Source organism: Sphaerisporangium rufum (genome assembly GCF_016863395.1).
GTDB classification, from domain to species: Bacteria; Actinomycetota; Actinomycetes; order Streptosporangiales; family Streptosporangiaceae; genus Sphaerisporangium; species Sphaerisporangium rufum.
In genome coordinates this window covers 1-52548 of record NZ_BOOU01000097.1, presented here as the reverse complement: position 1 = coordinate 52548, position 52548 = coordinate 1, and the positions used below count along the sequence as shown (strand labels likewise).

At 72.8% G+C, this 52548-nt stretch carries 55 protein-coding genes; 21 read left to right on the top strand and 34 right to left on the bottom strand.

Annotated elements, in window-relative coordinates; translation table 11 throughout:
- The first annotated feature begins 65 nt into the window (after positions 1-65).
- The gene (locus Sru01_RS32095; protein ID WP_203993712.1) at positions 66-812 is read left to right on the top strand and encodes an SRPBCC family protein; all 747 of its coding nucleotides are present in this window, start codon (positions 66-68) and stop codon (positions 810-812) included.
- Between the two features lie 135 nt (positions 813-947).
- Here the strand turns inward: Sru01_RS32095 and Sru01_RS32090 are convergent, their stop codons facing one another.
- Both Sru01_RS32090 and Sru01_RS32085 read right to left on the bottom strand, forming a co-directional pair.
- Positions 948-3242, bottom strand: coding sequence for an ATP-binding cassette domain-containing protein (locus Sru01_RS32090; protein WP_203993709.1), 2295 nt, complete (start codon positions 3240-3242; stop codon positions 948-950).
- 126 nt (positions 3243-3368) lie between these two features.
- A complete protein-coding gene (locus Sru01_RS32085; RefSeq protein WP_203993705.1) occupies positions 3369-4301 on the bottom strand; it encodes a dihydrodipicolinate synthase family protein in 933 nt (310 codons plus the stop codon).
- Between the two features lie 72 nt (positions 4302-4373).
- Between Sru01_RS32085 and Sru01_RS32080 the strand changes: the two genes are divergently transcribed.
- The 3 genes from Sru01_RS32080 (at position 4374) to Sru01_RS32070 (ending at position 6773) form a co-directional block, all read left to right on the top strand.
- Complete coding sequence (locus tag Sru01_RS32080; RefSeq protein ID WP_203993702.1) at positions 4374-5315, top strand: LysR family transcriptional regulator; 942 nt, start codon at positions 4374-4376, stop codon at positions 5313-5315.
- A gap of 265 nt (positions 5316-5580) precedes the next feature.
- Entirely contained in the window at positions 5581-6135 is a 555-nt protein-coding gene (locus Sru01_RS32075) for a LysR substrate-binding domain-containing protein (RefSeq protein ID WP_239137924.1), read from the top strand.
- A 92-nt stretch (positions 6136-6227) separates the two neighbouring features.
- Positions 6228-6773: a hypothetical protein gene (locus Sru01_RS32070; protein ID WP_203993699.1), complete on the top strand. Its 546-nt coding sequence runs from the start codon at positions 6228-6230 to the stop codon at positions 6771-6773.
- Between the two features lie 285 nt (positions 6774-7058).
- Here the strand turns inward: Sru01_RS32070 and Sru01_RS32065 are convergent, their stop codons facing one another.
- The 6 genes from Sru01_RS32065 to Sru01_RS32040 form a co-directional block, all read right to left on the bottom strand.
- The gene (locus tag Sru01_RS32065; RefSeq protein ID WP_203993696.1) at positions 7059-7802 is read right to left on the bottom strand and encodes an SRPBCC family protein; all 744 of its coding nucleotides are present in this window, start codon (positions 7800-7802) and stop codon (positions 7059-7061) included.
- Positions 7802-8443, bottom strand: a complete 642-nt coding sequence (locus tag Sru01_RS32060; RefSeq protein ID WP_203993693.1) for a winged helix-turn-helix domain-containing protein — start codon at positions 8441-8443, stop codon at positions 7802-7804. The genes Sru01_RS32065 and Sru01_RS32060 overlap by 1 nt, the downstream gene beginning before the upstream one ends.
- 167 nt (positions 8444-8610) lie before the next feature.
- Entirely contained in the window at positions 8611-10893 is a 2283-nt protein-coding gene (gene secD, locus Sru01_RS32055) for a protein translocase subunit SecD (protein WP_203993691.1), read from the bottom strand.
- Positions 10894-10930: 37 nt separating this feature from the next.
- Positions 10931-11296, bottom strand: a complete 366-nt coding sequence (locus tag Sru01_RS32050; protein WP_203993689.1) for a hypothetical protein — start codon at positions 11294-11296, stop codon at positions 10931-10933.
- A gap of 173 nt (positions 11297-11469) precedes the next feature.
- Positions 11470-12309, bottom strand: a complete 840-nt coding sequence (locus tag Sru01_RS32045; protein WP_203993687.1) for an alpha/beta fold hydrolase — start codon at positions 12307-12309, stop codon at positions 11470-11472.
- A gap of 172 nt (positions 12310-12481) precedes the next feature.
- Complete coding sequence (locus Sru01_RS32040; protein WP_203993685.1) at positions 12482-13585, bottom strand: carotenoid oxygenase family protein; 1104 nt, start codon at positions 13583-13585, stop codon at positions 12482-12484.
- Between the two features lie 74 nt (positions 13586-13659).
- Between Sru01_RS32040 and Sru01_RS32035 the strand changes: the two genes are divergently transcribed.
- A complete protein-coding gene (locus Sru01_RS32035; RefSeq protein ID WP_203993683.1) occupies positions 13660-14361 on the top strand; it encodes a TetR/AcrR family transcriptional regulator in 702 nt (233 codons plus the stop codon).
- Here Sru01_RS32035 and Sru01_RS32030 read toward each other — a convergent pair.
- Positions 14294-15367: a sensor histidine kinase gene (locus Sru01_RS32030; protein ID WP_203993681.1), complete on the bottom strand. Its 1074-nt coding sequence runs from the start codon at positions 15365-15367 to the stop codon at positions 14294-14296. The two genes, Sru01_RS32035 and Sru01_RS32030, sit on opposite strands and share 68 nt — an antisense overlap.
- Before the next feature lie 165 nt (positions 15368-15532).
- Here Sru01_RS32030 and Sru01_RS32025 point away from each other — a divergent pair, with 165 nt between their 5' ends.
- Positions 15533-16192, top strand: a complete 660-nt coding sequence (locus tag Sru01_RS32025) for a response regulator (RefSeq protein WP_203993680.1) — start codon at positions 15533-15535, stop codon at positions 16190-16192.
- 10 nt (positions 16193-16202) lie between these two features.
- On the opposite strand, the gene Sru01_RS32020 is transcribed toward Sru01_RS32025, so the two are convergent.
- Positions 16203-16589 (bottom strand): response regulator, encoded by a 387-nt coding sequence (locus Sru01_RS32020; protein ID WP_239137923.1) that lies wholly within the window; start codon positions 16587-16589, stop codon positions 16203-16205.
- Between the two features lie 223 nt (positions 16590-16812).
- Between Sru01_RS32020 and Sru01_RS32015 the strand changes: the two genes are divergently transcribed.
- Positions 16813-17592: a sensor histidine kinase gene (locus Sru01_RS32015; protein WP_239137922.1), complete on the top strand. Its 780-nt coding sequence runs from the start codon at positions 16813-16815 to the stop codon at positions 17590-17592.
- A 12-nt stretch (positions 17593-17604) separates the two neighbouring features.
- Here the strand turns inward: Sru01_RS32015 and Sru01_RS32010 are convergent, their stop codons facing one another.
- The 3 genes from Sru01_RS32010 to Sru01_RS32000 form a co-directional block, all read right to left on the bottom strand.
- Positions 17605-19017, bottom strand: coding sequence for a sensor histidine kinase (locus tag Sru01_RS32010; RefSeq protein WP_203993673.1), 1413 nt, complete (start codon positions 19015-19017; stop codon positions 17605-17607).
- Between the two features lie 222 nt (positions 19018-19239).
- The gene (gene pntB, locus Sru01_RS32005; protein ID WP_203993671.1) at positions 19240-20709 is read right to left on the bottom strand and encodes a Re/Si-specific NAD(P)(+) transhydrogenase subunit beta; all 1470 of its coding nucleotides are present in this window, start codon (positions 20707-20709) and stop codon (positions 19240-19242) included.
- 6 nt (positions 20710-20715) lie between these two features.
- Entirely contained in the window at positions 20716-22254 is a 1539-nt protein-coding gene (locus Sru01_RS32000) for a Re/Si-specific NAD(P)(+) transhydrogenase subunit alpha (RefSeq protein WP_203993669.1), read from the bottom strand.
- A 307-nt stretch (positions 22255-22561) separates the two neighbouring features.
- Here Sru01_RS32000 and Sru01_RS31995 point away from each other — a divergent pair, with 307 nt between their 5' ends.
- Positions 22562-23323 carry a globin domain-containing protein gene (locus tag Sru01_RS31995; RefSeq protein ID WP_203993667.1) on the top strand — a complete coding sequence of 254 codons (762 nt, stop codon included), beginning with the start codon at positions 22562-22564 and terminating at the stop codon, positions 23321-23323.
- A gap of 27 nt (positions 23324-23350) precedes the next feature.
- Here the strand turns inward: Sru01_RS31995 and Sru01_RS31990 are convergent, their stop codons facing one another.
- Complete coding sequence (locus tag Sru01_RS31990; RefSeq protein WP_203993665.1) at positions 23351-23854, bottom strand: YbaK/EbsC family protein; 504 nt, start codon at positions 23852-23854, stop codon at positions 23351-23353.
- Positions 23824-24762 carry a DMT family transporter gene (locus Sru01_RS31985; protein ID WP_203993663.1) on the bottom strand — a complete coding sequence of 313 codons (939 nt, stop codon included), beginning with the start codon at positions 24760-24762 and terminating at the stop codon, positions 23824-23826. The genes Sru01_RS31990 and Sru01_RS31985 overlap by 31 nt, the downstream gene beginning before the upstream one ends.
- 82 nt (positions 24763-24844) lie before the next feature.
- On the opposite strand from Sru01_RS31985, the gene Sru01_RS31980 reads away from it, so the two are divergent.
- The 3 genes from Sru01_RS31980 to Sru01_RS31970 all read left to right on the top strand — a co-directional run bounded on the left by Sru01_RS31980 (position 24845) and on the right by Sru01_RS31970 (position 26693).
- Positions 24845-25765, top strand: coding sequence for a LysR family transcriptional regulator (locus tag Sru01_RS31980; RefSeq protein WP_203993661.1), 921 nt, complete (start codon positions 24845-24847; stop codon positions 25763-25765).
- Positions 25766-25831: 66 nt separating this feature from the next.
- A complete protein-coding gene (locus Sru01_RS31975; protein ID WP_203993659.1) occupies positions 25832-26272 on the top strand; it encodes a helix-turn-helix transcriptional regulator in 441 nt (146 codons plus the stop codon).
- A gap of 10 nt (positions 26273-26282) precedes the next feature.
- Positions 26283-26693, top strand: coding sequence for a VOC family protein (locus tag Sru01_RS31970; RefSeq protein WP_203993657.1), 411 nt, complete (start codon positions 26283-26285; stop codon positions 26691-26693).
- A 121-nt stretch (positions 26694-26814) separates the two neighbouring features.
- Here the strand turns inward: Sru01_RS31970 and Sru01_RS31965 are convergent, their stop codons facing one another.
- Genes Sru01_RS31965 through Sru01_RS31955 form a run of 3 tightly spaced genes read right to left on the bottom strand, consistent with a single transcriptional unit; the run spans position 26815 to position 29052 of the window.
- A complete protein-coding gene (locus Sru01_RS31965) occupies positions 26815-27849 on the bottom strand; it encodes a BtrH N-terminal domain-containing protein (RefSeq protein ID WP_203993655.1) in 1035 nt (344 codons plus the stop codon).
- Positions 27846-28067: a MerR family DNA-binding transcriptional regulator gene (locus Sru01_RS36035; RefSeq protein WP_239137921.1), complete on the bottom strand. Its 222-nt coding sequence runs from the start codon at positions 28065-28067 to the stop codon at positions 27846-27848. The genes Sru01_RS31965 and Sru01_RS36035 overlap by 4 nt, the downstream gene beginning before the upstream one ends.
- 49 nt (positions 28068-28116) lie before the next feature.
- On the bottom strand, positions 28117-29052 hold the full coding sequence (locus Sru01_RS31955) for an AraC family transcriptional regulator (protein WP_203993652.1): 936 nt from the start codon (positions 29050-29052) through the stop codon (positions 28117-28119).
- 88 nt (positions 29053-29140) lie between these two features.
- Between Sru01_RS31955 and Sru01_RS31950 the strand changes: the two genes are divergently transcribed.
- From Sru01_RS31950 to Sru01_RS31935, 4 genes are all read left to right on the top strand, one after another.
- The gene (locus Sru01_RS31950; RefSeq protein ID WP_203993650.1) at positions 29141-30100 is read left to right on the top strand and encodes an NADP-dependent oxidoreductase; all 960 of its coding nucleotides are present in this window, start codon (positions 29141-29143) and stop codon (positions 30098-30100) included.
- Positions 30097-30654 carry an NADPH-dependent FMN reductase gene (locus tag Sru01_RS31945; RefSeq protein ID WP_203993649.1) on the top strand — a complete coding sequence of 186 codons (558 nt, stop codon included), beginning with the start codon at positions 30097-30099 and terminating at the stop codon, positions 30652-30654. Before Sru01_RS31950 ends, Sru01_RS31945 begins: the two co-directional genes overlap by 4 nt.
- Positions 30655-30726: 72 nt before the next feature.
- The gene (locus tag Sru01_RS31940) at positions 30727-31431 is read left to right on the top strand and encodes a ThuA domain-containing protein (protein WP_239137920.1); all 705 of its coding nucleotides are present in this window, start codon (positions 30727-30729) and stop codon (positions 31429-31431) included.
- Positions 31416-32546: a Gfo/Idh/MocA family protein gene (locus Sru01_RS31935; RefSeq protein ID WP_203993647.1), complete on the top strand. Its 1131-nt coding sequence runs from the start codon at positions 31416-31418 to the stop codon at positions 32544-32546. Before Sru01_RS31940 ends, Sru01_RS31935 begins: the two co-directional genes overlap by 16 nt.
- 79 nt (positions 32547-32625) lie before the next feature.
- On the opposite strand, the gene Sru01_RS31930 is transcribed toward Sru01_RS31935, so the two are convergent.
- A complete protein-coding gene (locus Sru01_RS31930; RefSeq protein WP_203993645.1) occupies positions 32626-33108 on the bottom strand; it encodes a MerR family transcriptional regulator in 483 nt (160 codons plus the stop codon).
- Positions 33109-33305: 197 nt separating this feature from the next.
- Entirely contained in the window at positions 33306-34007 is a 702-nt protein-coding gene (locus Sru01_RS31925; protein WP_203993643.1) for a 2-phosphosulfolactate phosphatase, read from the bottom strand.
- Positions 34008-34133: 126 nt separating this feature from the next.
- Here Sru01_RS31925 and Sru01_RS31920 point away from each other — a divergent pair, with 126 nt between their 5' ends.
- Together Sru01_RS31920 and Sru01_RS36400 are read left to right on the top strand one after the other, a co-directional pair.
- Positions 34134-34661, top strand: coding sequence for a PadR family transcriptional regulator (locus Sru01_RS31920; protein WP_203993641.1), 528 nt, complete (start codon positions 34134-34136; stop codon positions 34659-34661).
- A complete protein-coding gene (locus tag Sru01_RS36400) occupies positions 34658-36502 on the top strand; it encodes a penicillin acylase family protein (RefSeq protein ID WP_275412232.1) in 1845 nt (614 codons plus the stop codon). The genes Sru01_RS31920 and Sru01_RS36400 overlap by 4 nt, the downstream gene beginning before the upstream one ends.
- 44 nt (positions 36503-36546) lie before the next feature.
- Here Sru01_RS36400 and Sru01_RS31905 read toward each other — a convergent pair whose 3' ends face one another.
- From Sru01_RS31905 to Sru01_RS31895, 3 genes are all read right to left on the bottom strand, one after another.
- A complete protein-coding gene (locus Sru01_RS31905) occupies positions 36547-36912 on the bottom strand; it encodes a cupin domain-containing protein (RefSeq protein ID WP_203993638.1) in 366 nt (121 codons plus the stop codon).
- Positions 36913-36915: 3 nt separating this feature from the next.
- Entirely contained in the window at positions 36916-37503 is a 588-nt protein-coding gene (locus Sru01_RS31900) for a TetR/AcrR family transcriptional regulator (protein WP_239137919.1), read from the bottom strand.
- Positions 37504-37673: 170 nt separating this feature from the next.
- Entirely contained in the window at positions 37674-38249 is a 576-nt protein-coding gene (locus tag Sru01_RS31895; RefSeq protein ID WP_203993632.1) for a TetR/AcrR family transcriptional regulator, read from the bottom strand.
- A 130-nt stretch (positions 38250-38379) separates the two neighbouring features.
- Here Sru01_RS31895 and Sru01_RS31890 point away from each other — a divergent pair, with 130 nt between their 5' ends.
- Positions 38380-38784 (top strand): nuclear transport factor 2 family protein, encoded by a 405-nt coding sequence (locus tag Sru01_RS31890; protein WP_239137918.1) that lies wholly within the window; start codon positions 38380-38382, stop codon positions 38782-38784.
- Positions 38785-38891: 107 nt separating this feature from the next.
- Here the strand turns inward: Sru01_RS31890 and Sru01_RS31885 are convergent, their stop codons facing one another.
- From Sru01_RS31885 to Sru01_RS31860, 6 genes are all read right to left on the bottom strand, one after another.
- Positions 38892-39647, bottom strand: coding sequence for a GntR family transcriptional regulator (locus tag Sru01_RS31885; protein ID WP_203993626.1), 756 nt, complete (start codon positions 39645-39647; stop codon positions 38892-38894).
- On the bottom strand, positions 39644-40462 hold the full coding sequence (gene trpA, locus Sru01_RS31880) for a tryptophan synthase subunit alpha (RefSeq protein ID WP_203993623.1): 819 nt from the start codon (positions 40460-40462) through the stop codon (positions 39644-39646). Before trpA ends, Sru01_RS31885 begins: the two co-directional genes overlap by 4 nt.
- A complete protein-coding gene (trpB, locus tag Sru01_RS31875; protein ID WP_203993620.1) occupies positions 40459-41664 on the bottom strand; it encodes a tryptophan synthase subunit beta in 1206 nt (401 codons plus the stop codon). Before trpB ends, trpA begins: the two co-directional genes overlap by 4 nt.
- Before the next feature lie 179 nt (positions 41665-41843).
- Positions 41844-43013 carry an epoxide hydrolase family protein gene (locus Sru01_RS31870; RefSeq protein WP_239137917.1) on the bottom strand — a complete coding sequence of 390 codons (1170 nt, stop codon included), beginning with the start codon at positions 43011-43013 and terminating at the stop codon, positions 41844-41846.
- Entirely contained in the window at positions 43010-43444 is a 435-nt protein-coding gene (locus Sru01_RS31865) for a hypothetical protein (protein WP_203993618.1), read from the bottom strand. The genes Sru01_RS31870 and Sru01_RS31865 overlap by 4 nt, the downstream gene beginning before the upstream one ends.
- A 71-nt stretch (positions 43445-43515) precedes the next feature.
- Positions 43516-43851 carry a winged helix-turn-helix transcriptional regulator gene (locus Sru01_RS31860; RefSeq protein ID WP_203993616.1) on the bottom strand — a complete coding sequence of 112 codons (336 nt, stop codon included), beginning with the start codon at positions 43849-43851 and terminating at the stop codon, positions 43516-43518.
- A gap of 63 nt (positions 43852-43914) precedes the next feature.
- Between Sru01_RS31860 and Sru01_RS31855 the strand changes: the two genes are divergently transcribed.
- Complete coding sequence (locus Sru01_RS31855) at positions 43915-44757, top strand: SDR family oxidoreductase (RefSeq protein WP_203993614.1); 843 nt, start codon at positions 43915-43917, stop codon at positions 44755-44757.
- Between the two features lie 173 nt (positions 44758-44930).
- Here Sru01_RS31855 and Sru01_RS31850 read toward each other — a convergent pair whose 3' ends face one another.
- Positions 44931-46151, bottom strand: a complete 1221-nt coding sequence (locus Sru01_RS31850) for a right-handed parallel beta-helix repeat-containing protein (protein WP_203993612.1) — start codon at positions 46149-46151, stop codon at positions 44931-44933.
- A gap of 637 nt (positions 46152-46788) precedes the next feature.
- Complete coding sequence (locus Sru01_RS31845) at positions 46789-47556, bottom strand: aminoglycoside adenylyltransferase domain-containing protein (protein ID WP_203993610.1); 768 nt, start codon at positions 47554-47556, stop codon at positions 46789-46791.
- Positions 47557-48354: 798 nt separating this feature from the next.
- Here Sru01_RS31845 and Sru01_RS31840 point away from each other — a divergent pair.
- Positions 48355-49587 (top strand): coiled-coil domain-containing protein, encoded by a 1233-nt coding sequence (locus Sru01_RS31840; protein WP_239137916.1) that lies wholly within the window; start codon positions 48355-48357, stop codon positions 49585-49587.
- Between the two features lie 22 nt (positions 49588-49609).
- A complete protein-coding gene (locus Sru01_RS31835) occupies positions 49610-49828 on the top strand; it encodes a hypothetical protein (RefSeq protein WP_203993607.1) in 219 nt (72 codons plus the stop codon).
- Here the strand turns inward: Sru01_RS31835 and Sru01_RS31830 are convergent, their stop codons facing one another.
- Genes Sru01_RS31830 through Sru01_RS31820 form a run of 3 tightly spaced genes read right to left on the bottom strand, consistent with a single transcriptional unit; the run spans position 49829 to position 52433 of the window.
- On the bottom strand, positions 49829-50575 hold the full coding sequence (locus Sru01_RS31830; RefSeq protein WP_203993604.1) for a glucose 1-dehydrogenase: 747 nt from the start codon (positions 50573-50575) through the stop codon (positions 49829-49831). It abuts the gene before it with no gap.
- Positions 50572-51552 carry an alpha/beta hydrolase family protein gene (locus Sru01_RS31825; protein WP_203993601.1) on the bottom strand — a complete coding sequence of 327 codons (981 nt, stop codon included), beginning with the start codon at positions 51550-51552 and terminating at the stop codon, positions 50572-50574. The genes Sru01_RS31830 and Sru01_RS31825 overlap by 4 nt, the downstream gene beginning before the upstream one ends.
- Positions 51549-52433 carry a zinc-binding dehydrogenase gene (locus tag Sru01_RS31820; protein WP_239137915.1) on the bottom strand — a complete coding sequence of 295 codons (885 nt, stop codon included), beginning with the start codon at positions 52431-52433 and terminating at the stop codon, positions 51549-51551. The genes Sru01_RS31825 and Sru01_RS31820 overlap by 4 nt, the downstream gene beginning before the upstream one ends.
- Between the last annotated feature and the right edge of the window lie 115 nt (positions 52434-52548).

Genomic DNA, 52548 nt, shown 5'->3' with positions numbered 1-52548 from the left:
CCCGAGCATCACCGTGCGGCCGGACCACAGCGGCCCCGGCCCGACACCGGACAAGGAGCAGTGACATGCGGCACGAATTCGAGGTGCGGGAAGAGATCCCCCTCGACGCGACCCCCGAGCAGGTGTGGGAGGCCATCTCCACCGGTCCGGGCATCGACTCGTGGTTCATGGGGCGCAACGAGGTGGAGCCGCGTGAGGGCGGGATCGTCCGGCACAGCATGATGGGCCGCTCCCAGGAGAGCACCGTGACGGCCTGGGAACCGGGCAAGCGGTTCTCCTACCGCACGGGGGACAACCCCGACGGCACGTTCATGGCGTTCGACTACCTCATCGAGGGCCGCGAGGGCGGCAGCACCGTGCTGCGCCTGGTGCACAGCGGTTTCCTGGGCGAGGACTGGGAGGCGCAGTACGACGCGCTGAAGAAGGGCGACGGCATGTACCTGCACAAGCTGGCCGCCTATCTCAAGCACTTCCCCGGGCGCACCTCCACGTTCAACACGCTGGTGCCCGGCCCGCAGGTGCCCGACCACGACCGGGTGTGGACCGCCTTCAAAAGCGCCCTCGGCGTGACCGGCGAGCTCACCGCCGGCACGCCGGTGCGGCTGTCGGTGCCCGGGCTGCCCGCCGCCGAGGGGGTGGTCGAGCGCACCGACCATCCGAGCGTGCCGAGCGTGTGCACCGCCGACGCCCTGTACATGTTCATGCACGGCTACCGGGACACCGTCGTGGTCGAGCAGCACAGCTTCACCGACGTGGACGGCGCCGCGGTCGAGCAGGCCTGGAAGAACTGGCTGGCCGCCGCCTTCGTCTGACCGGGCCACCCGCCCGACCGGCCGGTGCGGGGAGGCGGCCGCCTCCCCGCACCGGCCGGTCCGGTCCATCGTCCGCCCGGCCGCCTCGCCCGTGGACGACGGGCCCGGCCGGTGCGGTGCGGCCGGGGCCGCGCCTTAAGAGCCGGCGTAGCGGCGCAGGTGGTCGGCGGTGAGCGAGGTGCCGGTGGCGACCAGCTCGGCCGGCGGGCCGGAGAAGACGACCTGGCCGCCGTCGTGACCGGCGCCGGGGCCGAGATCGATGATCCAGTCCGCGTGCGCCATCACCGCCTGGTGGTGCTCGATGACGATGACCGAGTTGCCCTCCTCGACCAGCCGGTCCAGCAGGGCGAGCAGCTGGTCGACGTCGGCCAGGTGCAGCCCGGTGGTCGGCTCGTCCAGCACGTAGGTCGTGCCGTTCTTGGCCATGTTGATGGCGAGCTTGAGCCGCTGGCGCTCCCCGCCGGACAGCGTGGTCAGCGGCTGGCCCAGGCCCAGGTAGCCCAGCCCCACCGCGGCCAGCCGGTCCAGGACGGTGCGGGCCTGCCCGGTGGTGAAGAACTCGCGCGCCTCGGCCACCGGCATGGCGAGCACCTCGCTGATGTTGCGCCCGCGCAGCGTGTACGACAGCACCTTGGGGGTGAACCGGCGGCCCTCGCACTCCTCGCAGACCGAGGCCACCTCGGCCATCATCGCCAGGTCGGTGTAGATCAGCCCGATGCCCTTGCACGCCGGGCAGGCCCCTTCGGAGTTGGCGCTGAACAGCCCGGGCTTGACCCCGTTGGCCTTGGCGAACGCCGCCCGGATCGGGTCGAGCACGCCGGTGTAGGTCGCGGGGTTGCTGCGCCGCGAACCGCGGATCGGCGACTGGTCGGCGACGACCACGCCCTCGCGGCCGGCGACGTACCCGTGGATCAGCGAGCTCTTGCCCGAGCCGGCCACCCCGGTGACCACGGTGAGCACGCCGAGCGGGATGTCGACCCGCACGTCGCGCAGGTTGTGCAGGGTGGCGCCCTCCACGGTCAGGTGGCCGCGCGGCGGCCGGACGTCCTGGCGCACGCCGACGCGGTGGCCGAGGAAGCGGCCGGTGAGCGTGCCGGAGGCGCGCAGCCCGGCCAGATCGCCGGAGTAGCACAGCCGCCCGCCCGCGGCGCCGGCGCCCGGGCCGAGGTCGACCACGTGGTCGGCGATCGCGATCGTCTCCGGCTTGTGCTCCACCACCAGCACGGTGTTGCCCTTGTCGCGCAGCCGCAGCAGCAACTCGTTCATCCGCTGCACGTCGTGCGGGTGCAGCCCGGCCGTCGGCTCGTCGAAGACGTAGGTGACGTCGGTCAGCGGGGAACCCAGGTGGCGGACCATCTTCACCCGCTGGGCCTCGCCGCCGGACAGGGTGGCCGACTCCCGGTCCAGGCTCAGGTAGCCCAGGCCGATCTCCACCATCGAGTCCAGGGTCTCGCGCAGCGTGGCCACCACCGGTGCGACCGAGGGGTCGACGACTCCGCGGGCGAACTCCGCCAGGTCGCTGATCTGCATGGCCGAGCACTCGGCGATGGTGCGGCCGGCGACGGTCGCCGCCCGGGCCGCCGGGTTGAGCCGTGCGCCCTCGCAGTCGGGGCAGCGCGACAGCTTCATCGCGCGCTCGGCGAAGGCGCGGGCCTGCGGCTGCATCGACTCTCGGTCCTTGGCCAGATACTGGCGGCGCACCTTGGTGACCAGACCCTCGTAGGTGAAGCTGTTGGACCCGATCTTCACCTTGGTGGCCGGCTTGTGCAGGAAGTCGGCCCACTGGTCCGCGGTGTAATCCTTGAGCCGGACGGCCGGGTCGTAGAACCCCGACTGCGCCATGATCTGCCAGTACCAGGTGTCCACCGCGAAGCCCGGGACCTTGATCGCCCCTTCGTTCAGCGACAGCTCGCGGTCGACCAGCTCGTCCAGGTCGATCTCGGGCACCTTCCCGAGCCCTTCGCACTGCGGGCACATGCCCTCGGCACGGTTGAAGCTGAACGCGAACGGCGGGCCGGCGTGCGGGACGCCGAGCCGGCTGAAGATGATGCGCAGCATGGTGTGGGCGTCGGTGGCGGTGCCGACCGTGGAGCGGGCGTTGCCGCCCATGCGCTCCTGGTCGACGATGATGGCCGCGCTCAGGTTGCGCAGCGCGTCGACGTCCGGCCGCGCCTGGCTCGGCATGAAGTTCTGCACGAACGCGGCGTAGGTCTCGTTGATCAGCCGGCGAGACTCGGCGGCGATGGTGTCGAAGACCAGCGAGGACTTGCCGGAGCCTGACACCCCGGTGAAGACGGTGAGCCGCCGCTTGGGGATGTCCAGCGAGACGCCGTCGAGGTTGTTCTCGCGGGCACCGCGGACCTGGATCGCGTCGTGGCCGTCGGCCGGGTGACCGCCGGCCGGGTCCGGGACGGGAGGAGTGGAGACCATGCCGTCAAGTCTGTCATTGAACTTCTCATTGAGACCTGGCGGCAGCCGAGCCGCTATCACCTGCCCGTCCATCGGGCAAACCCTCAACCAAGCAGGGAATCTGGAAGAGGGTGGGGGCGCGCGCCGTCATCGGACGCCGGCCGTCCGCGGCGTGCCCGCCCCCACCGGCTCCGGCCGGTCCAGTTCCTCGAGGCGGTGCAGCAGGGCCCGCACCGCGCCGGGTCCGGCGGGCAGCAACGGCAGCCGGACGTCCGGGGTGGGGATGCGGCCCAGCGCGTGCAGCGCGCCCTTCAGCACGACCGGGTTCGGTTCGGCGAAGACGGCCGCCGAGACCCCGGCCAGCCGGTGCCCCAGCGCCCGGGCGTCGGCCACCTCGCCACGGCCCCACGCCTCCGCCAGCTGGACGAAACGAGCGGTGGCCAGGTGCGCCGAGGCGACGATCCCGCCCGGCGCGCCGAGCGCCAGCATCGGCGAGAGCAGCATGTCGTCACCGGCCAGCACGGCGAAGCCGGGCGGCGGGCCGGCCAGCAGTTCGATGGCCGGCCCGTCCAGGACGCCGCCGGCGAACTTGACGCCGGCCACGTTGGGAAGTGCCGCCAGCTCGCGCAGCGCCGCGGCGCCGAGCGGCTGTGCGGTGCGGTGCGGGACGTGGTAGATCACCAGCGGAACCGGGCTGCGGGCGGCGAGCCGGGTGAAGTGCGCGACCACGCCGGCCTCGCCCGGCCTGCTGTAGTAGGGGACGGGCACCAGGGCGGCGGTGACCTGCGGCCGCCCGCCGAGTTCGGCCAGGGCGGCCACGGTGCCCCGGGTGTCGTTCGAGCCCGCGCCGACCACCAGGCAGGCGCCGTACTCCCGGCACGCTTCGGCGCACAGATCGGTCACCAGCGAGCGCTCGCCGCCGTCCAGGGCGGCCGCCTCTCCCGTCGTGCCCAGGGCGACGATTCCCGCCGCCCCCTGGTCCAGCACGTCGCGGGCCAGGGCCCGTAAGGCGCCGGCCGCGATGGTGCCGTCCGCGGCGAACGGCGTGATCAGCGGGACGAGGATTCCGTTCAGTGCCATGTGCTCCAGCCTGGCGCGCCCGGATCATGCACGTCCAGTTCACGTTATTGCCGCTGAGCGTAAGCTCAGCTGATGCTCGACGTGCGCCGACTGCGCCTGCTTCGCGAACTGGCCCATCGCGGGACGATCGCCGCGGTCGCCCAGGCGATGGCCTTCACCCCCTCGGCGGTCTCCCAGCAGCTCGGCGTCCTCGAACGAGAGGCCGGGGTGCCGCTGCTGGAACGCACCGGGCGGCGCGTGACGCTCACCCCCGCCGGGCTGTCGCTGGTCGGGCACGCCGAAGTGGTTCTGGACCGCCTGGAGCAGGCCGCCGCCGAGCTGGCCCGCTCGCGCCAGGGCCTGGCCGGGGCGGTGCGCATCGGCACCTTCGCGACCGCCGGTCGCACGATGCTGCCGGCGGCCCTGCTCACCCTGGCCGGGCGGCATCCCGGCCTGGAGCCGATGGTGCTGGAGATCGACCCGGCCGGGGTGGCCGGCGCGCTGCGGGCCGGCGAGCTCGACGTGGCGTTGGTCCACGACTACGACTTCGCGCCGGACCCGGCGCACCGCGGCCTGGCCACGGTGGCGCTGTGCACCGAGGCGATGTACCTGGCGGCCAGGGGGGAGCGGCCGGACGCTCCGGCCGAGCGCGGGGAGGGCGTCGACGCCTCGGCGATCTCCGCCTGCCGGGAGACGCCGTGGATCGTCGCAACCGACGGCACGCTGTGCGGCCGGATGACCGTACGCGCCTGCGCGGCCGCCGGTTTCACCCCCCGCACCAGGCACCGGATCGACGACTTCCCGACCATGCTGGCGCTGGTCGCCGCGGGGCAGGGCGTGGCACTGGTGCCGGAGCTGGCCCTGACCGGCCTGCCGGCCGGGATCATCCTGACCCGCACGCCCCTGCACCGCCGCACCACGATCGCCTGCCGGGGCGGGGCCGGCCGGCACCCGGCGGTATCGGCGATCGTCGACGCCCTGCGCTCCGCCGTCCCCGCGGGCCTTCGCACCGGCCCGGCCGCCGAGCCCGCCTGAGCGGACCCGGGCCCGGTCCGGCAGGGCATGGGCGCTGCTCGCTCGCGGTGAGGCCGAGGCGCGCAGCATCGGCAGCATCGCCTTGATGACCCGGATGACCCCGATCACGTTGGTCTCCACGACGGTTCGCACGGCCGCGGGATCAACCATGGCCGGTGTCTGCGGCGGGATCTCGCAACCACCGCTGTAACAGCTCGAACGGCGGCTCGGAGTCGTCCTGCTGCACCACACCGCTCGCGCGATCGCTCTGACCGAGGCCGGGTCGGTGCTTCTGCGGGAGGCCCGGCTCGCCCTTGAAACGGTCGAAGCCGCCGAGCGACGCACGCGCCGCGCGGCCACCGACCGGCCCGGGGTGGTGCTGGCCACCAAGGCGGGAGCGTCCAGGGAACTGCTGTCGAAGCTGCTGGCCGCCTACACCGCCGCCGCCTCCGCTGCCGCGGTCGAGGTGATGCTCTGCGGGCCCGGCGAACCGGAGGGTCTACTGCGCAGCGGGCATGCCGACGTTGCTCTGCTTCAGCGGCCCTACGACATGACGGCCGGATTCGACACCGAGGATCTGCACACCGAACGGCAGGTCGTGGTCCTGCCCGCGGGGCATCCCCTCGCCGACCGGCCCCACATGTCGAAGGCCGAGGTGTACGCCCTGACGGACCTGCCCCTAGCACGCTGGCCTCGACGGGATGGGAGTCATCCCGACGGCCCCGGCCCGCAGGTTCGCGACCATACCCAGCTGACCCAGCTGACCCAGCTGATCACGCTCGGACACGTCATCGGGCCCCCTGGCGAGCCTTCTTACGGGAGCAGATCCAGAACTGCTTGATCAAGAGAGGAGCCGCAGGCTCGGCCGACGGGTTCGGTACATCCTACAATCACTGCCTGCATGGCCGTACCTAATAGGGAACGCCGGTTGGGGTGATCGACCACACCGAGTCCGGAATCGAGCAGAGCGCGAAGTGCGATCCCCTCCGCGGTGGCTGTCAAAATCCCCACCAGATGGTCCAATGTGACCCCAGGCCGCAGTTCCAGTTTTCTGGCGCGAAGTATCTCCGCGCACACCTGTTTCCAAGGCTCCACCAGACCGAAGTAATGCTCGCGGCAGTGTGTGTGACCGGGCCGCTCGCCGCCTTCTCCATGCCCACGGCGCATGCCGATGCGGCCGGCTTCGGCACGACATTGTGCAACACCTTCTCGAACGGCCAGGTGTGCGGCACCGGTATTTCCGGGTCGCCCGCCGGTTACGACGCGGCTTACAAGAAGACCGGGGGCTCTCCGGTGAGGGTGAGGTTCTGGCTGAACTGCAAGAACGGGTTCGTGCGTTCCGACAACGGCGCCTTCACGATCACGAAGGGCCAGCGCAGGAGTTACGTCTTCTCCGTCGGCAACCAGGGGGAGTGCCGGATTCGCCTGCAGGACCTATCCCATGGTTCCAGTTTCTACAGCCCCTACGTGCGCCCCTGAAGCCGCACTTGGCAGGTGACCTGACTCACTCGCGCGATGCGTACCGCCTGTTGAGGGACGGATCCAACGACACCTGCCGGGGCGGTGTCGGCGATCGTCGCGCCCTGCGCTCCGCCGTCTCCGCAGGCCTTCGCACCGGCTCACCGGCCGGGCCGGGCTGAGCGGGCCGGTCCCGGGCGTCCCGGGGCCGGTGCCGCCGGCGGGGCCTTGCGCCGGGAAGTCCCGCCCCGCCGGCGGGCGGCTCCGCCGGGCCGGCCGGTGCGGGCCGGCCCGGACGCCGTCGAGTCAGCAGAAGATCTTCGCCAGCCAGTCGTTCCACGCCTGTTCGAGCTCGGCCGGGTCGGCCCGGCCGGCATGGTCGAACACGTGGTGGCCGATGACCAGGGTGTCGTGCATGCCACGGATGAACCGGTAGAGCGCGTCCTCGGTCCGCACGCCGAGGAAGTCGGGCCGGGCGTAGTCGACCACGCCGTCGATCGGGTCCAGGCCCTCGGGGGTCAGCCGTACCCGGTCGCCGGGGGACAGCGGGCCGGTGATGCCGAGCCCGCGCTCCAGCACCGGCCAGACCGGCACGCCGCCCTCCTCCGCAGGACGCGCGCCGAAGATCACGGCGGCCCGCCGGCCGGTGAAGTGCGTCAGGTACTGCTCCAGGGTGTGCAGGTAAAGGTCCCAGCCGCGGTTGAGCGCGTCGTACTCGGTGTCCCAGTCGTCGCCGAGGACGCCGCTCTGCACCATCCGCAGCACCGTGCTGCCCCGCTCGCGGCCCTCGACGATGAACTCGCAGGCCATGAACGCGCCGTCGGCACCGCCGCGGAAGGCGAACCGCCGTGGCGGTTCCCAGGCCGTGACGACGCCCTCCTCGGCGTGGCCGCCGACGTGCTGCCGGGTGACGCCGCCCGGCCGGGGTTCGACCTCGTTGCGGCCCATGAACCACGCGTCCTGCCCGGGCCCGGTGGCGATCGCCTCCCAGACCTGCTCGGGGGTGGCCTCCAGGGTGATCTGCTTTCGCAGGTCGAACTCGTGCGCCATCAGTGCGGCTCCTCGGTCGCGCGGCCGGGCCCGCCGGCACCGGCTCTGGTGATCTCATGGGATGGGGTGGCGCAGGGGTGCAGTGCGACGATCACTCGATGGTCGCGCCCGCCTTCCGCCGTCTCGTCGTGGTAGCGGCCGGCCAGGGCGGTGAAGGCCGCGGCCAGGTCCTCGGCGAACGCCGCCCGGTCGGCCGCCGAGGCGAACCGGACCCGCCCGTCGATCGCGAACGTGGCGACCTTGCGGCGCGCCCTGGCCGCGCCGGCCACCAGCTCGCCCACGTCGCGCACCAGCCGGGTGGCCAGCGCCAGCAACCACCGGGCCGACACCCGGTCGGGCGCGTGGTCGGGGTCGGGGGCCACCGCGGCGAGCACGGAGGGCGAGATGACGTAGGAGACCGCCGTAGCCCGCATCACCCGCTCGGTGACGTTGCCCTTGCGGCGTTCCTCGACCAACTCGACCAGGCCGTGCCGCTCCAGCGCCTTGAGGTGGTAGTTGACCTTCTGCCGCGGCAGGCCCACCCGGGCGGCGAGCGCGGTCGCCGAGGCGGGCGCGGCCAGCTCGGCCAGCAGCCGGGCCCGCACCGGGTCCAGCGAGACCTCGGCCGCCGCCGGGTCGTCGATCACCGCCACTTCGAACATGGCTCAACCTTCTCACCGAACATTTTCATTGTCAAGACTATGAACATTGTCGGTGGATTCGGTGCAGCGCCATGCGCGGACCGCGGCGCCGCGGTCGTCCGGCCATCCAGTCCGTCGAGCGTTCCGGCGGCCGCCCCGGCCGGTGCACGGCCGGGGCGGCCGCCGTGCTACACCACCGCGCCGCTGCCCTGCCGGGCGTGCTCGCGCGGCGCTCTCGGCCGCGGCGGCGGCTGCCCGCTGAGGCGTTCGAACTCGATCGCCAGCGGCCCCGCCACGAACGACGAGGACGCGGTGCCGACCACGATGCCGGTGATGAGCGCGATGGCGAAGTCGCGCAGGCTGTCACCCCCGAATACCGCCAGCGCGATGAGGATGAACAGGGCACCGAGCCCGGTGTTGACCGTTCGGGGCACGGTCTGCAGGATCGCCGCGTTGACGATGTTGGCGAAGCGTGCCTGCCGCCGCGCCTGCCACAGCTCGCGTACCCGGTCGAAGACCACCACCTTGTCGTTGATCGAGTACCCGATGATGGTCAGCATGGCCGCCAGGAACACCCCGTCCACCGGCTTGCCCAGCCAGGCGAACAGGCCGAGCACGGCGGCGGCGTCCACCACCAGGGCCAGCACCGCCGCGGCGCCGAAGGTCCAGCGGAACCTGGCCGCCAGGTAGGCCAGCTGTGCCGCCAGCGCCACGGCCAGGGCGATCATCGCGTTGCGGCGCAGTTCCTCGCCCAGGCTGGGGCCGACGAGTTCGTCGCGCTGCTTGGTCACCTCGCCGAGCCGGGCGTCGAGCCGCTGCTCGATGGCGGCGACCTGCTCGGCGCCGATCTGCCCGGCCCGCACCGACACGGTGTTGCCCGAGGCCTGCACGGTGGCCGCCGGGTGCCCGGCCTCGGTCACCGCCTGCCGCGCCGTGTCGGCGTCCACCGGCTGCGCGGCGGTGAATTCGACCATCCGCCCGCCGGTGAACTCGACGCCGAAGTTCAGCCCGCGCAGGACCGGTGCGGCGATGGCGGCGGTGACCAGGAGTGCGGCGACGGCCAGCCATCGCCGGCGGCGGGCCATGAGCCGGGGGTCGCGCCGGGTGATCCACGTCCTGATCCGGCCGGGGGTCGCCAGCCCGGATCGCCCGGGCGGCCCGGACGACCGGGTGCCCGTCCTGCCGGTGATGAACGTGTCGACCAGGACGCGGGTGATGAGCATGGCCGACACGAGCGAGGCGAGGACGCCGATGGCCAGGGTCACCCCGAACCCGCGCACCGGTCCGGAGGCCAGCCAGAACAGCAGGCCGGCGGCCAGCAGCGTGGTGATGTTGGAATCGGCGATCGCGCTCCAGGCGCCGGCGAAGCCGCGGTCGAGAGCACCGCGCAGCCCGCGGCGCGGCGTGCGGCCGTACTCCTCGCGGGCCCGCTCGAAGACCAGCACGTTGGCGTCCACCGCCATGCCGATGGCCAGGACGAACCCGGCCAGGCCCGGCAGCGTGAGGGTCGCGCCGAGGGCGAGCAGGGCGGCGTAGGAGATGAGCCCGTAGGCCGCCAGCGCGACGGCGGCCAGCAGCCCTGACAACCGGTAGGCGACGATGATGAACAGCGCGGTGACCAGCACACCGGCCACGCCCGCCTTGGCGCTGGCGTCGATGGCCTGCGCGCCGAGGGTCGGGCCGACGGTGCGCTGCTCTATCAGCGAGAGCGGGACGGGCAGCGCGCCGCCCTTGATCAGCACGGCCAGGTCCTGGGCCTGCCGGTGGGTGAAGGAACCGGTGATCTGCGGGGAGCCGCCGGAAATGCCGGCCCGGCAGGCCACGCTCGTCTCGACCTGGGGCGAGGAGATGATCTCGTCGTCCAGGACGATGGCGATCCGCCGCCGGGGGTCGCCGGGACCGTGGCAGGCGGCCTCGCCGGTCAGCCGCCGCCAGGCGTCGGCGTCGCGGAAATCGATGGTGACGGACCAGCCCACCCCCAGTTGCGGATCGCTGACCGCGGCGGCGTCGCGCACCCCGTCACCGGCGATCGTCGCCGGCCCGAGCCGCAGCCGGCCCCCCGACTCGTCGGCCAGCACCTGTCCGGAGGTACCGGTCGCGGGATCGGAAGTGGGGCCGGCGGCGGCCAGCACCGGGTGGAAGGTGAGCTGGGCGGTCTTGCCAATGACCGCGGCGGCCTGGCGCGGGTCGAGCACGCCGGGCAACTCGACGATGATCCGGCGCTGGCCGGAGCGGAGCAGGGTGGGGTCGACGACGCCGAGCGCGTCGGCACGCCGGCGCAGCACGTCCAGCGCGCGGTCGGTGGCCTCGGCGTCGGCGATTGCTGTGGTCGAGTCGCGGGTTTCGAAGACGAGCTGGGTGCCGCCACGCAGGTCCAGGCCCAGGCGTGGTGACATGGTCACGGTGAGCAGTAACGCGGTGGCGACGATGACGCACGCCGCCACCGCGCGCCAGAACGGCGCACGGGACATGAAAGCCTCCACGGGCTGTCGCAGAAGAAAAGGGACGTCAGCGCGTCGTGGAGGGTGGCGCTCGTGCCGGGGCCGGGCGGGCGGCCGGGCACGGTCTGCGGGCGCACGGCCCGGAGGTGATCGTGAAGGACCGGCCCGCGTGCGGAGCGGGCCCGGTGGCGGCCGGCGGGACGGCCGGCCACGTCGGGATCGCGGTCGCCCCGGCGGCGGAGTGCAGCCGCGGCAGGATCGCGTCGTGGCCGGCGTGTGCGGCGGGGCCGCCCCACGCGCCGGCCGGCGCGGCGGCGCCGGACTCGGCGATGACGGCCGGTGCCGGCCGGGCCGGATGGCCGCCGCCGGGCACGGGACCCGGCAGGAGGATCGAAAGCAGCAGGACCAGGACGGCGGGCAGCCTGCTGCGCACGTCTCCTCCTGGCCGGCGGTGGTCGGGTATCGCCCGCCACCGTACCCCCGCCGCCGCCTCGGTGCGCGGGATCGCTACGGCGACCGGAAGGCGGGCGGACCGTCCGCCACCGAGGTCGCCGGTGAACGGGCGGCCGGTGGCATCGGCCGCCTCACGGCCGCCTCACGGCCACCTCACGGCCGGCCGCGGAGGAAGTCGCGCAGGTGGGCGGTGAGGACGGCGGGCTGGTCCTCAGGGATCAAGGTGTAGCTGTCGGCGATCTCGACGAGCCTGGCCTGCGGCAGCAGCTCGGCAAGCCGGTGGGCGTGATCTGGCGGCATCACCCGGTCCTCGGCCGCCCACGCGACCAGGGCGGGGCGGTCGAAGGTGCGAAGCGCCTCCGACCAGGCGAGCAGTACGGGCTTCGGTGGGGTGCTGAGGACGTACTTCCGCAGGTCGCGGCGGATCTCGGCGGAGGTGAGCACGGGGTGGAACCAGGCGTCCATGATCTCGGCGGGCACCGGCCGCCTGCTCATCCAGCCCCAGGTCATCGGGAGCCTGCGCATGGGCTTCACGCGGAGCAGGTTGAAGGCCAGGGCCAGGCCGCCGGGCAGCCTGGCCGAGGCGACCAGGTTACGGCCGGGCAGGCCGGGCGGGTAGTTGTCGAACGCCTCGCAGGAGGTCAGGACGAGCCGGCCGACGCGGTCCGCGCGGCCGTCGGCGACCAGGCTCTGCGCCCCGCCCCAGTCGTTGAGCACCAGCGTGACGTCGTCCAGGTCGAGCCGTTCGAGCAGCTCGGCCACCAGCCGGGCGACGCCGAGGATGGACAGGTCGGCGTCCGGGCGCATCGGACGCCGGTGCCCGCCGAGCGGGAGGGTGGGGACGACGCAGCGGTGGTCCTCCCGGAGCCCGGCGACGACGTGCCGCCACAGCGAACCGTTCATCGCGACGCCGTGCAGGAGCACGACCACCGGGCCGGTGCCGCCGGTGTCCTGGTAGTCGATGGTTCCCGCCGACAGTTCCAGCTCGGGCATGGCGGCCCCCCTTGACGTTCGTGACGCCGGCCGTGCCGGCCGGTTGGTGCTCGGGTGCCGAAGCGAGGTCCGGCACCCGAGCACCGTAGCCCACCTGATCAACGGTCCGTCCGGCGGCCGCCGTGGCGGGCGCGCGGGCGTCTCGCGACCGGGCGCGCGGCCGGCCGCCACATCATCGTTCAGCGCCGGCCTGCCACGCGGTCCAGGTGTCGAGGCCGGCGGCCGGCGGCGGGCCCGGCAGGTGGACGACGGCCTCGGGGCGCCCGGCCAGGCGGTAGGCGTCCAGCACCAGCAGCGCGGCGCGGCGCTCGGCGGCGTCGTGCACCATCACCACCACCCAGCCGTCCCCCTCGGCGGGACCGCGCGGGACGAAGACCGGCCGCCCGGCCAGCCGGCCGGGCCCGAGGTCGCGTACCTGGACGGTGCCGGCGGCCCGGTCGTGTCCGATCAGGGCCCCGCCGCCGGGGGCGGTGCCGAGCACCAGCTGGTGGCGGCGCCCGGCCAGCCGGGGGTCGATGACCGCCGTGGCGGTGGCCGGGCCGCCGCCCTGCTCGCGGACGTCCCCGGTGCGCGGGTCCAGGGTCCAGCGATGCACGGCGGGGGCGCCGCAGGGGGTGCCGGCGGCGGTGCGGCCGTGCCGCACCGCCTCGACCACCACCCGCCCGCCGTCGTCGAAGGCGTTGACCACCTCGCCCAGCGAGCAGGGCGCGATCGGGAACCAGCGCGGGTCCCGCCCTTCGCCGTGCCGGGGGAGCAGGCCGACGCGGGCGGGGCGGCCGGCCGCCCATCGGTAGGGGAGGGGGTCGCCGAGCAGGGCCGCGGCCGGCCGGTGGGTCAGCGGCAGGTCGAAGAGCACGACGAACCGCCCGGTCAGACCGGCGGCCGGCATCAGCGGAGCGCCGTGGAGATCGACGGGCCGGGCCGCACGCGGCGTCCCGTCCGGCCCGAGGATCAGGTGCTCGGCGAGATCGAGGCCCGGATGGGTGACCACGGTGTGCCACTCGCCGGTGGCCGGGTCGCGGACCGGCGGCGCCGCGCTCGCCGGCCGGGCGGGCACGGCGGGCCTCGGCGCCGCGCCACCAGGGGCACGGTAGGGGTGGGCGGCGCCGCCGGCGAAGCGCACTCCGCACAGCAGGTCCGCGCCGCGCCGGGCGGGGTGCGGCACCGCCTGCAGGAACACCCCGGACAGGGCGGGCGGCAGGGTGCCGTCGACGGCCAGCGGCACCCGCGGGCCGCCGGGGGCGGTGGAAGGGGCGGTGTGCTGGGTGACGGCCATGGCGGCACCTCCGGCGCGGCGTTCATAACGGCGTTATGAAATACAACATAACGCCGTTATGTCATACTGTCAAGATGAGTCCACGCCGATCGAATCCGCAGGCCAGGTCCACCCTGGTGGACATCGCGGCCCGGCTGCTCGCCGACGAGGGCCCGGCGGCGCTGTCGGCCCGGCGCATCGCCGCCGAGGCGGGCACCTCGACCATGGCCGTCTACACCAACTTCGGCGGCATGAGCGGGCTGGTGCGGCAGATGGTGTACGAGGGGTTCGCCCGCCTGGAGGCCTACTTCGCGCGGGTGGAGCAGACCGCGGACCCGGTCGCCGACATGGCGCTGTTCGGCCGGGCCTACCGCCACAACGCGGTGACCAATCCCCATCTGTACGCCGTGATGTTCGGCGGGGCGTCGCTGGGCGGCTTCTCGCTCACCGCCGAGGACCGCCAGTACGGCCGGTTCACGCTGAGCACGGTGGTGCAGTGCGCTGCCCGCTGCATCGCCGCCGGGCGGTTTCGCACCGGCGACCCCGAGCTGGTCGCCCACCAGCTGTGGACCGCCATCCACGGGCTGGTCACCCTGGAGCTCGGCGACTACCTGATCGAGCCGTGCGACGCGCCCCGGGTGTTCGAGGCGCAGCTGACCGGCCTGATGGTCGGGGTGGGGGACCTGCTGGAACCGGCGACCCGGTCGGTGCGCGCGTCCGAGGCGCGGCTCAGCGATCTGGCCGACCCCGGGGACCCCGCGCACGCCGTGGGCCCGCCGGCCGTGCCGGAGAGCTGACCGCCGCGGCGTCCCGCGCGGGCAGTTCGGCCACCAGGGTGGTACCGCCGCCCGGCGGGCTGCAGACCCGCAGCTCGCCACCGAGGGCCTCCACCCGGTCCCGCAGGGCGACCAGGCCGGCCCCTCTGGTGTGGCCGTGGCCGGCACCGTCGTCGTGCACCGTGACCCGCACCCGGTCACCGGCCAGCCGCACGCCGACCTCGGCGGCCGAGGCGCCGGCGTCCCCGGCGGCGTCGGCCAGCGCCTCGGCGACGACGTGGTAGACCGCCACCGCGGCGCGTTCCGGCAGCGGCCGCGCGTCCAGCCCGTCGAGCGGGGCGAGCCGGACCGGGATCGGGCAGCGCCGGGCCACCGTCTTCAGGGCCGGTGCCAGGCCGCTCACCGACAGGACCGCCGGGTGCAGGCCGCGGGAGATCTCCCGCAGTTCTTCGGCCACCTCGGCCAGGCCCCGCGCCGCACGCTCCAGGCACTCGCGTAGCTCCGGCGTCTGCGGGGGCACCTCCAGCGCGGCCCGCCGCAGGTCCAGGCCGAGGGCGATGAGCCGTTGCTGAGGACCGTCGTGCAGGTCGCGCTCGATACGGCGCCGGGTGTCGTCGGTGGAGGCGACGATGCGGGCCCGGGACGCGGCCAGGCCGGCCCGTTCGGCGGCCGCGCGGGCACGGGCGTGCCCGGCGAGCGAGCCGGTCAGCACGGCGACCAGGACGAACACCGGGAGGATCACCCACTCGGCCGGGCCGCCGGCCGGGTACAGGAACAGCGCGCCGAAGATCAGGGCGCTGGCCAGGGCCATGGCGGTCGCCGCCGCGGTGCCCCAGCCGACCGCCATGAGCAGCACCCCGGCCAGATAGATGATCGCCGGCGCGGAGGCCGGTGCGACCCGCCCGAAGACCACGATGGCGTGAACGATCGCGGTCTCCGCCGCCAGGCAGGCCAGCGCGACCACGATCCCCGACGCGGCCGAGGGCCGCTCCGCGCGCAGGACTGCTCCCAGCGGGCTTCCGGACATTCCGTCAGTGTACTGACGGTTTTATTGCGTTATCGATCGATAAGAACGTTTATATAGCTTGTTGGGGCGCTATTGGGCTTTTGTTGGCAAATCAGAAGGTTCTGTCGGCATACGCTTGACGCGTGCGGTACATACCGCGCCATCATCACTCGGAGACGAGGGGCATTGGACACGGCGACCACCCGGATCGCTCTGGCGGACGACGACGTCCTGCTGCGCGAAGGCATCGCAAGCCTGCTGCGCGGGACGGGATATGAGGTCGTCTGCCAGGCCGGTGACGGCGAGGAGCTGTTGCGGCTGGTGCCCGAGCTCGAACCGGACATCGTGATCACCGATATCCGCATGCCGCCCACCTTCACCACCGAGGGGCTCGAGGTCGCCCGGACCATCCGCGAGAAGTTCCCGAAGATCGGCATCCTGCTGCTGTCGGCGCACGTGGAGGTCGACCACGCGATGGAGGTGCTGGCCACCGGGCACGCGGTCGGCTACGTCCTGAAGAGCCAGGTGATCAGCGTCGACCAGTTCCTGGAGACGGTCCAGCGCCTCGTCGCGGGCGGATCCATCGTCGATCCCGCCCTGGTCGGCGAGCTGTTCGCCGCGCGGCGCAAGGGGGACCCGCTGGAGCAGCTCACCCCGCGCGAGCGCGAGGTGCTGGCGCTGATGGCCGAGGGACGTTCCAACGCGGGCATCGCCCACCAGCTGTGGATCACCGAGGGCACCGTGGAGAAACACGTGCGCAGCATCATGTGCCGGATGCGGCTGCCGGAGACCGAGGACGACCACCGTAGGGTCCTCGCCGTCCTGGCGTTCCTCGACGCCCGCTGATCCGGCCGGCTCAGGGCCGCGCGCCCGCCCCGGGCCGGGCCGCCGCCACCGCCCGGCGGATCGCCCCGCCCGACACTTCCGACTTCGGAAGGAAGGCCACCGCACGGCTGCCGACGATGGCGTCGTGGAAGTCGTCCTCGCTGTAGGTCGAGGTGAGGATGACCAGGGGCCGGTCCCCGGACGGGCCGGCCAGACGGCCCGCCACCTCCAGCCCTGACTCGGCGCCGAGGTTGACGTCCACCAGGACCACGTCCGGCCGGGCCTCCGCCGACCGCCGCACCGCCTCGGCGCCGCAGGAGGCCACCCCCACGACGGTGATCTGCTCGCGTTCGAGCAGGTCACGGGCGGCCGCGAGGAACAGGTCGCAGTCGTCCACCAGCAAGCACCGCAAAGACACCCTCCCAGCATCACAGCCACGGGTCCTTGGCGGCATTCCGGCTAGCGGGCATATCCGGGGTGCCGCTGCCCTCACCCCCGGTTGGAGGCTGACCGCGATGACCGGCGCCTCCGGGTCGGGCATCGTCGGACCCGTAGCTTTCTTCGCCGGAGAGGAAGGCCGACCGGCCGGGCCGTCACCGCCACGGTCTTCCCCGATCCTCCAGAGGACAGAGGTACGAGCCATGTGTCAGCCCAACATCACAGCCGAGCGCGCGGCCGCCCGCCAGGGCGGGCCGGCGCACAGCGTCGGGCTGGAGTGCCTGTTCGACCAGCAGCGGCAGTTCATCGCCGACGCGTCCCATGAGCTCTTCACTCCTGTCGCGGGCCTGCGCGCCCAGCTGGAGGAGGCGCAGCTGCACCCCGACCAGACCGACCTGGTCAGCCTGCTGGACGACGCGCTGCGGGACGTGAGCCGGTTGCAGTCGATCGTCACCGACCTGCTGCTGCTCGCCCGGCTGCGGGCCGGCACCCAGGTGGCCGCCGAACCGGTGGATCTGGGGGAACTGGTGCAGTCCCGGCTGTGCGCGCGCGGCGACCGGCACCGCGTCCAGTTGCGGCTGGACCCGGACGTGTGGGTGCAGGGGCAGCGCCCCCAGCTGGAACGCCTGCTCGACGGGCTCCTTGACAACGCCCAGCGGCACGCCGAGCACACGGTGCGCCTCGAGGTCCGCCGCCAGGGCCCCGCCGCCGAGCTGGTGGTGGCCAACGACGGCGAGGCGATCGCCCTGGCCGACCGTGAGCGGATCTTCGAGCCGTTCACCCGGCTCGACACCGCGCGCAGCCGCGACCGCGGGGGCACCGGGCTGGGCCTGGCCATCGCCCGCGACATCGCCCAGGCCCACCACGGCACCCTCGGCGTCGAGGACCGTCCGGTGGCGCCCACCGCGTTCGTGCTGCGCCTCCCTTTCTCGGCGGAGGCCGCCGGCCAGGAACCGGCCGCGGTGCTCGCCGCCGGCCGGTGACCGCGGGCCCGGTCAGTGCCCGGCGGGCGGGCCGTCCGGCTTCCAGATCGGGCACTCGGCGGCCATGATCACACCGGCCAGCGGCAGCCGCACCTCGAACCTGGCGCCGCCCTCGGACCCCTCCACCACCCGCACCGAGCCGGAGTGCGCGCGCACCACGTCCTCCGTGATCGCCAACCCGAGCCCGGTGCCGCCGCGGTCGCGGCTGCGCGCCGTGTCGAGCCGGGTGAACCGCTCGAATATCCGCTCCCGGTCGGCCGGCGGAATGCCGTCCCCGTCGTCGGTCACCGCGAGCAGGGCCTGGTCGCCGTCCCGGCACACTTCGACCTGCACCAGGCCGCGGGCGTGCCGCTGCGCGTTGTCCAGAAGGTTCGCCAGGACCCTCGACAGCTGGCTGCCCACCGCGTCCACCGTCGCGCCCGGCTCCAGCAGGGTGCGGATCGGGATGCGATCGACCCGGCGGCCTACCTCCTCGCGCACCAGTCCGGCCAGGTCGACCCGGTCCATCCGCCCGGCGCGCCCGGCCTCGAACCCGGCCAGGTAGAGCAGGTCGGAGACGATCTGCTGCAGCCGGTCCACATCACCGAGCGCCTGCTTGAGCACCGTCTGGGTCTGGGACTCCTCCGGATGCATCAGCGCCTCCTCCAGCTCCAGGCGCAGCCCGGCCAGCGGAGTCCGCAGCTCGTGGGAGGCGTCCACCGCGAACTGGCGCTGGACGCGCACCGAGTGTTCCAGCCGGTCCAGCGTGCGGTTGACGGTGCGCGCCAGCCGGGCCACCTCGTCGGCGCCCTCCGGTTCGGGCACCCGGCCGTGCAGATCCCGGAAGGTGATCTCCGCCAGCTGGGTGCGGATGACCTCCACCGGGCGCAGCGTCCGGCCGGCGATCCGCCAGGTCGCCCAGCCGGCCAGCGCCGCCAGGGCCACCGACTGCGCGATGATCACCGGCGTGATCAGGCCGGTGGACAGCGGAGTGGTCACCTGCCGGGCGGCGTACACGACCGGCGAGTCGGGCTGGCCGGTCACCCGGGCCGCCGACAGCCGCAGGCACCCGGCGCCGGCCGGGCATGTCTCCACGTTCTGGACGGGATCGTCGCGCTCGGGCCAGACCGTACCGAGCGCCGGCCGCCCCCTGGCCGCCGGCGACGCGGCCAGCACCCGCCCGTCCGGCGCGACCACCTGGATCAGCTCGACGCCCGGGACCGGCTTGATGGCCGGGGGGACCCGGCCGGTGGTCCGGACCGCGGCGGCCACCGCCGTGGCCTCGGTCCGCATGTCCCGCCAGACCGACTCGGTGACGACCTGGCGCAGCACCGCGCTGAGCGCGAGCGCCATGGGCACCAGAACGGCCACCGTGACCGCCACGGTGAGCAGGGTGATCCGGCCGCGGATGGACTCTGGGCGCAGCCGAAACGGCAGATGCCCCATATCCCCGAGGCTACGTGCGAGGCCAGGCGGCCAGGCAAAACATCGACCCTGGCCAGCGGAAAACCTTGTTCAACCCCCGGGAGCGCAGGTATGGGGCTGCCCGCGGCCAGGAATGTTCTCCACCATGACGCCACCGCCCGCCCACCCCCGGTCCCGGACGCCGCCCGGTGCTCCGGATCGGCGCGACCCGCCCCTCGGCCGGCGCCGCCTCGCCGAGGCCGGTCAGGTCGCCCGGGGGGAGATCAGCTCGGGGGCGGTGCCGGCCGCGGGGCCGGTGGCCAGGCCGCCGAGCGCGCCGAGGATGGCCTCCACGCTCTGCCTGGCGTCCCCGAACAACATCCGGGTGTTCTCTCGGAAGAACAGGGGATTCTGCACGCCCGCGTAGCCGGAGGCCATGGAGCGCTTGAAGACGATCACCTGCTCGGCCTCCCACACGCGCAGCACGGGCATCCCGGCGATCGGGCTGGCCGGATCCTCCTCCGCCGCCGGATTGACGGTGTCGTTGGCGCCGATGACCAGCACCACGCCGGTGGCGGGGAAGTCGTCGTTGATCTCGTCCATCTCCAGCACCACGTCGTAGGGCACCCGGGCCTCGGCCAGCAGCACGTTCATGTGGCCGGGCAGCCGGCCGGCCACCGGGTGCACGCCGAACCGCACCCGCACGCCCCGGTCCCGCAGCCGGCGGGTGAGCTCGGCGACCGGGTGCTGCGCCTGCGCCACCGCCATCCCGTACCCGGGTGTGATGATCACCGATGAGGTGCCGGCCAGCAGTTCGGCGGCCTCCTCCGGGCTGGTCTCGGTGTACTCGCCGGTCTCACCACCCGCGGCGGCGGCCGCCTCGATGCCGAACCCGCCGGCGATCACCGACAGGAACGAGCGGTTCATCGCCCGGCACATGATGTAGGAGAGGTACGCGCCGGAGGAGCCGACCAGCGCGCCGGTGACGATGAGCAGGTTGCTGTCGAGCAGGAAGCCCGCGGCGGCGGCCGCCCAGCCGGAGTAGCTGTTCAGCATCGACACCACCACCGGCATGTCGCCACCGCCGATCGAGATGACCAGGTGCCAGCCCAGCGCCAGGGCCAGGACGGTCACCACGATCATCAACCCCAGGCCCGGGCGGGCCGCGAACCACACCGTCAGCGCGGCGAACGCCACCAGCGCGCCCACGTTGAGCACGTTCTTGCCCGGCAGCGTGAGCGGGCGGGACTTGATGCGGGCCGACAGCTTCAGGAAGGCGACCACCGAGCCGGTGAAGGTGACCGCGCCGATGAAGATGCCGATGAAGACCTCCACGTGGTGGATGGCCAGCAGGTCCGCCTCGACCAGCGCCTGCCCGGGGCCGGCCGCCTCGACCTCGACATAGCTGTTCCAGCCGACCAGGACCGCCGCCAGGCCGACGAAGCTGTGCAGGATCGCGATGAGTTCCGGCATGCCGGTCATCGCCACGACCCGGGCCCGCCACAGGCCCACCGCGGCGCCGATCACCATGGCGGCGGCCAGCAGGGCGATGCCCCAGCCGGACATGTCCGCGGCGGTGAAGGCCACGGTGGCCACCAGCGCGATGGCCATGCCGACCGCGCCGAAGACGACCCCGGCGCGGGAGGTGCGGTGCTGGGAGAGCCCGGCCAGGCTCAGGATGAACAGCAGGGCCGCGACGAGGTCGGCGGCCTGCGTTCCGGTGCTCGCGTCCAATGCGCCTCAGCCTTTCGAGAACATGCCGAGCATGCGACGGGTGACGGCGAACCCACCGAAGATGTTCACGCTGGTGAGCAGGATCGCCACGAACGACAGGACGGTCACCGCGGTGGAACCGCGGCCGATCTGCAGCAGCGCGCCGATGACCACGATCCCGGAGATCGCGTTGGTCACCGACATCAGCGGGGTGTGCAGGGCGGGGTGGACCTTGCCGATGACGTAGTAACCGATGACCACCGACAGGACGAATACCGTGAAGTTCTCCGCCAGCCGGGGCGGCGAGAAGGCGATGACCAGGAACAGCGCGGCCATCGCCGCCCCGGCGAGCGCGAACCGGACCGCGGCGGGCAGCCGCCGCCGCGCGGGTGGCGCCGCCGGGGCGGCGGGCGCCGCCGGGGCGGGCGGGGCGGCCGACACCTGGACCGGCGGCGGCGGCCAGGTCTGCTCGCCGTCCCGCACGACGGTGACCGACCGCTGGACGGGGTCGTCGAAGTCGATCAGTGCCCGGCCGTCCCGCTGCGGCGTGAGCAGCTTGAGCAGGTTGACCAGGTTGGTACCGAACAGCTGGGACGCCTGGGCGGGCAGCCGCGCCGGCAGGTCGGTGTAGCCGATGATCGTCACACCGTTGCCGGTGATCACGGTCTTGCCCGGGACGGTGCCCTCGACGTTGCCGCCCTGCGCGGCGGCCATGTCGACGATGACGCTGCCCGGCCGCATGACCGCGACGTCCTCGGCCCGGATGAGCCGCGGCGCGGGCCGCCCGGGGATCAGCGCGGTGGTGATGACGATGTCCACCTCGGCGGCCTGCCGGTGGTACATCTCGGCCGCCAGCCGGTCGTACTCCTCGGAGGTGGCGCGCGCGTACCCGTCGGCGCCCGACTCCTGTGCCACCTCGACGGCCAGGAACTCGCCGCCGAGCGAGCGCACCTGGTCGGCCACCTCCGGGCGCGGGTCGGTGGCCCGCACCTCGGCGCCCAGGCTGCCGGCGGTGCCGATGGCGGCCAGCCCGGCCACTCCGGCGCCGGCGACCAGCACCTTGGCGGGCGGCACCTTGCCGGCCGCGGTGACCTGCCCGGTGAAGAACCGCCCGAAGACGTGCGCGGCCTCGATGACCGCCCGGTAGCCGGCGATGTTGGCCATCGAGCTGAGCACGTCCATCGACTGGGCTCTGGAGATGCGCGGCACCGCGTCCATGGCCAGCACGGTGATCGGCCGTTCGGCCAGCCGCCGCAGCAGGTCGGGACTCTGGCCGGGGGCGATCAGCGCGGCCAGGATCGCGCCGTCGCGCAACCGGCCGATCTCGTCGGGCGTGGGCGGGTTGATCTTGAGCACGATGTCGGCCGCCCACGCCTCGCCGACGCGTGCTCCCTGTTCGGTGTAGGCGTCGTCGGCGAACCCGGCGGCCTCGCCGGCCCCGGACTCGACGACGACCTCGTATCCCAGCCGCCGCAGATGGCGGACGTGCGACGGCGTGGCGGCCACCCGGGTCTCCCCGGTGCTCGACTCGGCCACCACGCCGATCCGCTGTGGACTGTCGGTCATCACAACTCATTTCTGCTCGCGAAGGCGGCCGCGGCGCCGGTCCGCACCCGGCGGTGGTTCACGGCGGTGGCGCGAGCCCCCGGTCACATCGATGTCAGACTCTAACCGCATCACATGAAACACAGCGTAACGATCTAATTAGGCGATATTTCGCCCGCATATGTACATGACCGGTTATTAGGGATCACAAGCGGCCGACCGCGCATCCGGATGACCCGGCTCCCTGGCCACCAGGCGTGTTACATGATTACCATGTAACACGCTCTTGCTTCTGCCGGCATCGCCGGCCCGGCCGGGAGGAACAGCCGTGATCGTGGAGTACATCCGATATCGCATTCCCGACGACCGGGCGGCCGGCTTCGAGGAGGCCTACCACCGGGCCGCCGCCTTCCTCGCCCGGGCTCCGCAGTGCGTCGACTACGAGCTCACCCGCTGCGTGGACGAGCCCGCGCATTACATCCTGAGGATCACCTGGACCTCCGCCGAGGACCACCTCGGCGGCTTCCGTAAAGGGGACCTCTTTCCCGGCTTCCTCGCCGAGATCCGGCCCTACGTCGAGGCCATCGAGGAGATGCGCCACTACGAGACGACGGCGGTGCGCGGCACCGGCGGCTCGGTTCCGACCCTGTACGACTGGGCGGGCGGCGCCGAGGCGTTCGAGCGGCTCACCGAGCGCTTCTACCAGACGGTCATGGCCGACGAGCTGCTCGCGCCGCTGTTCGCCCGGATGGACCCCGGGCATCCCCGCTTCGTCGCCATGTGGCTGGCCGAGGTCTTCGGCGGTCCCGCCCGCTACACCGGCGAGCGGGGCGGGTACCCGCACATGCTCGGCAAGCACCTGAACCGGGGGATCACCGAGGCGCAGCGCCGCCGGTGGGTGGCCCTGCTGGCGGACGCCGCCGACGATGTCGGCCTGCCGGACGATCCGGAGTTCCGGGCCGCCTTCATGGGCTACATCGAATGGGGCACCCGGCTCGCGCTCGCCAACTCCCAGCCAGGGGCCGCCCCGGTACGCCAGGCGCCGGTGCCGCACTGGGGCTGGGGCGTCGCCCCGCCCTACCTCGGCTGACAGACGCCTGCCACCGAACTCCGCCGATCATCCGAGCGTCCGGGCGGGGGCGGCGATGGGTTCGGTGCGGGGGCGGGCCAGGCGGGCGTAGGCGGGGCCGGGGACGGCCAGCGAGCGGTCCAGGCGGGCGGCGTTGAAGTACAACCACGGCTTCACCAGGATCGCCGGGTCGGCGACGAGTTCCAGGCCGGGATCGAAGCTGAACGGCAGGATGGTGCCCGGCACCGACCCGGCCAGCCGCTCGGCGGTGGCCGGGTCGCTGAATCCGGCGTAGCGGGCGGCGTAGGTGGCCCGGACGGCGTCCAGATCGACCCGCCGGTCGCCGGGGACGACCGCGAGCACGTGGCGGGTGGTGCGCCGGTCGGTCCGGACCCGCAGGACGATGCACTTGGCCGCCTCGGACGCCGGGTGCCCGCGCAGCGCGCTGACCGCCTCGGTGCCGCCTTCAGGCTCGTGCTCGATGAGCCGGTAGGGGGTGGCGGTCGTGTCCAGCAGGGTGATCAGGCGGTGGTAGGTGTCGTGGCCGGGCATGCGGTCTCTCCTTGTCTCGCAGATTGTCTCGTAGCGCGATGGGCGCGTTCGACGGCCTGACCCCAGTACGTCCCGGCCACCATGAGGGCCGCGCCGAGGGCGGCCAGGACGGTCGGCCGCTCACCGCCCAGGCCGATCCCGGCCGCGACGGCCCAGATCGGCTCGGTGCCCAGCAGCAGGCCGGCCCGGCTGGCCGAGGTCCGCTGCACCGCCCAGGTCTGGGCGAGAAACGCGAACACGCTGCAGAACAGTGCCAGGTAGACCAGTTGCCCCCAGGTGGCGGCGCCGGCCCGCGCCAGCGCGGGCAGGCCGGCCGACGCCGGCGCCGCCAGCAGTGCCGTCCCGACGATGGTCTGCACGGTGGTCAGCTGCAGCGGGCGAACCGCCCGCCCCTCGGTCAGCCGGCCGACCAGCGCGACGTGGCCGGCCCGCACCACGGCGGCGGCGAGCATCATCAGGTCACCGGCCCGCAGGGCGTGCAGCCCGGAGCCGGACATGAGCAGCGCGACGGCCAGGACGCAGACGCCGGCCGCGGCGAAGAACGCCGCCGGCGGCCGCCCGCGCCCGCCCGCCCGGTCCAGCAGCGGGGTCAGCACGATGGTGAGACTGATGATCAACCCGGCGTTGGCGGCGCTGGTGTGGGCCACCCCGTAGGTCTCCACCACCAGAACGGCGGCCTGAGTGACCCCGAGCAGCGTTCCGGCGCGGATCTCGTCCCGGGTCCATCGCCGCGCCTGGCCGCGGGCGACGACCAGGGCGCCACAGGCGAGCGCGGAGATCGCGTACCGGGCCAGCAGCACCACCAGCACCGGAAGGGCAAGGGTGGCCGTCTTGGCCACCAGATAGCTGGAGCCCCAGACGAGCGCGACGAGCAGCAGCACGGCGTCGATCCGGCGGGTGTCAGGCACGGGCCAACGCTGCCGCAGCGGCCACGTTGAAGCCCAGCCCCAACGTCTTAACGAACCTTTCAGTACATCTACACTGTCCACGGTGGACGCACGGCAACTGCGCATCCTGCGGGAACTGGGCGAGCTGGGCAGCGTCACCGCGGTGGCCGACGCCCTGCTGGTGACCCCGTCGGCCATCTCCCAGCAGCTTCGGCTGCTCCAGCGCTCGAGCCCGGTGCCGCTCACCGAGCGTGCGGGCCGGCGGGTGGTGCTCACCGACGCCGGCCGGGCCCTGGCCGCCGCGGCGATCGAGGTGGAGACCGCGCTCGCCCGGGCGCGGCACACCGTCGCCGACTTCGCCGAGCGGCCGGACGCCACCGTGTCGGTGGCGGCGTTCCACAGCGCGGCGGCGGCGTTCTTCCCGCTGCTGCTGCGTCGGCCGGCCGGCCCGGACCGTCCCCGGGTGACGCTGGCCGACGAGGACGTCGCCCAGGACCGGTTCCCCCAGCTCACCAGCGCCTACGACCTGGTGCTCGCCCACCGGCTCGACCACACGCCCGGCTGGCCGCGCACCGTGACGGCCACCACGCTGCTGCGCGAGCCGCTCGACGTCGCGCTGCCCGCCGATCACCCGCTGGCCGCCGAGCGGCGGCTCGCGCCCCGGGACGTCGCCGGCGAGCCGTGGATCACCGTGCACGACGGCTTCCCGGTGCTGGCCACCATCGAGGCCATCGCCGCGGCCGCGGGCCGTCGCATCGAGATCGTGCACCGGATCAACGAGTTCTCCGTGGTCGCCGAGGTGGTCGCCGCCGGCGGCGGGCTGGCGCTGATGCCGCGCTGGACCGCCCGCCCGCATCCCGCCGTGGTGCTCCGCCCGCTGGACGGGGTGCACGCCCGCCGCCACATCGACGTGCTGCACCGCCCGGAGCGGACCGCGCGCCGGGCCGTCCGCACGGTCCTGGCCGAACTGCGGCAGGCCGCGGCGGCCATCGGGCGCGAGCGCGCCGATCCCGGCCCGTCCTGAGGCCGCCTGCTTCTGTTCGCCCAGGTGAGCGGCCGCTCCTGGCGGGTGGAGTGTTACGCTCGGCGGGTGACCCCGCAGCAGCTGGCCGATCTCGCGCACCTGCGCCGGGCGCGCGATCTGATCGACCGCGAGTACGCCCGGCCGCTCGACGTGCCGGCGATGGCCCGCCACGCGCTGATGTCGCCCGCGCACTTCTCCCGCCGCTTCCGGGCGGTCTACGGCGAGACGCCCTACGGCTATCTCATGACCCGCCGCATCGAGCGGGCGATGGCCCTGTTGCGCGGCGGGATGAGCGTGACCGACGCCTGCATGGCGGTCGGCTGTACCTCGCTCGGCTCGTTCAGCTCGCGGTTCACCGAGATCGTGGGGGAGCCGCCGAGCGCGTACCGCGACCGGGAGCACGCCGCCGTGACGGCGATGCCCGCCTGCGTCGCCAAGATGCGTACCCGCCCGGTCCGGCGCCCGGCGAGCAGGAACGGAGAAGCGGGCGGCGGCGCCGCCGCCTAACGTGGCCGCCATGTCCATCGCACTGAGGTACTGCCACATCACCGTCAACGACCTGGACGCGTCGCTCGCCTTCTACCGCGACGCGCTCGGCCTGGAGATCCGTAACGACGTCGCATCCGGCGAGTTCCGCTGGGTCACCCTGGGCGGCACGACCCAGCCCGACGTCGAGATCGTACTGTCCGAGCCGCACGCCGGCCGTTCCCAGGCCGACGGGGACGCCCTGCAGGAACTGCTCACCAAGGGCGTGCTTTCGATGGCCATGTTCGCCGCCGACGACGTCGACGCGACCTTCGAGCGGGTCCGGGCCTCCGGCGCCGAGGTGCTGCAGGAGCCCATCGACCAGCCGTGGGGGCCGCGCGACTGCGCGTTCCGCGACCCGTCGGGCAACATGGTGCGGATCGAGCAGCGCGCCAAGGCCTGACGCCGGCCCCCGCGGCCGGATCGGTCTGCCGATCCGGCCGTGGTGCCGGTGCGGCCGTGGTGCCCGGCGGCCGCCCTCATGGACGCGGGTGAGACCACCGCGCCGGCCGCGCGACGCGGGCTCAGCCGGCAGAGGCCGCCGCGGCCGATCCGGGCCGGGGCGAGGACTCGCCGCCCAGCAGGCTCAGCGCGCGCATGGCCTCGTGCTCGATGCGGGACAGCTCGCCGAGCAGCTCGCCGGCCTGGGCCAGGCACCGGCGATCATCCGACTCGCCGGCCTTCGCGATCAGCGCCGCGACCCGTGTCCATCCGGTCGCCGCCTCGGCGTACAGCCGGTGACCGGTGCGCAGGTGGCGGCTGTCCAGCATCTCGGCGCACTCGGCGAGGAAGTCGCGGTAGAAGTTGCGGAACAGGGCGCCGCCGGTGCCGGCCTCCTCCATCATCCGGGCGGCCTGCGGCAGGTGCCGGCCGGGGTCGCCGGCGCGGTCCAGCCAGCTGCCCAGCAGCCGGCCGGCCTTCTCGATGCCGCGATGGCCGAGGTTGGCGATGGGCGGGTCGAGGAAGGCGGCGGCGCAGGCGGTGATCGCGGGCACGATCCCGTCCCGCGGGGAAGGCAGGGCCTCGGGAACGGTCACGGTGAAGGAGCGATGCCGGGCGGTCATCGGGCCGCGCGCCGGCCTGGCCCGGGCCAGCGCGGCCAGGCCGGTGGAGACCGCGCCGCCCTGCTGTTCGGTGTCCACCAGGTAGGCGCGCCGGTCGTCGTAGCCGTACATCGCGACGACATGCCCGCCGAAGTGCACCTTCGACCGGAAGTACTCCAGGTGGTAGCTGTCGAGCTGCAGCCCCACCGGATGACCCGAATCGATGGCGGCGGCGACCTGTGCCCAGCCCTTGCGGGCGGAGGTGGTCTCGTGGACCGCCAGCTCCAGTCCCAAGGTGGCGGCCAGGTTCCTGGTCAGCTCGAACGGCCTGACCCGGCCACCGAGGAAGGGCACGTCCATGCCCTTGGCGTCCCAGTAGACGAAGGACAGGCCGCGGCCGAGGCCGAAGAGCATGGGTTCGGACAGGTCCAGTCCTTGCCGCCGCAGCAGCACGCCCAAGGTGGTCGTCTCGCAGTGCCGCATGCCCCGGGTGTCGATGCCCGCCAGCACGGTCATGTCGTGCCCTCCTGGATGGGAATGATCAGCCGGGTCACCGGCTCCTCGTCCGGCGCCCGGGCCGGCCCGACCTGGCCGGCGGCGTAGTAGCGGTAGCCGGAGCCGGCGTCCACGTGGACCGGAGCGAGCAGTCCCAGCTCGTCGTAGTGACGCAGCCGCTTGACGCTGAGCCGGCACAGGCGGGCGAAGCGCCCGATGGTGAGAAGTTCGCCGTGCACCCCACCATGGTGAACCCTCCCACGATGGGAGGGTCCAGCCGGCGGCCGGTCAGCCCGGCGACGGGCAGCCCACCCGGCGGTACCTGCCGGGGGCCATGCCGTACTCGCGCTTGAAGGCGTTGGCGAAGGCGAACTCAGAGCCATAGCCGACCGCGGCGGCGATCTCGCTCAGCGCGGCGTCGGAGTCGCGCAGCATGCGCGCGGCGGTGCCGAGCCGCCACCAGGTCAGGTAGCTCAGCGGGGGCTGCCCGACGAGCCGGGTGAACCGGCCGGAGAACGCCGCACGCGACAGCCCGGCACGCCGGCCGAGCGACTCGACCGTCCACGGGTGGGCGGGGTCGCGGTGCACGGCGTTGAGCGCGGCGCTGACGGCCGGGTCGGCGAGGGCGGCGGCCCAGCCGCTCACCTTGCAGTGCTCGGTCGAGACGGTGAACCAGGCGCGCAGGATGTACAGCAGCAACATGTCCAGCAGCGCCGACACCACCAGGTCCGCGCCGGGCCGCGGGTTCTCGATCTCGCCGCCCAGCAGCTCGACGGCGGCCCGCAGCTCGGTGTCGTGCCCCAGGCGGGCGGGCAGGTGGATCATCTCGGGCAGCCCGGCGAGGACCGGATGCACCCGGCCGGCGTCGAGCCGGTAACCGCCGCAGAGCGTCACGGTGACCGGCCCGGTGCCCGCCATGGCGGCCGCGGCGAACAACCCGGCGGGGGCATCGGGGTCGCACTCGGGCTCGGCGATGGGACTGGTCGGCGAGTCGGCCAGCCCGTAACCGTGCCCGTGGGGGAAGAACAGCACGTCACCCGGCCCGACCGGGATCGGCTCACCCTCCGGCGGGACGGCCCAGCACGAGCCCCGCAGCACCACCTGGAAACCCGCCGAACCGGGCACCGAGGGGAACCGCTGCCCCCACGGCGCCGCCCACTCCACCCGCGCCGAGCGCGGCACCCCCGCCCGCATGGCGGCCACCACGTCACTCAGCACATCCATCCAGCCAATCTCCCACGAGAGACGAACGCGTATCAATCCTGGACGTCAGAGCATTGGCCGTCTCTATCGTGATCCCTACGGTTGACGCATGCCGAAAACACAGGCCGGCGTGCCGGCCGGGACGCCCGCGAACGCCGGCACGCGACCCGCGGCCGAGCAGGTCAGCGGCCTGCCCGGCCGGATGCGGGCCGCACGCATTCATGAGTACGGCGACGCCTCGGTGATCTCGCTGGACGAGGTGCCGGTACCGAGGCCCGGACCGGGCGAGGTGCTCATCGAGGTGGCCGCGACGTCCTTCAACCCCTCGGAGGTCGGCCTGCGGATGGGGCTGTTGCGGGAGGTGTTCGGCGCCACGCTGCCGCACACGCTCGGCTGGGACGTCGCGGGCACCGTGGTCACCGGAGCGGGGGACCTGGTGCCCGGCGACCGGGTGATCGGGCTCATCGACGCGGCGGCCGCCGAATACGCGGTCGCCGGCGCGGATCTGCTGGTCCGGGCGCCACGGCGGATCCCGCCGGAGGCCGCGGCGGCGGTGCCGGTGGCCGGGCTCACCGCCTGGCAGGCGGTCTTCGAGCACGCCAGGATCGGCCCGGGCACCCGGGTGCTGATCAACGGCGCCGGCGGCGGGGTGGGACTGTTCGCCGTACAGCTGGCCAAGCACGCGGGCGCGCGTGTGGTGGCGACGGCCGGTCCGCGCAGCGCCGCCGCGGTGCGGGCGCTGGGCGCCGACGAGGTCGTCGACTACACCACCACGCCGCTCCCGGGCGGCAACGACGTGCTGCTCAACCTGGTGCCCGGCGCGCCGGACGCGGTGAGCGGGCTGGCCGAGGACGTCGTCTCGATCGCCGGGCCGATCGACCATCCGCGGGCCGTCCGGTTCGTGGCCCGCAACGATCCCGGCCAGCTGGCCGAACTCGTGGCGCTGATCGACCGGGGCGTCGTGCGGGTCGAGGTGGACGCCCGCCCGCTCGCGTCCCTGGCGGAGGTGCACCGCGCCGCCGAGCGCGGCCTGACCCGCGGAAAGATCGTACTGAAGGTGGCGAAGTGATCAAGATCGGTATCATCATCGGCAGCACCCGGCCGGGACGCCACGGCGACGCCGTCGCCCGCTGGGTGCACGACCAGGCGGCCGGGCGCGGTGACGCCCGCTACGAGCTGGTCGACCTGAAGGACCACGCGCTGCCGCACCTGGACGAACCGCTCCCCGCGGCCACCGGGGTGTACGAGCATCCGCACACCAAGGCCTGGTCCGACACCATCGCCCGGCTCGACGGCTTCGTCTTCGTGACACCCGAGTACAACCACTCGATGCCCGGCGTGCTCAAGACCGCCATCGACTTCCTGTTCGCCGAGTGGCACGACAAGGCCGCGGGGGTGGTCGGTTACGGCGTCAACGGCGGGGTGCGGGCGGCCGAGCACCTGCGGCAGGTGCTCGGCCAGGTGAAGGTGGCCGACGTCCAGGCCGCCGTGGAGCTGCTGCTGCACACCGATTTCGTGGATTTCACCACCTTCGAGCCGGCGGCGCACCGGCGGGAGGCGCTGAACCTGCTGCTCGACCAGGTCGTGGCGTGGAGCACGGCACTGCGACCGCTCAGGACGTGAGACGGGCTCTGGTGAGTTCCGCCAGGAAATGTGAATATTGGAGCCGTTTGTCCCTTGATCGATAGGTGAGGCATGGCAGGCGATCGCGGTCGGACGGCTCTGGTGGTGCGCGGCGGCTGGGAGGGGCACGTCCCGGTGCCGGCCACCGAACTGTTCATCCCCTTCCTGGAGGAGCACGGGTTCCAGGTGCACCGGGCGGACTCCCCGGCGCCGTACGCGGATCCGGACTTCATGTCCGGCGTCGATCTCATCGTGCAGTGCTACACGATGGGCACGATCGAACCGGCGGAGATGAGCGGCCTGGACGCGGCGGTGCGGGCCGGCACCGGGCTGGCCGGCTGGCACGGCGGCATCGCCGACTCCTTCCGCGCCACCTCCGAGTACCTGCACCTCATCGGCGGGCAGTTCGCCTGCCACCCGGGCAAGGATCCGGCCGAGCGGGACGGCTCGCAGGCCGACAACTTCATCCCGCACACCATCACCGTGTCGCCCGCGGCGGGCGACCATCCCATCACCGCCGGGATCGCGGACTTCGACCTGGTCACCGAGCAGTACTGGGTGCTGGCCGACGCCTACGTCGACGTGCTGGCCACCACGACGCTGCGGGTCCGCCCCTGGGACCCCTGGCACCGGGAGGTCACCGCACCGGCGGTCTGGACCCGGGAATGGGGCGAGGGCAAGGTCTTCGTCGCCACACCGGGCCACAGCCTCGACGTGCTGCGCCACGACAGTGTCCGCACCATCATCGAACGGGGGATGCTGTGGGCCGCCCGGTGAACGTCGGCGTCGTCGGGTGCGGCGTCATCTTCCCCCAGTACGCCGAGACCATCGAACGGCTGCCGGAACTGCGGCTGGCGGCCGTGGCCGACCTGGATCTCGCCCGCGCCACCGAGGCCGCGCGGCCCTACCCGGGCGCCGAGGCGCTGAGCGTGGCCGAACTGCTGGCCGACCCGCGGATCGACGTCGTCCTCAACCTCACCATTCCGGCCGCGCACGCCGAGATCGCGCTGCTGGCGATCGCGGCCGGCAAGGACGTGTACTGCGAGAAGCCGCTCGCCGCGACCACCGCGGACGCGGCGAAGGTGCTGCGCGCCGCCGCCGGCGCCGGCGTGCGGGTGGGCTGCGCGCCGGACACCGTCCTCGGCACCGGCACGCAGACCGCCCGCAAGGCGATCGACGACGGCCTCATCGGCCGCCCGGTCGCGGCGACGGCGACCATGATGACGCCCGGGCACGAGCACTGGCACCCCAACCCCGACTTCTACTACGCCCCCGGCGGCGGGCCGCTGATGGACATGGGCCCGTACTACATCACCAGCCTGGTCACCCTGCTCGGACCGGTGGCGACGGTCGTTGGCGCCGGCAGCCGCACCCGCGACCACCGGGTCATCGGCTCGGGGCCACGCCGCGGCGAGAAGATCCCGGTCGCCGTCGACACCCACGTCACCGGGATCCTGGCGCACGCGTCGGGGGCGCTGTCCACGCTGGTGATGAGCTTCGACGCCGCGGCCACCGCCGCGCCCCACATCGAGGTGCACGGCGAGCGGGGTTCGCTGGTCGTGCCCGATCCCAACCACTTCGACGGCACCATACTGCTGTCGCCGGTGGGGGAGGAGGCCCGGCAGCCGCTGCCCGTCCTGGCCGGCCACCCGGGGGCCGGACGCGGGGTGGGGCTGGCCGACTTCGTCACGACCCCGGCCGGGCAGCAGCCCCGCGCGGGCGGCGCGCTCGCCTACCACGTGCTGGAGGTGATGGAGTCACTGCTGGCCTCGGCCGGATCAGGGGCCGCGGTCACCATCACCAGCCCCTGCGAGCGCCCCCGCCCCGTCTCGCTGCCGGCCACCGGTGGACCCGAGAACCCCGAACCTGGTGCGGCCGTACCCGGAGCCTGAACTCCCGCCGGGCGGGGCGCACGGGTGCCGGACGCCGGCGGCCCGGCAGGTCAGGCCACGCCGGTCGGGCCGAGCGCGATCAGCCGGCGGCGGGGTGACGGTCTTCGGCCAGGCCGGCGAAGGGCAGCGGGCAGTCCGGGCAGGTGCAGTGGGTGAGGCTGTCGCAGCCGGCCTCGACCACCTGGGTGAGCGCCGCCCGGATGGTGGTCAGGTCGGCGATCCGCGCGTCCACTTCGGCGATCTTGGCCTGGGCGCGGGCGCGCAGGTCCGGAGTGGGGTGGCCGCGCCGGCCGGTGTCGATGAGCTCGGTCACCTCCGCCAGGGTGAAGCCGAGCCGCTGGGCGGCCTTGATCACCACCAGCAGGGCGACGGTGTCCGGCGGGTAGGCGCGGTGCCCGCCCGGGCTGCGCGCCGGTTCGGCGATCAGCCCCCGGCGCTCGTAGTAGCGCAAGGTCTGCGGATTCACCCCGGCCCGCTCGGCCACCTGCCCGCTGCGCAGGTAAGGCCCCTCGACCGCGGGCGAGGCGCCGGCCGCGTGGTCGAGTGCGGCTTGTCGCGTCATGCCCTCACGGTAAACCCGTACCCAGGTACCGGATGCAAACGCTAGTCGCCGCTTCGCGGGGAACCGACGCGTCTCGGGCCGGCGGAGCAGGCGAATCCTTACGGCCACGGCCTTTGGTCACCTGACGAGTGCCCGCTCGCTTCGACGCCTGCCGAGGCGCTGTCGCCGGAACGCCCGTCCGGGCCCAGAGCCGCTGCTCAGACCGAGGGCTCGGCGGCCGGCGGAGGGAGGGCGTGGGGACGCAGGGTCATGAGCGGACCTTCCACGTTCGCCACCATGGCGAAGTGGAACCGGTCCACCTCCAGGCAGAGCGCGACGTCATCGGGATGGACTCCTTGACGCACCCCCTGCGCCAGTTCGGCGGCGGCGCGCGAATCAGCGGCGCGGCGGACGAACCCGGCGGGGTCGGTGCCGCTCTCGGCGGCCCGCCGGGCGATGTACTGGGCGCAGGCCAGGTCTTCGTCGGCCTGCCCGTCCTCACCGGTCACCACGAACGTGACGGTGTCACATTCGCGGGCCCGCAGGAGCCGGGCCGTCGCCTCCGCGACCACGAAGCTCGCGCACAGCACCAGCGGCGCCTCCTTGACCGCGAGGGCGCCGACCGTTCCCGCCGTGGTCTTCTGCACGACGGTCCGTCCGGCGAGGTCGACCGAGCGCAGCAGCGCCGGCGAGTTGACGGCGTCGAACCCGGCGGCCGGCGGACCGTCCTTCAGCGCCACCCAATCCGGGTGACGCGCCTTCAGCGCCAGGACCTCGTCCAACGACCCGGCAAGAACGACCTTCTCCGCCCGTTGGGCGAAGGCCCAGGCGGCCACGGTGAAGGCGCGCATGACGTCGACCACGACCGCCACGGGCGGCACCTCGGTCAGATCGGCGATACCGAGGAAGCGAACGTCCATTTCGCCGATGATCGCACATCTCGTCCCCGTCCGGAGGGCGTCGCACTTCATGCCATGCCCCCGTCGGGCGGCCACCGCATTCCGAGTATTCCTTGAGTGTATACCTTGGGTGTACAGTCGTCCGCCATGACAGTCCCCTTGGCCCTGCTGGGCCTGCTGGATCGGCGGCCCGGTCACGGATACGACCTGAAGCGCGACTACGACGCCTACTTCGGCAGAGGAAAGCCGCTGCCCTTCGGGCAGGTCTACGGGACGCTCGGCCGGCTGGCCAGGGACGGCAAGGTCACCGCCGGTCAGAGCGAGCCCGGCGACGGTCCGGACCGCAAGCGCTACGCGATCACGCCGCTCGGCAGCCGGGAGGTGGAGGAGTGGCTGGCCGAGCCGGTGGCGGCGGAACCGTACCTGCAGACGGTGCTGTTCACCAAGGTCGTGCTGGCGCTCATGCTGGACCGCGACGCGCAGCGCTACCTGGACCTGCAGCGTGCCGCCCACCTGCGGCGCATGCGCGAGCTGTCGGAGATGAAACGCGGCGGCGTCTTGGTGGACGCCCTGCTGGCCGATCACGCGCTGTTCCACCTGGAGGCCGACCTTCGCTGGATCGACCTGACCGCGGCCCGGCTGGGCGCGCTGGCGGAGACGGTGCGCGGCGCATGACCATCGACGCGCGGGCGGTGCCGGGCCCGGTGCTGGAGGCCCGATCCGTCGACCGCTGCCACGGCCGGACGCAGGCGCTGCGCGAGGTGAGCCTGTCGGTGGCGGCGGGCGAGACCCTGGCGATCATGGGGCCCAGCGGCTCCGGCAAGTCCACGCTGATGCACTGCCTGGCCGGCATTCTGACCCCCGACGCGGGCGAGGTCTGGTTCGACGGGCGGCGGCTGGACACCCTGAGCGACGCCCGGCGGTCCGAGCTGCGCCGCACCGCCTTCGGATTCGTCTTCCAGTTCGGCCAGCTGGTGCCGGAGCTCACCGTGACCGACAACGTCGCGCTGCCGCTGCTGCTCGGCCGGTCCGGGCGCAGGCTGGCCTACCAGCGGGCAGGCGGCTGGCTGAGCCGGCTGGAGCTGGCGGACCTGGGCGGGCGGCGTACCGGGGAGCTGTCGGGAGGCCAGGCCCAGCGGGTGGCGATCGCCAGGGCACTGGCGACCCGGCCCCGGGTGATCTTCGCGGATGAGCCCACCGGCGCGCTCGACTCGCTCACCGGCGAGAAGGTGATGGAACTGCTCGTCGGCCTGGCCCGGCAGGAGGGCACGACCGTGATCATCGTGACGCACGACGCCCGCGTCGCGGCCTGCGCCGCCCGGGACGTGGCCGCGCTGCGCCGCGCACAGGACACCTACCAGGGCATGCCCTTCGTCTACACGCTCGCCGCCGACGCAGGCGGCGAGGCGTACTTCGCCGACGCCTCGGTCGTCCCGCACGTCACCGACGAGCAGGCGGCGCGCTGCCGGGCCAAGGACGATCCCCGGCTGCTCGTCCTGGACGGCGCCACATCGTCCTGCCTGTGGGGAACCGACCCTGACGCGATCGAACCGGGCATCTTCGGCCCGGCCGCCCAGCCCCGGCTGGCCCGCACCGACTACGTGACCAACGCCAACGGCAGCCCCTGGCTGACCAACCCGAAGGCCCCGCTCACCGGCTACCCGCGCGTCTTCGGCGACACCCGCACCGAACGGGACCTGCGCACCAGGGTCGGCCTCGACATGATCGCGCAGCGGCTGGCGGGCGGCGACGGGCTCGGGCCCGCCGGCTTCACGCTGGACACGCTGTGGCGGACGGCCACCGGCAAGCGCAACCTGAGCGCCGAACTGCTCCGCCCCGATCTGCGCGCGCTGTGCCGGGCCAGGCCGGTGATGACGGCGAGCGACGGCCGGCGGGTGAACGTGCGCCGGGCATGCGCCACGCTGGCGGCCTGGGACGGGCGGGCCGGCCTGGACAGCCGGGGCGCGATCCTCTGGCGGGAGTTCTTCCTGGGCCTGCACCGCCCGCAGCGCGGTCCCGACGGCGAGGTCGTCCCGCCGGACAGCTGGTGGAAGGTGCCGTTCGATCCCGCGCACCCGCTCAGCACGCCGCGCGGCCTGGACATCGAGAACCCGGTGGTGGCGACCGCGCTGGCCGACGCGGTCCAGTTCTTCGCGGCCGGCGATCTGCCGCTGACGCTCACACCGGGGGAGGCCCAGCGGTACGGCGCCGTCCCGGTGCCGGGGTGCACCGAGGGGGAGGGCTGCTTCGACCGGATCCGCACCGGGGGCCCGCTCGGGGAGAGCGGCCGGTATCCGGACGTCGGCACCGGCTCCAGCTTCCTGATGGCGGTGGAGCTGACGCCGGCCGGGCCGCGCGCCCGCACCGTGCTGACGTACTCGCTGTCGGCGAATCCGGCCTCGCCCCACCACACCGATCAGACCGTGCTGTTCTCTCGCGGCGGCTGGGTCACCGAACGGTTCAGCGAGGCCGAGATCCGGGCGTATCCCGGAGTGTCCACCACTTCGCTGCGCTGACCCGCTGCCGGCGCCCCGGTGCGGACGAGGTCCGGGGGCCGGCCTCAGTCGTCGGGGAACTCGAGTTCGGAGGTCTGGCCCGCGGCCAGCAGGAAGTAACCCAGGAACGTCACGCCGTCGTTCCCGGCGTCGAAGCGGGCGACGCGCACGCCCGCGGGCTCGTAGAACACGTCTCCGGACCCGAGGACGGTCGCCGCCGCGCCGTCGATCTGGTAGACCGCCGAACCGGTCTCGATGCTGCCGAAGACCGGGCCGTTGTGCACGTGCAGCCCGCTGGCCTGCCCGGGCGCGATGGTGATGCGCCGGACCTGCACCCGGTGGGTGCCGTGCGGGGCCGGCAGGGCCTGGTCCAGCACCAGGGCACGGGTGACCGGCGGGATGTCATCGGCGGGGTCGCGGGTGATACTCATGGCTCAGTGCCCTTCCTTCGGTCGTGGCCGGACGGTGTGCGCGCCGAGGAGCGCGAGGATGCCGCCGACCGCCTGGTCGAACGGTTCGGTGGTGCCCGCGGCCCGGGCCAGGACATATCCACCTTGCAGGGTGGCGACGATCGCGGCGGCGGTGGCGGCCGGGTCCAGGGTGGGTCGGAGTTCGCCGCGGTCGACGCCCTCCCGCACCACCGCGGCCAGCCGGGCGCGCAGCCACCCGAAGGTCTCCTCGAGCGGCGCCCGCAGGGCGGGGGTGACCATGACGTCGGGGTCCTGGGTCAGCCGGCCGATCGGGCAGCCGCGCAGAACGTCGCGTTCGCGGCGCAGGTAGGCGGTGACGCGGTCGATGGCGGTACCGGGCCCGGACAACAGCGCGTCGGCGGCGGCGCGCAGCTCGCCGGCGGTGCGGCGGATGGCGGCCTCCGCCAGGTCCTCCTTGCCGGCGAAGTGGTGGTACATGCTGCCCTGGCCGGCATCGGCCCGCTGCTGGATGGTCTTGGGGCTGGTGCCGACGTAGCCGCGTTCCCACAGCAGCGCGCGGGCGCTTTCGACCAGCCGTTCCCTGGCGTTCACCTCACCAGTGTACATACCGATAGGTACAGAGTTCCCCGATCGAGACTTGTTGGGGCGTGAGCAGCGGAAAGGCTCCACGTCTTCGAGCGCCGGGCGGCGGTCGAGAGCTGCGGCGGTCCCTGCCGTCTCGCGGCCGGCCCCGATGTCGCCAGGCGGACGAGCGGCCGCGGTCAGGGGTGCCGCAGGCCGGCGAAGACGATGGCGAGGGTGCGGCCGCGCAGGTCGGCGTCCCAGCCGCCGTGCAGCGCGCCCTGGCACTGGGCGGCGAGCAGCGCCATCACCTCGTCGGTCCGGACGCCGGGGCGTACCGCCCCGGCCGCCTGCGCCCGTTCCAGCAGCGTGGCGATCTGGTCGCGGAACGGGCCCACCGCGCCGGCCATCGGCAGGTCGGTGCCCGTCTCGGTGAGCGACTCGATGACGGTCTTCTGGTTCGCCGACTGCTCGACGAGCCGGGCGAAGAACGTGAACAGCGCCGTCGCGGGGTCACCGTCGGCGGCCAGCGCGGTCGCCTCCGCGGTGAGCCGGGCGAGCAGGTCCTTCATGATCGCCTGTAGCAGGTCCCGCTTGGTGGGGAAGTGACGGAACACGGTGCCGATCGCCACGCCCGCCCGTTCGGCGACCTGCTCGGTGGAGGCGGCCGGACCGTGCTCGGCGAACACCGCCCCGGCCGCGCCGAGGATCCGTTCGCGGTTCCGGCGGGCGTCCGCGCGCAGCGGGCGCGTCTCGCCCGCGGACGATGCGACCATGCTCGGCCTCCTTTGACAACCTGAGTCGTCACTCATGATAATAAGATGAGTATCAACTCATATTAATCTATGAAGGAGCCCGCCCATGCCCATCACCAGCGGCTCAGGACCCCGAGAGACGTTCGAACGCATGACACGGTGCTGGATCGACGGGGAGGACTTCGGTGACCTGCTCGCCGAGGACGTGGTGATCGAGACGCCGTTCGCCGCCCCCGGCCGGCCGGCCCGCTTCGCGGGCCGCGAGGAGTTCCTGACGGCCACGGCGGACGAACGGGCCACCTTCCCGGTGCGCTTCACGGGAGTGGACAACGTCGTCATCCACGACACCACCGACCCGCAGGTCGTCGTGGTGGAGTACGAGCTGCATGGCGTCGTCACCGCGACCGGCCGCCGCGCCGCCGCGCCGTTCATCGGCGTGCTGCGGGTCAGGGACGGCAAGGTCGTGCGGTGGCGGGAGTACCAGCACACCCTGGGCATCGCGCACGCGCTCGGACGCCTCCCGGACCTGGCCGCCGCGCTCGCCGGCTCCGGCTGAACGGCGCACGGTCCCGCCCGGGGCGACCGTCCGGAGGGAGGTATCGCCGGGACGGCCCGGGGGAGGGCCGCCGAGCCGGGGCGGCCGGCCGCGGCCGTGCCGAGGGCTCAGCTGGTGGCACCCCAGGTGACGGACAGGCCGGTGGCGGCGCGTTCGGTGCGGATCTCCATCATGCTGCCGAGGATGGTGGCATGGTCGGACACCACGGGCGTGGCGTCCAGGGTGTAGGTGATCCGGGTGCTGACGAGCACCGGGCTGCCCGGCGGCTCGTGCAGGTGGCGGGCGGCCGCCGGGTCGAGCAGGCCGGGCCGGACGACCTCCGACGCCCGGGCGACCGTCACCCCCGCGTCGGCGAGGGCCGTGTAGAGCGAGACGGCGGTGAAGTCGCGGTCGCGGATCCGGTCGGCCACCGGCCGGCGGACCCAGGACACCTGGTGGACGGCTGGACGGCCGGCGAACTCACGGACCCGCTCCAGCCGCAGGGCGGTCTCCCCGGGGGGCAGCCGCAGCGCCGCGGCGATCCGGGCGGGGGCCCGGCGCACCGCCCGGCCGGCCACCGCGGTGCGCACGTCGTGCCCCTGCTTGCGCAGGTCGTCGACCAGGCTACGCAGCGAATCGAGCTGGTAGGCCAGATGCGGCGGTGCGACGAACGTACCCCGGCCGGGCCGCTGCACGATCAGCTTCTCGTCGCTGAGCTCCCGCAACGCCTGGCGCAACGTCATGAGGGTCACCCCGTAGGAGGCGCTCAGTTCCCGCTGCGGCGGCAGGGCCGCACCGGGGGCATAGTGTCCCGACCGGATCTTGGCGGCGAGGTCGGCGGCGATGGCGCGGTATCTCGCCTCGTGCCCGGCGTCGGGGGTCATGGTGGTGGGTCACACTCCTGGTCGAGGGCCTGCCGCAGGGTCGTGAGGTAGGCCCGCAGGTCGTCCGGCCCGGCGCCGTCGCGCACCCGCCGCATGACCGCGGCGCCGACCACCACGCCGTCGGCGTGCCGGCGGGCCTCGCGTGCCTGGTCCGGGGTGGAGATGCCGAATCCTAGCAACACCGGCCGGTCGGTGACCTGCCTGATCCGCCCGGTGAGCTCGGCCGCCGACGCGGCGAGGGCGGCCCGCTCGCCGGTGGTGCCCATCAGCGACACCGCGTAGACGAACCCGCGGCTGCGAGCGGCGATCTCCGCCAGCCGATCCTGCGGCGTGACCGGCGACGCCAGCAGGACCAGTTCGACCCCGGCGCCGGCGGCCACCTCCGCCAGCTCGTCCGCCTCGTGCACCGGCAGGTCCGCCACGATCAGGCCGTCGACACCGGCCCGGCGCAGCGCGGCGCAGAACGCCTCGGGACCGTCGTGCAGCACCAGGTTGTAGTAGGTGCTGGCCACCAGCGGCACCCCGAGGTCCGGCAGGCCGGAAAGGCCGGCCAAGATCCGGCGGGTGCTCGCTCCCCGCGCCAGTGCGACTTCACTGGACTGCTGGATGGTGACGCCGTCCAGCGTGGGGTCGGAGAAGGGCAGGCCGATCTCGATCGCGTCCGCCCCCGCGGCGGCGAACGCCCGCAGGTGATCCGTCCAGCCGGGGGTGACGCCGCCGGTGAGGTAGGGCATGAGCAGGCCGCGGCCGGCGTCCCGGCGGGCACGCAGATGGAGCTCGACCGCACCCGCGGCCAGGGTGGTCGGCTCGGTCACAGCAGCTCCTTGAAGGTCGCGACGTCCTTGTCGCCCCGGCCGGACAACGTCATCAGCACCGTCGATCCGGCGGGCAGCTCGCCGCCGCCCGCCGCGCGGATCACCCAGGCGAGGGCGTGCGCCGACTCCAGCGCCGGGACGATGCCTTCGGTGCGGGCCAGCCGGACCGCAGCGCCGACCGCCTCCTCGTCGGTCACCGTCACGTAGCGGGCCCGGCCCAGGTCGCGCAGGTGGGCGTGCTCGGGGCCGACACCGGGGTAGTCGAGCCCGGCGGCGATGGAGCGCGCCTCGACGATCTGGCCGTCGCCGTCCTGCAGGAACAGCGAGCGGCAGCCGTGCAGGACGCCGACCCGGCCGCGGGCCGCCCCGGCGCCGCCCGCCGCCTCGACGCCGACCAGCCGGGCGGTGGTGTCGGCGAACCCGGCGAACGTGCCGGCCGCGTTGGATCCGCCGCCGACGCACGCGACCACCAGGTCCGGCACGCCGGTCCGCAGCTCGGCGGCGAACTGCCCGCGGGCCTCGTCGCCGATGACCCGCTGGAACTCCTTGACCATCCACGGATAGGGGTCCGGCCCGATGACCGAGCCGATGCAGTAGTGGGAGTCGGCGGTCATGCCCACCCAGTGCCGCATCGCCTCGCTGGTCGCGTCCTTGAGGGTACGGCTACCCGAGGTCACCGGGACCACCTCGGCGCCCAGCATGCGCATCCGGAAGACGTTCAGCGACTGCCGCTCGATGTCGCGCTCGCCCATGAACACGGTGGCGTCCAGGCCGAGCAGCGCGGCGGCGGTCGCGGTGGCCACCCCGTGCTGGCCCGCCCCGGTCTCAGCGATCAGCCGGCGCCGTCCCATCCGGGTGGCCAGCAGGGCCTGGCCCAGCACGTTGTTGATTTTGTGGGACCCGGTGTGAGTGAGGTCCTCCCGCTTGAGGTACAGCCGCACGCCCAGCGCCTCCGACAGCCGGCGGGCCGGGGTCAGCGGGGTGGGCCGCCCGGCGTGCTCGGCGAGCAGCCCGGCCAGGGTGCCGCGGAATCCGGGATCCCGCCAGGCCTCCCGGAACGCCTCCTCCACCTCGCGGCACGCCTGCACCAGCGACTCCGGCGCGTACCGTCCGCCGTAGTCGCCGAACCGGCCCCGGGCCCCCGGTTCGCCCATCGTCCCGCCGGGCGGGGCCGGCGGGTGCCACGTCCGCGCATCTCGCATTCCATGCTCCCATCGCTCTATAACTCAATAGAGAGTTCTATAACGCTGAGTGTGGCACGGGACCGGGCCGGTGCGCCACCACCGGTACACGGCGCCGCCGGCGCTCCCGGACGGCGCCCGCCCCCGGAGCGGGATGCCGGCCGGGCCGGCATCCCGAGTACGGCCGGTGAGGTTCCGGTTCACGGCCCCGGCCGGAACGGGCGGAAGAAGGCGCGGACGTCGTCGACGAACAGGTCCGGTTCCTCCATCGCGGCGAAATGTCCCCCTCGATCGAACTCCGACCAGTGGACGATGTTGTCGGTGCGCTCGGCGAGCCGCCGGACCGGACGGGCGACGTCACCGGCGAAGACCGCCACCCCGGTGGGCGTCGTACGGGGCTCGGTGCGCGGCGGACGGGTGGCGTGGGCGTCCTCCCAATAGTGCCGGGCGGACGATCCGGCCGTCGCGGTGAGCCAGTAGAGCATCACGTTGGTCAGCAGCCGGTCGCGGGAGATCGCCTCTTCGGGGGTCCCGGAGCAGTCCGTCCACTCCTTGAACTTCTCGGTGATCCAGGCGAGCTGCCCGACCGGAGAGTCGGTGAGTCCGTAGGCCAGCGTCTGCGGGCGGGTGCCCTGAATCTGTGCATAGCCCGACATCTCCGGTACGGCGCTCATGAACTGATCAAGCCGTTCCCGGTCCTCGTCGGTGAGCTCCGCGGCCTCGGCCGGGTCCGCGGGCGGAAGCGTCAGCAGGGTGTTGAGGTGGATCGCCGCGACGCGGCCGGCGTCGATGACGGCCAGTTCCCGGGTGATCGCGTGCCCCCAGTCGCCGCCCTGGGCGCCGTAGCGGCGGTAGCCCAGGCGCCTCATCAGCTCCGCCCAGGCGCCGGCCACCCGCGGTACGTCCCAGCCGCCCTCCCGGGTGGGACCGGAGAGCCCGTATCCCGGGATGGACGGGATGACCAGGTGGAAGGCGTCCGCCAGGTCGCCGCCGTGCGCCGCGGGATCAGCCAGCGGCTCGATGACGTCGAGGAACTCGACGACCGAACCCGGCCAGCCGTGGGTGATCAGCAGGGGCAGCGCATCGGACCGCGGCGAGCGGACGTGCAGGAAATGCACATTGGCGCCGTCGATGGTGGTGGTGAACTGCGGAAAGCGGTTGAGCAGCGCCTCCTGGGCCCGCCAGTCATAGGTGGTGCGCCAGTACTCGGCCAGTTCCTTGAGGTAGACGGCCGGCACCCCCTGCGACCAGTCGCCGACCGGGTCGTCGGGCCACCTGGTGGCGGCCAGACGGGCGGCCAGGTCGTCCAGCTCCCGCTGGGGGACGTCCAGGATGAAGGGCCGCATCGCAGCCTGGTCGATCCCGCTCATTCGGCGGCCTCCTGATCTTCGGGCCGGCCCGCCAGGGCGCGGGCGGCCGCCACCTCGTCGCCGTCCCAGCCCCAGTGCCCTTCGGCCTGCTGCCGGCCCTGCTCGTCGATCCAGCGCTGGTGCGCCTCCCAGGCGGACTGCTTGGTGGTGCCCACCGCGGCACCGATCTGCGACCACGAGGCTCCGGCCCGGCGGGCCGATCGCACGGTGAGCTGGCGCCCGTAGGCCGCCTTCCGGGCGATCACCTCGCTCAGCGCGAGAAGCTCCAGCGCCTCCTCCCGGGTCAGCGGCCGCGTGTCGTCCATCGGCGGGGACGCGGGATCGTCCTCCTCGGCCGGGGCGGCGAGGGCCTCCCGGGTGCGCAGCGCGTCATGGCGCGCGGCCGCGCTCAGCAGCGTGAATTGTCGTTCGAGATCGTCCGGAGTGAACATGCCGCGAGTATTGCGTCAGGCCGACCTGACGTCAAGCTGTCCTGACGCTGATCGAGATGACTAAACGCGTATCAGATGGTGACCTCCGTCCCGGGATCCGGCACCGCCATGGCCCAGGTCCCCATGGCCTCCAGGACGTCACGCAGCCCCGCGCCGAGAGGCGTGAGCTCGTACTCGACGCGTGGCGGGATCTCCGCGTATGTGGTGCGCGTCACGATGCCGTGCCGCTCGAATTGGCGCAGCCTGCTGGTCAGGGTGTGCGGGCTGATGCCGGGTAGCGCGTCGCGCAGCTCGGTGAAGCGGTGGGGACCGCGTAGTAATTCGCGCACGATCAGGGTGGCCCATGGACCGTTGAGCAGGACGAGGAATCGAGCGACACCGCACTCGGGAAGCGAGGAATCGGTCACATTCTCGATCTTACCCATTAGTGCAGTTGATGTAACTGGTGCATCCTATGCACTAATTGGGGGATGACCTACGTGATTCACGGCGCCACCGGCGCCCAGGGTTCTCCCGTCGTCGCCGCCCTCGCCGCCGCGGGTAAGCCGGTGACCGCTCTGACCCGCGACCCCGATGCCGTCGTGGACGGCGCGCGCGTGGCGGCCGCCCGATACTCCTCCCCGGAAGAACTGGCCGAGGCGTACCGGAATGCCGGCGCGGTGTTCGTCCATCTGCCGGTAGCCGCCGAAGAAGACCGGCAGACCTACGCGCGCAACATCGTCGCCGCCCTCCGCGAGGCCCGACCGGCCCGCGTGGTGTTCTCCACCAGCGGTCACCCCATCGACCCCGGCATCGGTGGCGCGGCCGCGATGCTGGTCAGCGGCCTGGCGGACGTGGGGGTGTCCCACGCGGTGATCGAGCCCACGCTGTACCTGGAGAACCTGCTCATGCCCTTCGTCATCGACGCGGTCCGACAGCGGGGCGCGCTGCCCTACCCGATCCGCGCCGACTTCCCCGTCTCCTGGGCGTCGCACCTGGACGTCGCCGACGTCGCCGTCGCCCTGCTCGATCGCCCGGACATCACCGGCGTGGTCTCCGTCGGCCAGTACCCGGCGATCACCGGACCGGACCTGGCCGAGGCGTTCGGCGCCCACTTCGGCAAGAACGTGGTCTTCGAGCAGATCACCCCCGAGCAGATGCGCACCTCCATCGCACCTCTGATCGGCGAGGGCGCTGCCGCCGACGTGGCCGGGATCTACGCGGCCATGAGCATGCTCCCGGACCGCTCGATCGCGCCGGAGAACTCCGCCCAGAAGCTGCTCGGTGTCACCCCCCGCTCCATCGGGCAGTGGCTGGCCGACATCGGCCGCTGACGGTGACCGCTGCCCGCCTACCGGCCTCGGCCGAATCCGGCAGGCAGGACGTGTTGCGTCGATCGAGTCAAGAGGCGGGCGAGGTCGTCTCACCCGGCGGGCGTACCGCGCGCCGGGTCCTCCATCAAAGACGGCGGGACGGCGCCCCGCGCGGGCGCCGTCCCGAAGGTCGATCAGTATCCGCTGGTCAGGCGCACGCCGCTGCCGACGGTGCGCTTCGTGCCCATGTCGTCGATGAGGTTGCCGCTGGAGACGATGGACATCCCGTCGCCGTCGCCCTTCTTGAAGAGCATCCCGGTCTCGCGCCTGCCGTTGTGCCCGAGGATGGCGTTCCCGGTCACCGCGGCGTGCCCGGTGCCGTAGTTGACCCCGTCGAGGGCGAGGTAGACGTAGTCGGCCTTTTTCGGGCGTGCCTCGACGAAGACACGGGTGCGCACGGGCGGCGCCATGCCGTACTTATGCGCCCGGCTGTACGTGGCGAGTTCGTCCGGCGGCGGGAGGAACCGGTGGATCCGGTTGTTGGAGATTGTGGTGGTCGCCTCGCCTTGCAGGTCGCAGCGGACGCCGTAATAAGTATTGTCCGGGGTGCCCTCCGACCCGAAGTCCTCGATGTAGTTGTTCTCGATGGAGGTCCCGAAGCATCGGTGGGCGTCGATCGCGTGCTTGGGCGTGCCGTACAGGTGCAGCTCGCTGAACGTCCACCCGGCCGCGTTCTCGGTCTCGATGGCGCTTCCGTCGTTGAAGCCGACCCATGAGCGCTGAAACGTCCAGTCGGTGACGGAGTTGCCCGGGTCGACGACCCGCAGCCCCGAGCCGCCCGAGCCCTCGATGTCGACGTCGCTGATGATGCTGTTGACCATCGTGTTCTGCAGCAGGGTGCCGTTCTTGGACGGGTTGCTGATGCGGATGCCGTCGGAGGGCGCGCCGAAGATGTCGACGTCGTAGATCCGGGCGTTCCACGACCGCAGCATGAGCCCGACGGTGCCGGTGTTGTTGTCCCGGTTGCCGTCGAGCATGATCCGCTCGACGCGGACCGTGTCCCCGCTGAACTCGCTGTCGGTCACCCACGACGCCGACGCCAGCATGGCGGGCAGGTTCGCCCCGTCCGCCTGCTTGATCATCGTTCCCTCCTTCCCGTCGCCTCGGTACGTGCGGCGGTCGAGCAGGCTGATCGTCGCGTTGATCAGGCACGGCCCTTTGAAGACGACCTCGTCGCCGTCCTTGGACGCGTCGATCGCGGCCTGCATGAGCGCGGCGTCCCCCGCCGTGTTGGCACAGGTGACGTCCACCCGAGTGGCCGAGGCCGGCAGCGTCGGCATCGCCACCGCGATGCCGGTGGCGGCCAGCGCCACGGCCATGGCTCCTGTCACCTGGCGCAGTCGTAATTTACGCATGACATGTCCCCTCCGAAATCCGCTGATTGGTACAGGGCGCCATGAAGTTCATACAGATCCCCGTTTATGCACCCTTTCGGGCCATCATTCCAGATGGATGGATCTTCCAGTGATCAGTGGCACATCCGCCGCTCATCGTGCGGCATTCTCTTACTCGCCACCCCGGCGAGGGCCCTTAAAACGGAAAACGACACCATGAGATGACATTTCTCCGACGCTTCAGTCCGGCTCAGAACTGATCGCGTCCCATCCGAGTCGCCGAAGAATCGAACCGGCCGGCTGTCGTCGTTGACCGACCGAAATTGGCGAAGACCCACCGTCCGCCACGATGACGGCGCGGAGCCGATCCAGGCCGGACAATCCGATTGCCGCAAGGCCGCTCCCTGTCCGCTCAGGGGTCATGGAACGCCACCGACGCCGCTCACCGCCCGGCTGTCCTGTCTCCGCGAAGCTGGCGCATGGCATGTTCCTCGACTTGGGAGACGCCAACTTCAGTGAGACATGAAGTGATCGTCGTCTCATTGAAGTTGGCGCACAGCGCTGAATTGCGAACTGGCGTCTCGCCGAAGCTGAAGTTTGATCATGGAACGGTCGACTGGTGGGTGACCCTCAACGTGCACGGACCGGCGGTCGCGATTCACGTGATGTCTCCGACGGGCTTGCGGCCGCCCACCAGCCGGTCAATCGCCGGCCCGAGAAAGGCGAGCGTCGATTCGGCTCGGCGGGCAAGCCACTGTTGCTCGGCTGATCCCGGATTGCCGTAGCGGCGCTGCCGGATGTCCTCGACGACCTCGGCGGGTGCGTGCAGTTCCTGTAGCACGTCGAGAGCCTCGCGCTTGCTGATCAGCTTTCCGGTGCGGAGCGTCACCGTCGCCCTGGCCAGGGTCAAGAGGCCGAGATCCACCCAGATATCCCGGAGCCACCACTCGGGATGGTCCAGCGATGGCCGCCAGAAGTTCTTCAGATCATGCAGGATGAAGTCTGTGAGCTGATCTTCGGTGACCGGTGGGAGGATCGCCTCCGGTGGCTCGCCATACAAGACGAGCCCGAACTCGTGCAGCTCTCGCCTGGTAACCGGGGTGATCGGGCGGCGCTGAAGCTCCTCGTGCGCCCATGCCAGATGTGAGCGTGCGGGGTCGGCCACCTCAGCGGTGGGGAGATAGGCGCAATGCAGTTTCGCCGCGAGCGGGAAGCCCCTGGCCAGGGTCTCGTGCACTTCAGTGAGACGTTGCTCTTCCTGGGCGGTGCAGGGGCGGCCGAGCACAGCGACCAGGTCGAGATCGCTGCGGGTTGGCTGGTAGTCGCCGCCCGCGAGCGATCCGTGTGCCCACATCGAGACCAACGGCACGGCCGGTTGTACGGCGGCGATGAAGTTGTTAAGAAGGCGTGCGGTGGTGTCGGTCATGTGGCCGGCCTCTTTTCTGATGGTCCGTCAGGCGAGGCGGAAGGGAGAGGAACAGTTCTCGAAGCAATCGTGATGCCCACGCATGCCGGGCCTCTGGTGTCCTGTCTCATTGAAGCGCTGGAATGCGAACTGGTGTCTCACTGAAGCTGCAGATTGATTATGGAATGGTCGCCCGGTGGGCGGCCCTCGATGTGCGCGGACGGGTCGTCGGCGGGAGGCTGACTGCCAGTGGCGGCCTAGTGGTGGTAGAGCACCGGCAGCCGATCACCCACCCGCTGCGCGGTCCGCAGCAGCGGGGCAGGTGAGGCGAAGGCCGCACCCGCCGTGCCACGCCTGCTCATCCACGAACACCACCTGCAATCCCGACTCCACCGACCGGGCAGCCGATATGCCCGCCATCCGTCTCCCCAAAGCCACCGATCACCGCGATCACGGACATATGGGGACGGATTATAGCGATCACATGATCTGTACGGGTGGCGGTTTCCTCAACTCACGCCAGCGCCGGTGAGACATCCGCTCCTCATGCGCCACCTTTCTGAGACACCCAATCTCCGCCGGCCCGCCGCCACGCCAACCGGTGAGACGGTTCCATGGACGGCGCCAGCTCCGGTGAGACGCACGCCAGTTCTCGTGAGACAGGACACTGGCCGCTCGTCCTCGGTCGCAGCGCCTGGCCGCGGCATCGTAACTTGCGGGAACTGCACTTCTCGGTAGTTACCTTCCTGGGACACCACGCAACGGATCACTTTTTCTGATTTCTAATTTCTAGAAATTAAAAAATGCTAGGATGACCGGGTGACGAGTACGGAGCAGAGCGCAGGCCCGGACGCCGGTCAATCCGCCGCCGAAGGACGGGCGGCGCACCCGGCGGCGCGGGGCGTCGAACGAGTGGTGGCCTGCAAGCACTGCGGCGCGGCGATCGACCGCCGCGCCGGGCGGGGCAGGCCCAAGGAATACTGCCCGCAGGGCGACTGCCAGGCCGCCGCCAAGCGCGAACGTGAACTGCGCCGGGCCACCCCAGGGCTGGAGGGCGCGCTCGCCCGGGCCGAAGACCTCTACGAGCGCATGGAGAAGGGCCTGGCCGGCGCGATCTCGCCGCTGGCCGAGGTGCTCGCCCAGGAACTCAGTCCGGCCGGAGTCGAGGCCCGGCTCAGCGCCGTGCAGGCCGAGGCGCACACCCGGGTCGCCATCGCCCGCACCGAGCGCGAGCAGGCGTTCGAGCAGGTGCGGCAGGCCCGGGAGGCCGCCGAGCACGCCCGGGGCGAGCGCGACGAGATGCGCCGGCGGGTCCAGGAGGCGAACGCCGAGCGGGAGACCGCGCTGTCGGACGCCGAGACCGCCCGCGAGCAGGCCCTGGCCGCGCTGCGCGAGGCGGCCGGCACCGAGCGCCGGGCCCGCCAGGCGGCCGAGGAGGCGGCCCGGCGCGCCCAGCGCGCCGAAGCCGACCGCGACCGGGCCGTGCACGAGATGACCGAGCGCGTCGAGGCCGCGGCCACCGAGGCGGCGCAGGCCCGCGCAGGCCGCGAGCAGGCCGAGCGGCTCGCCGAGCAGGCACGGGCCGAGCGGGACGCCGCGCGCACCAAGGCCGAACTGGCCCGCCGGGCCCGGGTGGAGTCCGAGCAGGCCGCCGCGGCGGCCATCGCCCGCGCCCAGGCCGCCGACGCCGAGCGTGGCCGGGCGCAGTCCCGCGCCGAGGCGGCCGAACAGGACCGGGCCGCCTCGGTGGCCGAGGCCGCGCGCGCGACGGCCGACGCCGAGCAGGCCGCCGCCCGGGCCGCCCAGGCCGAACACGACGCCGCCACGCGCGTCCGGACCGCAGAAAGTGCCACGGCCCGCGCGCGCAAGGCCGAGCAGGCCGCCGCCGCCGACCGCGGCCGGCTGGCCGCCCTCCTCGACATCGAGCGGGCCCGGGTCGCCGACCTGCGCGCCCAGGTGGAGACGCTGCGCGCCGAATCGGCCCAGCTGCGCGAGCGCGCCGTCACCGCCGAACTCCGCGCCGCCCAACCCCCCGCCGCCGGGTCACCATGATCCGCATCCTCACCTACTGCGGATGGCCCTGATCACCGTCGAGCAGGTTCGGGCGAAGCTGCTGGGCTTCGAGACGACTTGCCGCAAGCCGTCGTGGCCCTGGTGCGGGCGCCCCGGGGGGCGGCCGGTTAACCAGGATGTCCGACGCACAGGCGGCGGAGCGGGCCTGCCGGTGCCGCGGAACGTCGGCGCGGCCGACTTCGTCAAGGGAACGGGGGATCCCTACGATGGCCGGTGGTGATCAGGCAAGGATCGCGTTCACCAGGCCGCCATCGATGACCAGGTCCTGACCATTGATGTAGGACGCCTCATGGGAGGCGAGAAACGCCACTGCTGTGGCGATCTCCTCCGGTCGGCCGAACCTCCCTGCCGCGATACGACCGGTGATGGCCGCGGCCTCCGTCTCGCCCAACGCCGCGGCAGGATACATCGGTGTGTCGATATATCCGGGACTGATTGAGTTGACGCGGATGGCGCGAGGCGCGAGGTCCGCCGCAAGGGTGCGGGCCAGGTTGTGCACGGCCGCCTTGGTGGCCGAGTACAGCGTGAGGACGCCGTTGCCGCGGTGCAGGGTCCAGGAGGCGTTGATGACAATGGAGCCGTTCTCTGCGATCAGCGGCGATGCCTTCTGGATCGTGAAGAACACGCCTTTGACGTTCACGTCGACGGTTTGATCGAAGTCGGTCTCGGTGATGTCGGCGAAGGGTATGAAGGCGCCCACTCCAGCGTTGGCGAAGACGACGTCCAGCCTGCCGAATCGCGTGCTGATCGCGTTCATCAGGGCGTCCAGAGCCTGGAGATCGGCCGTGTCCGCCACCACGCCGAGAGCGCGCGGGCCGAGCACGGCGGTGGCCTGGTCAACGCGTTGCGGGGTGCGGCCGGTGATGATCACGTGGGCGCCCTCGGCTATGAGGCGGTGTGCGGTGGCCAGTCCCATGCCGCTCGTGCCGCCGGTGATCAGGGCGGTCTTGCCGGTGAAGCGTGTCATGCGAGTGCTCCAGAGATCCAGTCGGCGGCCTCGGCCAGCCAGTCGGGGCGGGCGTTGCCGAGCAGGTGGTCGCCGTGTGGCAGGGACAGGTAGCGCCCGTTCGGTGCCAGCCGGGCCAGCGGTTCACCGTTGGTCACCCCCGGGATGACGTCCTGGCCGCCGTCGATGACCAGCAGCGGGCAGGTGATCTGCGGGGCGAGAGCGGACAGATCCACCTGGGCGGCGAAGCGACGGGCCGCTCGTTGGCCACCGGCCCGCTGGATGAGGAGGTCCTGCACGGGAGATGGCAGGAGGTCCCAGTGCAGCCGGAAGGGACCGCTGATGGTGACGGCGGCCGCGACACGGCCCTCCCGGGCGGCGCTTTCCGCGACGTAGTAACCACCGAGGCTGAGCCCGACGAGTCCCACGTTCCGCGGGCGGAGCGCGTCGATGACCTGGCCGATCACATTGTGGTAGTCGGCGCGGACGGTGCTGGTGGCGGCGAGCGTGCCCTGTCCCGGCCCGTCCATGGCGAACACGGCCAGGCCCCGGCGCAGCAGGGCGGTGACCACGTCGTGGAACTCCTCCTTGCCGGAGTCCAGCCCGGGCACCACCACGACCGTCGCGGCGGCATCGGCGGGGCCGCGCAACCAGCCGGTGAAGCTCGGCCCTTCGATCCGGCGTGCCCGCGGTTCCAGCAACTCCAGCGCGCGCCCCATGGCGCTGTCGGCCTCGTCCGCCGCGAGCGCGCTCTGGCGGTTCGGACCCAGCGTGGCGAAGTGGAACCAGCGCGCCGCCGCCCGGAGGTGCTCGCCCGTGGAGATCGTCGTGGCCGCCCGCTCGGCGCGCGCCACGTACTCGCGTGCGGCGCGCATGAAGGCCTCGCCCCACTGGTCCAGGTCCGTCAGCTCACCGGTGACGCGCAGGTACTCGTGCGGGTCCAGCCCGGCTCCGGTGGCGCGCGACAGGTTGGCGGCGGCGAAGTCCGCGGCGGTCATCGCGATGCTCCGATCGTCAGGACGGCCTTGCCGCGGATCCGGCGTTCCCGCAGGTCGACCAGTACGTCGGAGGTTCGACTCCAGTCAGCGGTGCGGCCGACCTCCGGATGCAGCCGGCCGCCGGCCGCCAGACGTACCAGGGTGACCAGGTCAGGGCCGTACGGCGGGCCCGCATAGTGGAAGTGCCGGATCACGGCGTTCTGCGGGCCGGCCAGCAGGTCGAAGAAGTTCACCGTGGCGGGGGTACGACTGGCCTGCCCGAACCACACCAGCAGGCCGTCCGGCACCAGCCGGTCCAGCGCGGCCGGGAGCGCGTCGCCTCCGGTGGACTCCAGCACCACGTCGAACAGCCCGTCCGTCTCGTCCACGCCGTGCACGATCGCCCCAGCGCCCAGCTCGCGCAGGCGCGCGCCGCGCTCTGCCGTGGCGGTCACCGCGGTCACCTCCGCACCGGCCGCGGCGGCGAGCTCGGTCAGGTAATGGCCCACTCCGCCGGACGCGCCGGTCAGCAGCACTCGCCGGCCTGTCACGGCGCCGGCCGCGCGAAGCAGCCGTAGCGCGGTGATCCCGGCCAAGGGCAGGGACGCCGCCTGCACGGTGGTGAGCCCGTCGGGCAGCACGGCGATCGAGTGGGTGGGCACCGCCGCGTACTCGGCCCAGCCGCCCATGGGTGGGTGGCCCACCACCCTGCTGCCGGCCGGCGGGCCCGAGCCGTCGGCGGCGGCCTGCACGACCAGGCCGGCGACGTCCTTGCCCGGCAGCAGACCGGGCTCCGGCGCCTCCAGCAGGAACGTCTCTCCGCGGTTCGGAGAGAAGGCCTCCACCCTGATCAGCACTTCGTCCGGGGCGGGCACCGGTTGAGCGGCCTCGGTGAAAGCCACCGGCCGCGACGCATCTCCCGTAGGGATCAATCTACGCATGCGGCTATGAAACCGGTGAGCCGCTCGGCTGAGCCAACAACGAACGCGATGAACCTACAACCGTAGGTTGTCTCCT

What these genes read in the sequence shown, in the direction of transcription:
- Sru01_RS32095 (WP_203993712.1), top strand. Translation starts at nt 66, where the DNA reads ATGCGGCACGAATTCGAGGTGCGGGAAGAGATCCCCCTCGACGCGACC.
- Sru01_RS32090 (WP_203993709.1), bottom strand. Translation starts at nt 3,242, where the DNA reads ATGGTCTCCACTCCTCCCGTCCCGGACCCGGCCGGCGGTCACCCGGCC.
- Sru01_RS32085 (WP_203993705.1), bottom strand. Translation starts at nt 4,301, where the DNA reads ATGGCACTGAACGGAATCCTCGTCCCGCTGATCACGCCGTTCGCCGCG.
- Sru01_RS32080 (WP_203993702.1), top strand. Translation starts at nt 4,374, where the DNA reads ATGCTCGACGTGCGCCGACTGCGCCTGCTTCGCGAACTGGCCCATCGC.
- Sru01_RS32065 (WP_203993696.1), bottom strand. Translation starts at nt 7,802, where the DNA reads ATGGCGCACGAGTTCGACCTGCGAAAGCAGATCACCCTGGAGGCCACC.
- Sru01_RS32060 (WP_203993693.1), bottom strand. Translation starts at nt 8,443, where the DNA reads ATGTTCGAAGTGGCGGTGATCGACGACCCGGCGGCGGCCGAGGTCTCG.
- secD (WP_203993691.1), bottom strand. Translation starts at nt 10,893, where the DNA reads ATGTCCCGTGCGCCGTTCTGGCGCGCGGTGGCGGCGTGCGTCATCGTC.
- Sru01_RS32045 (WP_203993687.1), bottom strand. Translation starts at nt 12,309, where the DNA reads ATGCCCGAGCTGGAACTGTCGGCGGGAACCATCGACTACCAGGACACC.
- Sru01_RS32040 (WP_203993685.1), bottom strand. Translation starts at nt 13,585, where the DNA reads ATGGCCGTCACCCAGCACACCGCCCCTTCCACCGCCCCCGGCGGCCCG.
- Sru01_RS32035 (WP_203993683.1), top strand. Translation starts at nt 13,660, where the DNA reads ATGAGTCCACGCCGATCGAATCCGCAGGCCAGGTCCACCCTGGTGGAC.
- Sru01_RS32030 (WP_203993681.1), bottom strand. Translation starts at nt 15,367, where the DNA reads ATGTCCGGAAGCCCGCTGGGAGCAGTCCTGCGCGCGGAGCGGCCCTCG.
- Sru01_RS32015 (WP_239137922.1), top strand. Translation starts at nt 16,813, where the DNA reads ATGTGTCAGCCCAACATCACAGCCGAGCGCGCGGCCGCCCGCCAGGGC.
- Sru01_RS32010 (WP_203993673.1), bottom strand. Translation starts at nt 19,017, where the DNA reads ATGGGGCATCTGCCGTTTCGGCTGCGCCCAGAGTCCATCCGCGGCCGG.
- Sru01_RS32000 (WP_203993669.1), bottom strand. Translation starts at nt 22,254, where the DNA reads ATGACCGACAGTCCACAGCGGATCGGCGTGGTGGCCGAGTCGAGCACC.
- Sru01_RS31990 (WP_203993665.1), bottom strand. Translation starts at nt 23,854, where the DNA reads ATGCCCGGCCACGACACCTACCACCGCCTGATCACCCTGCTGGACACG.
- Sru01_RS31970 (WP_203993657.1), top strand. Translation starts at nt 26,283, where the DNA reads ATGTCCATCGCACTGAGGTACTGCCACATCACCGTCAACGACCTGGAC.
- Sru01_RS31965 (WP_203993655.1), bottom strand. Translation starts at nt 27,849, where the DNA reads ATGACCGTGCTGGCGGGCATCGACACCCGGGGCATGCGGCACTGCGAG.
- Sru01_RS31955 (WP_203993652.1), bottom strand. Translation starts at nt 29,052, where the DNA reads ATGGATGTGCTGAGTGACGTGGTGGCCGCCATGCGGGCGGGGGTGCCG.
- Sru01_RS31950 (WP_203993650.1), top strand. Translation starts at nt 29,141, where the DNA reads ATGCCGAAAACACAGGCCGGCGTGCCGGCCGGGACGCCCGCGAACGCC.
- Sru01_RS31940 (WP_239137920.1), top strand. Translation starts at nt 30,727, where the DNA reads ATGGCAGGCGATCGCGGTCGGACGGCTCTGGTGGTGCGCGGCGGCTGG.
- Sru01_RS31930 (WP_203993645.1), bottom strand. Translation starts at nt 33,108, where the DNA reads ATGACGCGACAAGCCGCACTCGACCACGCGGCCGGCGCCTCGCCCGCG.
- Sru01_RS31925 (WP_203993643.1), bottom strand. Translation starts at nt 34,007, where the DNA reads ATGGACGTTCGCTTCCTCGGTATCGCCGATCTGACCGAGGTGCCGCCC.
- Sru01_RS31920 (WP_203993641.1), top strand. Translation starts at nt 34,134, where the DNA reads ATGACAGTCCCCTTGGCCCTGCTGGGCCTGCTGGATCGGCGGCCCGGT.
- Sru01_RS36400 (WP_275412232.1), top strand. Translation starts at nt 34,658, where the DNA reads ATGACCATCGACGCGCGGGCGGTGCCGGGCCCGGTGCTGGAGGCCCGA.
- Sru01_RS31905 (WP_203993638.1), bottom strand. Translation starts at nt 36,912, where the DNA reads ATGAGTATCACCCGCGACCCCGCCGATGACATCCCGCCGGTCACCCGT.
- Sru01_RS31895 (WP_203993632.1), bottom strand. Translation starts at nt 38,249, where the DNA reads ATGGTCGCATCGTCCGCGGGCGAGACGCGCCCGCTGCGCGCGGACGCC.
- Sru01_RS31890 (WP_239137918.1), top strand. Translation starts at nt 38,380, where the DNA reads ATGACACGGTGCTGGATCGACGGGGAGGACTTCGGTGACCTGCTCGCC.
- Sru01_RS31885 (WP_203993626.1), bottom strand. Translation starts at nt 39,647, where the DNA reads ATGACCCCCGACGCCGGGCACGAGGCGAGATACCGCGCCATCGCCGCC.
- trpB (WP_203993620.1), bottom strand. Translation starts at nt 41,664, where the DNA reads ATGCGAGATGCGCGGACGTGGCACCCGCCGGCCCCGCCCGGCGGGACG.
- Sru01_RS31870 (WP_239137917.1), bottom strand. Translation starts at nt 43,013, where the DNA reads ATGAGCGGGATCGACCAGGCTGCGATGCGGCCCTTCATCCTGGACGTC.
- Sru01_RS31865 (WP_203993618.1), bottom strand. Translation starts at nt 43,444, where the DNA reads ATGTTCACTCCGGACGATCTCGAACGACAATTCACGCTGCTGAGCGCG.
- Sru01_RS31855 (WP_203993614.1), top strand. Translation starts at nt 43,915, where the DNA reads ATGACCTACGTGATTCACGGCGCCACCGGCGCCCAGGGTTCTCCCGTC.
- Sru01_RS31850 (WP_203993612.1), bottom strand. Translation starts at nt 46,151, where the DNA reads ATGCGTAAATTACGACTGCGCCAGGTGACAGGAGCCATGGCCGTGGCG.
- Sru01_RS31845 (WP_203993610.1), bottom strand. Translation starts at nt 47,556, where the DNA reads ATGACCGACACCACCGCACGCCTTCTTAACAACTTCATCGCCGCCGTA.
- Sru01_RS31835 (WP_203993607.1), top strand. Translation starts at nt 49,610, where the DNA reads ATGGCCCTGATCACCGTCGAGCAGGTTCGGGCGAAGCTGCTGGGCTTC.
- Sru01_RS31830 (WP_203993604.1), bottom strand. Translation starts at nt 50,575, where the DNA reads ATGACACGCTTCACCGGCAAGACCGCCCTGATCACCGGCGGCACGAGC.
- Sru01_RS31825 (WP_203993601.1), bottom strand. Translation starts at nt 51,552, where the DNA reads ATGACCGCCGCGGACTTCGCCGCCGCCAACCTGTCGCGCGCCACCGGA.